Source organism: Kitasatospora sp. NPDC093550, assembly GCF_044764985.1.
Classification (GTDB): Bacteria; Actinomycetota; Actinomycetes; order Streptomycetales; family Streptomycetaceae; genus Kitasatospora.
In genome coordinates, this window is record NZ_JBIWJF010000013.1 from 57444 (window position 1) to 115114 (window position 57671).

Here is a 57671-nt window from a genome sequence, read left to right on the forward strand (position 1 = left end):
CGTACAGCCCGGCCAGCGCCAGCGGGGTCCCGTCGGCGCGGGAGACGAAGTACGGCTTCTTGCGCGCCTTGCCCCGCTCCCCCGGTACGGTCTGCCACTCGTAGTAGCCGTCCACCGGCAGGATGCACCGCCGGGCGGCGAAGGCCTGCCGGTACGAGGGCTTCTCGTGCACCGTGTCCGACCGGGCGTTGATCATCTTCGCCGCCGTCTCCGCGGTGTTCGACCACTGCGGCACCAGCCCCCAGCGCAGCACCCGCAGCTGCCGCACCGCCCGCGGCTGCTCCCGGCCCATCCGCTCCAGCACCACGAAGGCGCTGTTGGTGGGCGCGACGTTCCAGTTCGGGTCGAGGGTCTCCTCGGGATCCCACTGCTCGACATCGAACAGCTCGACGATGGACTCGGGCTTGATGCTGGCTGCGAACCGACCGCACATGCGGGCCAGCTTGTCATGCCGCCCCTTCTCACCACCTCTTCATCCGCGGACCAGAACCGCCCGCTCCCACCCGCCCGTCCCCGCATGGGAGGCTGCCCCGAACGGCCCAACGCAGCGAACGGAGGCGGGGAAGATCGCATGAGCTCCCACGACCAGACCCTCAGCGCCCTCTGGGACCAGGTCACCGGCACCCAGCCCGCCCCGCCGGGCTGGCTGGTCCTGGTCACCGGTGCCGTCGCCCTGTTCGCCGTCCTCGCCCGCCCGATCTGGCACGTCACCCGCAACGCCGTCACCATCGCCCACGAGGGCGGCCACGGCCTGGTCGCGCTCGCCACCAACCGCAAGCTGGCCGGCATCCGGCTGCACTCCGACACCTCCGGCCTCACCCTCTCCTACGGCCGCCCCACCGGCCCCGGCATGGTCCTCACCGCGGCCGCCGGCTACACCGCCCCCGCCCTGCTCGGGCTCGGCTGCGCCGCCCTGCTCGTCGCCGACCGGATCACCCTGCTGCTCTGGCTGGCGATCGTCCTGCTGCTGGCCCTGCTCCTGCGCATCCGCAACGCCTTCGGCCTCTTCATCGTGCTGGTCGCCGGCGGCGCCTTCTTCCTGGTCTCCTGGTTCGGCAGCGCCGAGGTCCAGGCCGGCTTCGCCTACCTCGGCTGCTGGTTCCTGCTGTTCGGCGCCGTCCGCCCCGTCCTGGAGCTGCAGCACCAGCGCCGGATCGGCTGGGCCCGGGACTCCGACGCCGACCAGCTCGCCCGGCTCACCCACGTCCCCGCGCTCGCCTGGGTCACCGTCTTCCTGCTCGTCGCCCTCGCCTGCCTCGCCCTCGGCGCGAGCTGGCTGCTCCAGCCGCTCCAGTAGCGGGGTCACGGCCCCCGGCCACCCGGCCCCTAGACTTGCCACATGACCGAGACCCTGTGGCCCGCCCCCGTCGCGACCAGCCCCGTCGACGCCACCATCACCATCCCCGGCTCCAAGTCGGTCACCAACCGGGCCCTGGTGCTGGCGGCGCTCGCCGCGAAGCCCGGCTGGGTGCGCCGCCCGCTGCGCAGCCGCGACTCCCAGCTGATGGCCGACGGCCTGCGCGCCCTCGGCGTCACCATCGAGGAGACGGTCAACAACGACGCCGGCGGCACCGGCGGCGGCGAGGCCTGGCGGGTCATCCCCGCCCCCGCCCTGCTCGGCCCCGCCTCGGTCGACGTGGGCAACGCCGGCACGGTCATGCGCTTCCTGCCCCCGCTCGCCGTCCTCGCCGACGGCCCGGTCCACTTCGACGGCGACCCGCGGTGCTACGAGCGCCCCCAGCACGGCGTGATCAACGCCCTGCGCGCGCTCGGCGCCCGGATCGAGGACGGCGGCCGCGGCGCCTTCCCGCTCACCGTCCACGGCACCGGCTCGCTGGACGGCGGCCCGGTCGAGCTGGACGCCTCCTCCTCGTCCCAGTTCGTCTCCGCCCTGCTGCTCTCCGGCGCCCGCTACCACCACGGCATCGAGGTCCGGCACGTCGGCGGCCCGGTGCCGTCGCTGCCGCACATCCGGATGACCGTGGAGATGCTGCGCAAGGCCGGCGCCCAGGTCGACGCGCCCGAGGACGGCGGCGAGAAGGACGTCTGGCGGGTCACCCCGGGCGCCCTGATCGGCCGCGACCTGGTGGTCGAGCCGGACCTCTCCAACGCCGCGCCGTTCTTCGCCGCGGCCCTGGTCACCGGCGGCCGGGTCACCGTGCGGGACTGGCCCAAGCACACCACCCAGCCCGGCGACCAGCTGCGCGAGATCTACACCCGGATGGGCGGCGCCTGCGAGTTCACCGACGAGGGCCTGCAGTTCACCGGCACCGGCCGGATCCACGGCATCGAGGCCGATCTGCACGACGTCGGCGAGCTCACCCCGGTGATCGCCGCCGTCGCCGCGCTCGCCGACTCCGAGTCCCACCTGTACGGCATCGCCCACCTGCGCCTGCACGAGACCGACCGGCTCGCCGCGCTCGCCAAGGAGATCAACGACCTGGGCGGCGACGTCACCGAGACCGAGGACGGCCTGCGGATCCGCCCGCGCCCGCTGCACGGCGGCGTCTTCCACACCTACGAGGACCACCGCCTGGCCACCGCCGCCGCGGTGCTCGGCCTCGCCGTGCCCGGCGTGGAGGTGGAGAACGTCGCCACCACCGCCAAGACCCTCCCCGACTTCCCCGGGATGTGGGCCGAGCTGCTCGGCGAAGCGACGGCGGACGTCTGAGCGGAGACTGAGCACATGCGCCGCTACGGCAAGGACGCCGACGAGGACGACATCCGCAACCGCCCCGCCCGCCGGGGCTCCCGGCCGCGGACCCGCATCCGGCCCAAGCACGAGGACGCCGCCGAGGCGATGGTGCTGACCGTCGACCGCGGCCGGCTCACCTGCCTGGTCGACCCGGGCACCAAGCAGGAGCGCGAGGTCGTCGCCATGAAGGCCCGCGAGCTGGGCCGCAAGGGGGTCGTCGTCGGCGACGTGGTCAACCTGGTCGGCGACCTCTCCGGGGACACCGACACCCTCGCCCGGATCGTCCGGGTCGAGGAACGCAGCTCGGTGCTGCGGCGCACCGCGGACGACGACGACCCGTACGAACGGATCGTCGTCGCCAACGCCGAGCAACTGGCCATCGTCACGGCTCTGGCCGACCCGGAGCCGCGCCCCCGGCTGATCGACCGCTGCCTGGTGGCCGCCTACGACGCGGGCATGGAGCCGCTGCTGGTGCTCACCAAGTCCGACCTGGCCCCGGCCGCGACGCTGCTGGACTCCTACGCCCCGCTCGGCATCCAGTACGTGGTCACCCGCCGCGACGAGCTGGAGACCACCGGCGCCGAGGCCGTCCGGGAGTACCTGCGCGGACGCTCCACGGTGTTCATCGGGCACTCCGGCGTCGGCAAGACCACCCTGGTCAACGCCCTCGTCCCGGACCGCCAGCGGCAGACCGGCCACGTCAACGCGGTCACCGGCCGCGGTCGGCACACCACGGTCTCCGCCCTGGCCCTGCGGCTGCCCCCGCCGCCCGGCGCCAAGCCCGGCTCCAAGAAGGCCCTGGACCCGGGGTGGGTGATCGACACCCCCGGCTTCCGCTCCTTCGGCCTCTCGCACATCGACCCGTCCCGGGTCATCCTCGCCTTCCCCGACCTGGAGCCCGGCACCGTCGACTGCCCGCGCGCCTGCAGCCACGACGAACCGGACTGCGCCCTGGACGCCTGGGTCGCCGACGGCCACGCCGAGGCCGCCCGGCTCTACTCGCTGCGCCGCCTGCTGGCCAGCAAGGAGGCCCGCGAGGGCGACTGAGCCCCCGCCCGCCCCCTGTCCGTGGCCCGTTCGAGGTGTCGGACCGCCCCCGCCTGGCGATCATAGGAAGGTCGGGCCGGGTACGGTCCGACCGTCGATCCACTGGGAGGGCACACGATGGCATGGGCCCTGGTGATCCTGGCCGGCCTGCTGGAGACCGGCTTCGCGATCAACCTCAAGCTCAGCGAGGGCTTCACCAAGCTCTGGCCCACCATCAGCTTCTGCGTGTTCGCCCTCGGCAGCTTCGGCCTGCTGACCCTCTCCCTGAAGAGCCTCCCGGTCGGCCCCGCCTACGCGGTCTGGACGGGCATCGGCGCGGCCGGCACCGCCATCTACGGGATGGCCTTCCTCGACGAGACCACCTCGGTGCTCAAGCTGGTCTCGATCTCCCTGGTGATCGCCGGCGTCATCGGCCTGCAGCTCAGCGGCACGGCGCACTGAGGTGTCGCCCACTCGCCTCGGGGGGCGCTCCTGGCCCGGTGCCGACGCGTTCGGGACACCCCGTCCCGCTCCGCGAGCCCGGCTGTGCCGATCGGGGCGGGCTCGCTAGTGTTTCGGACATGGCCGACTACCACGACGATCTCCGACTCGCCCATGTCCTCGCCGACTCGGCCGACTCGGTCACCCTGGAGCGCTTCCGCGCCCTCGACCTGCAGATCGAGACCAAGCCGGACCTCACCCCGGTCAGCGACGCCGACAAGGCCGCCGAGGAGCTCGTGCGCAGCGTGCTCCAGCGCGCCCGCCCGCGCGACGCGGTCCTGGGCGAGGAGTTCGGCCTGCAGGGCTCCGGCCCGCGCCGCTGGGTGATCGACCCGATCGACGGCACCAAGAACTACATCCGCGGCGTCCCGGTCTGGGCGACGCTGATCGCCCTGCTGGAGGACGGCCCGGACGGCGTCGAGCGCCCGGTGGTCGGCATCGTCTCCGCCCCCGCGCTGCAGCGCCGCTGGTGGGCGGCCAAGGACCTCGGCGCCTTCGCCGGCCGCAGCCTGGCCAAGGCCTCCCGGATCCACGTCTCCGGCGTCTCCCGGATCGAGGACGCGTCCTTCTCCTACTCCTCGCTCACCGGCTGGGAGGAGCGCGGCCGCCTGGACCCGTTCCTGGACCTCACCCGCGCCTGCTGGCGCACCCGGGCCTACGGCGACTTCTGGTCGTACATGATGGTCGCCGAGGGCGCCGTGGACATCGCCGCCGAGCCCGAGCTGTCGCTGTGGGACATGGCGGCCAACTGCGTCATCGTCGAGGAGGCCGGCGGCCGCTTCACCGGCCTGGACGGCGTCCCCGGCCCGGGCGGCGCCGACGCCGTCGCCTCCAACGGCCTGCTGCACGACGAGACGCTGCGCCGCCTCTCGGTCTGACACCGCCCGGAACCGGCGGCTCCCCGCCCCGAGCGGGCGCGCCCGTGGATGCAGGCCCTGTGACCAGTGGGAGCTGGTCACAGGGCCTGCCGCTTTCTCGGCCCGGCTGCGGCTACTGCTTGCGCAGCTCCCGGACCGCCGCGTCCAGCCGCTGCCCGTAGTCGGCGTCGGCCTTGCGGAAGTTGTCGATCGCCCGGTCCACGATGTCCTCGCGGTCGGCCGAGACCTTGGCGATGAACCCGGCCAGGTTGGCGATCAGCCGCTGCTTCTCGTCCTCCGAGAACAGCCGGTACAGGGTGCCGGCCTGCACGAAGTCGTCGTCCTCGGCGTGCGAGGGCGCCCCGTGGTTGCCGGTGACGCCGTCGACGGCGGTGGCGGCCCACAGCGGGCGGCCGGTCTGCACCGGGCCGCCGAAGCTGTTCGGCTCGTAGTTCTTCTGCCGGCCGTGGCGCCCGTCGTACAGGTGGCCGTCGCGGCTGTTGGTGCGGGCCTCGGTGGCGTGCGGGCGGTTCACCGGCAGGTGGTCGGCGTTGATGCCGACCCGGTAGCGGTGGGCGTCGGCGTACGCGAACAGGCGGCCCTGGAGCATCTTGTCCGGGGACGGGCCGATGCCGGGCACGAAGTGCGCCGGGGAGAAGACCGACTGCTCGACCTCGGCGAAGACGTTGTCGGGGTTGCGGTTGAGCTCCAGCTTCCCGATCTCGATCGGCGGGTAGTCGGCGTGCGGCCAGACCTTGGTCAGGTCGAAGGGGTTGAAGCGGTAGGTCGCCGCGTCGGCCGCCGGCATGATCTGGACCTGCACCGTCCAGCTGGGGAACTCGCCGCGCTCGATCGACTGGCGCAGGTCGCGCTGGTGGCTGTCCGGGTCCTCCCCGGCGAGGGCGTTGGCCTCGGCCTGGGTGAGGTTGCGGATGCCCTGGTCGGTCTTGAAGTGGTACTTGACCCAGAAGTGTTCGCCGGCCTCGTTCTGCCACTGGTAGGTGTGCGAGCCGTAGCCGTTCATGTGCCGGTACGAGGCCGGGATGCCGCGGTCGCCGAACAGCCAGGTGACCTGGTGGGTCGCCTCGGGCGACAGGCCCCAGAAGTCCCAGACGTTGTCGGCCTCCTGCGAGCCGGTGTACGGGTCGCGCTTCTGGGTGTGGATGAAGTCCGGGAACTTGATGGCGTCCTTGATGAAGAACACCGGGGTGTTGTTGCCGACGAGGTCGTAGTTGCCCTCCTCGGTGTAGAACTTCAGCGCGAAGCCGCGCGGGTCGCGCACGGCGTCGGCCGCGCCGAGGTTGCCCGCGACGGTGGAGAAGCGCAGGAAGACCTCGGTCTGCTTGCCGACCTCGGACAGGAAGGCCGCCCGGGTCCACGGCGTCACGTCGGCGGTGACGGTGAAGGTGCCGTACGCCCCGGCGCCGCGGGCGTGCACCACGCGCTCCGGGATCCGCTCGCGGTTGAAGTGCGCGAGCTTCTCGAACAGCAGCTGGTCCTGGATCAGGGCGGGGCCGCCGACGCCCGCGGTCTCGGTGTTCTGGTTGTCGGCGACGGGGGCACCCGCCTCCGTGGTGAGGGTCGGGCGCAGCTCGTCCTGCGTGGTCATAACGGGTGCCTCCACGGGTCCGGTCGTGATGACACGATCCTAACTTGGACTTTGTCCAAGTCAATACTGGAAGCAATACCGGACACTGACCTACTCTGGTTGCCATGAACGACCTGCTGGAGCGACTGCGCGAACGCGGCTGGCGGCTGACCTCGCAGCGCCGGGTCGTGGCCGAGGTCCTCGGCGGCGAGCACGTCCACCTCACCGCCGACGAGGTGCACGCCCGCGCCGCGGCCCGACTGCCCGAGATCAGCCGCGCCACCGTCTACAACACGCTCGGCGAGCTGGTCGCCCTCGGCGAGGTCCTGGAGGTCGCCACCGACGGCCGCGCCCGGCGCTACGACCCCAACGCGCACCGCGCCCACCAGCACCTGGTCTGCTCCGGCTGCGGCACGATCCGCGACGTCCACCCGCACGGCGACCCGCTCGCCGCGCTGCCCGCGGCCGAGCGCTTCGGCTTCACCGTCACCGCCGCCGAGGTCACCTACCGCGGCCTGTGCCCGGACTGCCGCCCGCAGTACGGCAGTTGACCCGCCCGCACGCCCACCCGGACCATCCCGGCCCCCGGGCCACCCCGGCCGCAACGGCCCCTCGGCGCCCCGACCTCTCGGCCTCTCGGCCCCTCCTCGGCCGCTACGCGCTCAGCTCCGCGTGCAGCGCGCCCAGCAGCCGCCCGGCCCGCTCCGCGACCTCGGCCGGCCCCTGGTCGATCGCCCGCCGGCACCAGTTCTCCGCCTGCACCGGCTCGCCCCGGCGCAGCGCCAGCAGCGCCAGCCGCAGCGCGGCCCGCCCGTGCCCGGCGTCGGCGGCCCGGGTGTACCAGAGCATCGCCTCGGCCTCGCTGTCCTGCCGGGCCAGCAGCAGCCCCAGGTTGAACGCGGCGCTGCGGCTGCCGGCCTCGGCGGCCCGCCGGTACCAGCTCTCGGCGATCTCCAGCGCCCCGCGCTCGGCGGCCCGCACGCCCATCCGCACCTGCGCCCGCCGGTGCCCGGCGTCGGCGGCCAGCGCGTACCAGTGCTCGGCCTCGGCGTCGGCGTCCCCGCGCCGGTCCAGCAGCGAGGCCAGCCGGAACGCGCCCTCGGCCGAACCGCCCGCCGCCGCCTGCCGGTAGCGCTCCAGCGCCCCCGCCAGGTTGCCGCGCTGCTCCTGGACGACCGCGAGCTGCAGGGCGGCCTCGCCGTGCCCCTCGGCGGCGGCCCGCGCGTACCACTCCTGGGCCTGCCGCTGCTCGCCGCGCCCGGCGTACAGCACCCCGAGGTTGAAGGCGCCGTCCACGCTGCCGGCCTCGGCGGCCTTGGAGAACCACGGTTCGGCGCCGGACTCGTCGCCGCGCTGCAGCAGCACCACGGCCAGCGCGTTGCAGGCCTCCCGGTGCCCGGCGTACGCGGCCCGGCGGTACCACTGCTCGGCCTGCTGCTCGCGGCCGGTGCCGGCGCAGAGCAGGCCGAGGTTGAAGGCCCCGTTCTGGTCGCCCGCGTCCAGGGCGGCGCGGTACCAGCGCTCGGCCTCCTTGGCCTCGCCACGGCTCGCGTGCAGGGCGCCGAGCGCGTTGGCGGCGTTGCCGTCCCCCGCCTCGGCGGCCTCCTGCCACCACTCGGCGGCGGTCGCGATGTCCCCGGAGTCGCGCAGCAGGAAGCCCAGCGCGCAGGCCGCGCGCGGCTCCCCGTTCTGCGCGGCCTGCCGGTACCAGCGGGCCGCCTCCTCCAGCAGCGACGGCTCGGTGCGGGCGCGCTCCTCCAGCAGGACGCCCAGGCGCAGCGCGGCGCGGGCGTGGCTGCGGGCGGCGGCGGTGCGGTACCAGGCCTCGGCGGTCTCCTTGTCCCCGGCGGCCTCGCGCATCCGGGCGAGCCGGTAGGCGGCCTCCCGGTGCCCGGCGTCGGCGGAGACCTTGAACCAGCGCTCGGCCCGGACGTCCCGCCGGTGCTCCATCAGGTCGCCCAGCGCGTAGGCGCCGAGCGGGTGGCCGTGGTCGGCGGCGAAGTGCAGCCAGTACTCCGCGGCCTCCTCCTCGCCCTGGTCGCGCAGCTGCAGCCCGAGCGCGTGCGCGGCGGGGGCGCTGCCCGCGACGGCGGCGTGGCGCCACCACTGGCCGGCCTCGGCCCGGTGGCCCTGCTGGTGCAGCAGCACGCCGAGGTTGTTGGCGGCCGCGCGCACCCCGGCCGCGGCGGCGGCGCGCAGGTACGGTTCGGCGTCCTCCAGGTCGCCGCGGCGCAGCAGCAGGGTGCCCACCCGGCTGGCGGCGTCCGGGTCCCCGCCGTCGGCGGCCTGCCGGTGGCGGGCCTCCAGGGCGGCGGACTCGCGGGCGGCCAGCGCGCTCTCGAAGCTGGTGGGGTCCAGGCCCGCCGGGTCGAGCGCGGCGCCGGCGGCCGGCTCCTCGCCGGCGGGCTCCCCGTACGCGCCGACGGCGGCGGCGAACTGACGGCTGGACACGTGGACCAGGCTGTCGGGGCCGTAGCCCGGGGTGGGGCGCTCGGACAGCCCGCTGGTGCGCTGGGCCGGGAGGGCTCCGGGCCGGTTCTCGGGGCTCTCGGCGCTCTCCGCCCAGGCGTCGGTGTCCGCCTCGGCCGCCGCCCCGGACTTGGCGCCTGACTTGCCGATCAGCCTCATGCCGACTCCCGCTCCCCCAGAGTGTCGCGGCATCGTGCCCCGGCGTGCGACCGGGGGGACTCCCAGGAGAGGCGCCGGACCCGACGGCTGATCAGCAGCCGTGCACCGTCCCCCATGTGTCCCATCGTCGCATCACCCGCTACCCGCGTACACCTGCCCCGGCCGAATTCGAGCGGAGCCGACCCGAAGCCGACGAAATTGCTTCGGCGCTTTGTCGATTTCCCGACACTTCAACCTCACAAACCCCGCTGCCGTCCTCCTTGGCGACGGTCGATAGTACCGGAGCGGTTCCCACCGCTTGTGTGCGAAACCATCCCGGGAAACACCAGAGGCCCGGAGGAAGGATCCTCCGGGCCTCTGGCCTTTGTAGCGGGGACAGGATTTGAACCTGCGACCTCTGGGTTATGAGCCCAGCGAGCTACCGAGCTGCTCCACCCCGCGTCGGTGGTTAAACCATAGCACGGTCGCGGGGTGGAACGGAAAACGGTTACCGCAGCTCAGCGGGGCCACCGCCGAGCGGCGGCCGTCGCTAGGGCTTGGGGCTCGGCGATCCGCCGCCGGTGGCGCCGGGGGCGGGGGTGCCGGTCGGGGCGGGGGCCGGGCTGCCGCCGCGGGCCGCCTCGGCCGCCTTCAGCGCCTCGCCGAGCGCCTTCTGGGCGTTGCCGTAGGCCACCCAGTCGCCGTTCTTGAACGCCGTCTGGCTGTCGTTGTACGCCTTCTCCGCGTCCGCCAGCGCCTTCTGCAACTCCGGCGAGATCGTCCCGCCCGGCGTCGGCGTGGCCGGCGCGGTGGGCGTGGGCGTCGTCGGGGTGGACGGGTTCGACGGGTTCGACGGGTTGGCCGGCACCGAGGGGTTGGACGAGGAGGCGACCGGCGTGGCCGGCGGGGCACCCTCGCCGAACAGCTTCTTCAGCGCGTCCGCCAGGGTGTTCTCGAACGCCACGTTGTCGTCCCCGTACACCGCCAGGACCTTCTGCAGCGTCGGGTACTTGGCGCCGCGTCCGCGCACGTACACCGGCTCGACGTTGAGCAGTCCGCCGCCGACCGGCAGGGTCAGCAGGTTGCCGTACTCCAGGTCCGAGTCGCCGCCGCTCTTCAGCAGCGTGATCTGCTGGGCCACTTCCTGGCGCGAGTTGAACTTCGACTGCACCAGGCCGGGGCCGGGGGCACCGATGTCACCCGTCATCTTCAGGATCCGGATCTTCCCGTAGTCCGGCCCCGGGTCCGCGTTGACGGACATGAACGCCGCCAGGTTGGGGCGCCCGTTGGGCACGAAGGTGCTGGTGAGCGAGAAGCTCGCGGCGGCGGCGTCGGGCATCCGGACCGTCACGTAGTACGGCGGCTGGACCTGCTTGGTGTCACTGGTCGGGTCCACCGGGACCTGCCAGATGTCGGAGCCGTTGAAGAAGGAGTTGGCGTCCGTCACGTGGTACTGGCCGAGCAGGTCGCGCTGCACCTTGAACATGTCCTGCGGGTAGCGCAGGTGCGGCAGCAGCGTCGACGGGATGTCCGCCTTCGGCTCGACGGTGCCCGGGAACGCCTTCATCCAGGTCTTCAGCACCGGGTCCTGCTCGTCCCACTGGTAGAGCTTCACCTCGCCGGTGTACGCGTCCACCGTGGCCTTGACCGAGTTGCGGATGTAGTTGACCTGGTTGGCGACCGTCAGCAGCTCACCGCGCTGGTTGGTCAGCGAGTCCTTGGTGGCGGTGCCCAGCGTGGTCTTCGAGGAGAACGGGAAGCCGTCCGAGGTGGTGTAGCCGTCCAGCACCCACACCACCCGGCCGTCCTGCACCACCGGGTACGGGTCGGCGTCGATCGACAGCCACGGCGCGACCTTCTCCACCCGCTCCTTCGGCGTCCGGTTGTAGATCACCTTGGCGCCGTCGCTGATCGCCCCCGCGTAGAGGATCTGCGGCTCGGCGAAGCGCACCGCGTAGGCGGCCCGGGTCAGCGGGTTGTCCAGCGAGACGCCGCCGGCGCCGGAGTACACGTACTCCTTGTTCTCGCCGGCCTTGGTGGTGTAGTCGATCTCCTTGTTCGAGCCGCCGACGATCGAGTACGTCGTCGTCTTCTCGCCGTAGTAGATCCGCTGCTCGTAGTCGCCCAGCGCACCGGTGGCCGGCAGACCCGACTCGGTGAACACCGGCTCGCCCTTGTCGTTGACCTGGTTGCCCTTGGCCACCACCGCGCCGTAGCCGTGGGTGTACTTGAAGTGGTCGTTGATCCAGTTGCGCTGCACGCCGTTGAGGTCGAGCTCGCGCAGGCCGACCACGCTGTCCTGCTTGTCCGCGCCCGAGCCGTAGCGGTCCACGGCCAGCGTGTTCGGGAAGGCGTAGTAGTTGCGCTGCTGCTCGATCGACTGGAAGGTCGGCGAGACGATGTTCGGGTCCAGCAGGCGGATGTCCGCGACGGTCTGCGCGTCCGGCTTCAGCGCGTCGGCGGTCGTCGCGCCCTGCGGGGTGTACGGCGTGGTCTGCGAGGCCGCGATCCCGTACGCCTGGCGCGTGGCGTCGATGTTCTTCTGGATGTACGGCGTCTCCTTGGCCTGCTCGTTCGGCTTGACCTGGAACTGCTGCACGATGGCCGGGTACAGGCCGCCGATCAGCACCGCCGAGAGCACCATCAGCCCCAGCCCGATCAGGGCCGGCGCCCAGGTGCGGCGGATCGGGGTCAGGAAGAACAGCACCGCGCAGATGATCGCGACGAAGAACAGGATGGTCTTGGCCGGCAGGAACGCGTTGGCGTCCACGTAGCGCAGGCCCGTCCAGCCCGAGACGCCCTTGTACGAACCCGTCTTGACCGCCAGCGCGTACCGGTCCAGCCAGTAGGCGACGGCCTTCAGCAGCACGAACACGCCCAGCAGCACCGCCAGGTGCCCCTGCGCGCCCGCACTCGCCCGCCGGCCCGGGCCCTGCAGCCGCAGCCCGCCGTACAGGTAGTGCACCAGCGCCGAGGTCAGCAGCGAGACGATCACCGCGCTGAACGCGAAGCCCAGCACGAACTCGTAGAACGGCAGGTCGAAGGCGTAGAAGGAGACGTCCATGCCGAACTGGGCGTCCTTCTCGCCGAAGGACGTCGCGTTGGTCCACATCAGCCAGGTCCGCCACTGGCCGGACGCCGCGGCGCCCGCCACCAGGCCGATCACCAGCGAGACGCCGATCAGCGCCCAGCGCTTGAACGGCGCCAGGCCCGCCCGGTAGCGGTCCAGGCTCTGCTGCTCCACCGACATCGCCGACAGCGGCGGCCGCAGCCGGTGCGCCAGCCAGATGTTGAAGCCGACGGTCGCCGCCATCAGCAGGCCGAAGACCGCGAACAGCCCGATCTTCGTCCACAGCTGGGTGGTGAACACCGAGGAGTAGTGGACCGACCTGAACCACAGCCAGTCCGTCCAGAAGCCCGCGAACATGACGAACAGCAGGAAGAGCACCGCGAGCACGCCCACCGTCAGCAGGGCCACCCGCGCCCGCCGCGAGGGCGGGCCCACCCTTCGCCGGAAACCCGGTCCTGAGCGTTCCGGCATCTGGAATACCACGGTGGCACCTCAGCTGTGTCGTCTGGATATCGGTCGGTCGTCAGAGCAACTTAACCAGGCTTCGGCCGAGTTCCCACCGTTAGCGGACGGTTACTACGCGGCCCCCGCTCCCGGCCCCCGCCGGGGCGGCGGCCCACCCCGGCGGAGCCGCCCGGCGAGCGCGCCCCGCCCGGCGTGTGAGGATTGAGGCATGTCCGACGCGTCTGATCTGAACAACTCCCCCGACGACGTCTCCAAGCTCCCGGCCGCCTCCCCGCTCACCCGGGCCGCGCTGGAGATCGACGAGTACGCCGCCACCCTCGGCTGGGACCTCCCGGCCCGACTGTTCGCCCTGGTGGACAGCGCCGCGCTGCGCAAGGCCGATCCCCGGATCGCCAAGCAGCTCGGCCTCGCCGAGGACGACGAGCCCGGCCTCACGCCGGTCGAGCAGGACGAGCTGCCGGCCGGCATGGAGCTCGACAAGTTCCTCGGCACCATCGCCTGGCCGGACGCCGTGGCCGGCTGCGCCCTGGTCGTCGAGCGCCTGATGCTGCCCCCGGGCGCCGAGCAGTCCCGTCCGCGGGGCGCCTCCGACGCCCAGCTCGCCGAGTGGGTGGCCAACCACCCCAAGCGCGAGGAGGTGCGGATCACCGCCGCCGTGCTGCGCGACGGCAAGAAGGAGATCGCCCTGCGACTGCGCTCCAAGGACGTCGCCCGCGAGGTGCTGACCGGCCCGGACCTGGTGCCCGGCCTGACCGACGCGCTGCTGGCGACCTTCGCGTAGGTCGACCGCGAGGGCGCCCGGCCGCCGCCGCCCGCAACGCCCGCAGCGGCCCTCCGCGCGGTCCTGCCGCCGGGACTACTCGGCGCAGGACGGCAGCGCGGAGGTCTGCCCGGAGCGGACCTGCTCCAGCGACTTCAACGCGCTGTCCAGGGTGTCCGTCTTGATCAGGGTCAGCCCCGACGGGATGTTCTTGGTGGCCTCGGCGCAGTTCGAGGACGGGGTGAAGAAGTACTCGGCCCCGGCGTCCCGGGCGGCGATCAGCTTCATCGATATCCCGCCGATCGGGCCGACCTTGCCGTCGTCGTCGATGGTGCCGGTGCCCGCGACGAAGCGGCCGCCGGTGAGGTCGCCGCCCGGGGTCAGCTTGTCGATGATGCCGAGCGAGAACATCAGCCCGGCGCTCGGGCCACCGACGTCCTGCAGCCCTATGTCGATCTGGAACGGGTAGGTGTGCCGGATCCCGGTGCCGATGCCGACCACCGCGAGCTCGGCCCGCTCGGCCGGGGCCTTGGGGTCGAGGTCCTTGGCCCGGACGGTCGGGACGGTGACGTCCGTCTTCGTCCCCGGGGCGGCCGCGGCGTTCCCGGCGGCGTCCTTGACCCGCGGCACGACGGTGAAGACCACCGACTCGCCCGGCTTGTGCTTGGTCACCACGGCGACCACCTGCTCGACCGAGCCGACCGGCGTGCCGTCGACGGCGACGATCTGGTCGCCCGCGTGCAGCTTGCCCTCGGCCGGGGCGCCGGCGGTGACCGACTTGACGATCAGCTCGCTGCCGACCGGGATGCCCAGCTGCTTGAGCGCCGCGGTACGGGCGCTGTCCTCGGAGGAGGCGAACTCCTCGGCGTTCTGCTTCTTCGCCTCGGCGTCCGACTGCCCCTTCGGGTAGACGTTGTCGTGCGGCACGACCAGCACGTCGTCGCGCAGCCAGCCGACCACCGCGTTGACCAGGCTGGGCTCGTACTTGGCCCCGGTGACCTGGACGGTCGTCATGTTGAGGTGCCCGGTGGTCGGGTAGGAGTCGTGCCCGGCGATGCTGATCACCGGCTTGCCGCCCTGGTTGCCGAGCGTGTTGTACGTCGGCCCCGGGCTCATCTCCGTGTACGGCACCTTCATCAGCACCGAGACGCAGAGCAGCGCTATGAGCAGCAGGGTGGCAGCGAGCATCGTCGCGGAGCGGCGTGGCATGCCTCGACAGTACGGGACGCGGATGAAGCCGCGCCCGCCGGGCTACCGGCCGGAGCGCTCGCCGGGGGCGGCGGCTCCCGCGGTGGTGCGTTCCATGGCGGCCATGAAGCGCCGGTGTTCGGCGAGGGAGGCCGGGTCCCCGGTGGCCCGCGGGGCCCGCTGGGCCCATCCCGCCCAGAGGGCCGCGACCAGGACGGCGACAACCGGAATGATCAACCAGGCGAGCGCACCCATGTCAGTACTCCCAGCTCGTCGTGTCTATGAGCAGATTAACCACTCCGGCGGACAACGCGGCCGGCGCCGTCCGGGTTACGGGACGGCCGATCGGCTCACTTCCAGGGAGTATTCGGGGCGCCGCCGCGAACCCGTTCGAGTGAGACCCCGGCGCGCCTGACCCGACAGACGCGCGGGGTGTGCGGACGGTTCCGCGGGGTGCGGGCCTCAGCAGCCGCCGGCGCCGACCCACTCCTCCTCGCCGTCGGTGAAGACCTGGTGCTTCCAGATCGGCACCTCGTGCTTGAGGTCGTCGATCAGCCGGCGGGCGGCCGCGAAGGCCTCGCCGCGGTGGGCGCAGGAGACCGCGACGATCACGGCCTTGTCGGTGATCTCCAGCCGGCCGACCCGGTGGACCGCGGCGAGCGCCTTGACCGGGAAGTCGGCGCACACCTTCTCGGCGATCCGCCGCATCTCCTGCTCGGCGGTGGGGTGGCAGCTGTACTCCAGCGCGGTCACCGACTTGCCGCCGTCGTGGTCACGGACCGTCCCGACGAAGACGGTGGTGCCGCCGGCCGCGTCGTCGCCGACCGCCTCGTACACCTCGTCCAGCGAGAGCGGGGTGTCGCGGATGGCGAGCAGGCGGATGGGGTCGTGGTTCTCGGACATGACCCCATGATTCCCCATCGGGGCCCGTCGGAGGCAAGTGTCTTCCGCATCACGATGTGGCAATTTCGCATCGTGAGAAAACGCGGGAGCCGCGAGAAACGGCGCCGGTCCACCGCCCGGCACCGCACCACGCGGGCCCCGCGTCAGAACCGGCGCCGCTTGCGGGCCCGGCGCACCAGCGCCGCCGTACCGACCAGCGCCACCGTCGCCCCGGCCGCCCCCAGGCTGGTCGCGGCCTCCTTCCCGCCCAGCCGGCGCCCGGCCACCGCGTGCTTGCCGGACACCTGGGCCAGCAGCTCGGCCAGCACCTGCTCGTTGGTGTGCGCCGGACGCCAGCCCGCTTCGTGCAGCCGGCTGCCGGACACCACCCAGGGGTACATCGTGTACGCCAGGTCCCCGGCCGGCGCCGGGGTCAGGCCCAGCCGGTGCAGCCGGGCCGCCGTGCCGAGCGCCAGCGCGGCCGGCAGCTCCATCCGCCGGATCCCCGACAGCCGCTCCACGTCCTCCTGCTCCAGCCAGCCGTCGCAGCCGACCGTCACCTCGCCCTCGACCAGGCCCAGCGCCGCGTACTCCAGCGCCGCCGACAGGTCGTCCACGTGGCAGAACTGCCAGCACGGGCGGGAGCCGGCCACCACCAGCAGCCGGGGCGCCTCGAAGTGCCGGGTCAGCACGGTGTCCACCCCGGGGCCGACCACCACGGCCGGGCGCAGCACCGTGACCTGCAGCCCGGGGTGGGCGCGCGGCGCCCGGCGGGCCAGCCGCTCGATCTCCAGCAGGTCCCCGACCAGCGAGGCCTCCTCGGTCGCCCGCAGCTCGGAGTCCTCGGCCAACGGCACCTCGTTGTCGGCCAGCGCGCCGTAGACCATCGCCGAGGTGCACAGCACCACCCGGTGCACCCCGGCCGCGGCGGCCGCGGTCAGCACCGTCTGGGCGCCGCGCACGTTGTAGGCGCTGCGGGCCCGCGGATCCGACTCCATGCCGAAGTCCATCGCCAGGTGCACCACCACGTCGACCCCGGCCAGCCGTTCGGCCACCGCCGGGTCCCGCACGTCGAGCACCCGCCAGTGCACACCCGGGACCTCGCCGCGCCGGTCGTCCACCGCCAGGACCTTCTTCACGTGCGGGGAGGCGACCAGTCGCGCCGCGACCCGCTCGCCCAGCACGCCCGCGGCGCCGGTCACCGCCACGGTCAGCGGCCGTCCGCCGTAGGCTGGAGGCGGTGACGCCGTGGTGTCCGACGCGTCCTCTCCTCCGGTCAGCCCAGAGCGAACGTCCGAAGGCGGGGAACTCACCGGCCATCCTCCACGGTTAGCTTATGTGCGTACGGACGTGTGTCACGTACGTCCATCCTGCCCGAGGCGAAGGCCCGGCGGTGCACCCGGCGCGGGCCAGCCGCGCGGGAGCCGCCCCCGAGTCCCCCACTCCGCCGCCGCCCCGGGCGCAGACTTTTCCGCCACACCCGCATGACGGCCGACCGGATCGAGGACCCCGTGAGCGACCTTCCCTTCGGATTCGGCGTTCCGCCCGAGGAGCCCGAGGACGGCAAGGCCAAGCCCGACGACGCGCAGAAGAAGAAGGACCAGGACCAGTCCGGCTCCGGCCCGCAGCCGTTCGGCTTCGGGGGCGCCAACCCCTTCGGCGCGATGTTCGGCCTCCCCGGCGCCCCGGGCGGCCCCGGCGGCGCCGGTGCCGACAACCCCTTCGCCGCGATGTTCGGCGGGATGAACCCCGGCGACCTCGGCGCCGCGTTCCAGCAGCTCGGGCAGATGCTCTCGTTCGAGGGCGGCCCGGTGAACTGGGACCTCGCCACGAACATCGCCCGGCAGACCGTGGTCGCCGAGCCCGCCGAGGGCAAGAGCAAGGACCGCTCGGTCAGCGACGCCGAGTGCTCCGCCGTCGCCGAGGCCGTCCGGCTGGCCGACCTCTGGCTCGACGGCTCCACCGAGTTCCCCTCCGGCGCCGGCACCGCCGTCGCCTGGAGCCGCGCCGAGTGGATCGAGGCCACCCTCCCGGTCTGGAAGGACCTGGTCGACCCGGTCGCCGAGCGGGTCGGCAACGCCATGGGCGGCATCCTGCCCGAGGAGATGCAGGCCATGGCCGGCCCGCTGATGGGCATGATGCGCTCCATGGGCGGCGCCATGTTCGGCACCCAGATCGGCCAGGCGCTCGGCGCGCTGGCCGGCGAGGTGGTCGGCTCCGCCGACGTCGGCCTGCCGCTCGCCCCGGCCGGCAAGGCCGCGCTGCTGCCGCAGAACGTCGCCGAGTTCGGCGAGGGCCTGAGCGTGCCCGCCGACGAGGTCCGCCTCTACCTCGCCCTGCGCGAGGCCGCCCACCAGCGGCTCTTCGCCCACGTGCCGTGGCTGCGCGCCCACCTGCTGGGCGCCGTCGAGGCCTACGCCCGCGGCATCAAGGTCGACACCTCCCGCATGGAGGAGCTGGTCGGCCAGCTCGACCCGACCAACCCCGAGGCACTCCAGGACGCGCTGGCCGGCGGCCTGCTCCAGCCCGAGGACACCCCCGAGCAGAAGGCCGCGCTCGCCCGCCTGGAGACCGCGCTCGCGCTGGTCGAGGGCTGGGTCGACGCCGTCGTCCACGCCGCCGCCGAACCGCACCTGCCGCAGGCCGGCGCGCTGCGCGAGACCGTCCGCCGCCGCCGCGCGGCCGGCGGGCCCGCCGAGCAGACCTTCGCCACCCTGGTCGGCCTGGAGCTGCGCCCGCGCCGGCTCCGCGACGCCTCCCGGCTGTGGGCACTGCTCGCCGACGCCCGCGGCGTCGAGGGCCGGGACGCGCTCTGGGAGCACCCGGACATGCTGCCCACCGCCGCCGACCTCGACGACCCGGACGCCTTCGTGCACCGGGACACCGCGGACGGCCTGGAGGGCGGGATCGACTTCGACGCGCTCGACAAGCTGCTCGGCGAGGCCGCGGCCGGCAAGCCCGACCTCACCAAGGGCGACGGCGAGCCGAAGAACGACGGCACCGACTCCGACGGGAAGGGCGAGCCCACCGCATGACGGACACCGAGACGTCCGCGTCCACCCTGCACGCGGACGCCGTCCGCACGCTGTCCGCCTGGCGCCCCGCCGAGGAGGACCAGGAGCGGCTGCGACTGGACTACCTGGAGCACCTGGCCGCGCAGCCCGAGGGCCTGTACCGGTCCTGCCTGCCCGCGCACATCACCGCGAGCGCGGCGGTCGTCGACCCGGCGGCCGGGCGGGTGCTGCTCACCCTGCACCCCAAGGTCGGCCTGTGGCTGCAGATGGGCGGCCACTGCGAGCCCGGCGACGGCGACCTCGCCTCGGCCGCGCTGCGCGAGGCCGTCGAGGAGTCCGGCATCCCCGACCTGGTCCTGCTGGAGTCGGACGGCGCCCCCGTCCCGGCCAAGCTGGACCGCCACCAGGTCCGCTGCACCGGCAAGGACCGGCCGGAGAACACCCACCTGGACGTCCAGTACATCGCGCTGGCCCCGGCCGGCGCGCAGGCGCTGATCAGCGAGGAATCGCTGGACCTGCGCTGGTTCGACTTCGACCGGCTGCCGGAGCTCACCGACCACTCGGTGCGCGACCTGGTGGCCCGCGCGCGGCGGCTCACCGGCTGAGGCACGACACGAGAAGGGGGCGCGGGCCACTGTGGCCCGCGCCCCCTTCTCGTCTCTGCTCCGCTCCTCGTGACGAGCTCCGCCCACCCGCCGCCGCTCCCGGCCGGTGTCAGCCGCAGGAGCCGGCCGGACCCGACCCCGGGTCGGCGTGCCGGGCACCGGGGATGTGCGGCAGCCGCGCGGCCGACACCACGCCCTCCAGGTACCCCCGGGCCCGCTCGGTCCGGGGGTAGGCCTCCAGCAGCGCCCAGAACGCCGGGCCGTGGTCCGGCACCAGCAGGTGCGCCAGCTCGTGCAGCAGCACGTAGTCCAGCACGTACTCCGGCATGCCCTGCAGGCGGTGGGAGAGGCGGATCGTCCCCTCGCTCGGGGTGCAGGAACCCCAGCGCGAATTCTGGTTGGTGACCCAGCGGACCTGGGTGGGGTGGGCGCGATCGTCCAGGTAGGCGGCCGACAGCTCACGGGCCCGGGCCATCAGGGCCTCGTCCCCGGGGATCCGCCGGGACTCCTGGGCGGCGAGCTTCTCCAGCATCTGCGCGACCCAGCGCTGCTCCTCGGCGTGCGACATCCGGGCCGGGATCAGCACCACGGTGCGGTCGCCCTCGCGGTAGGCGGAGACCGTACGGCTGCGGCGGGCGCTGCGCCGCACCTCGACCCGCCGGCCGTCGTGCACCTCGGGGGAGAGCGCCCCGACGGGCGGATGCGGCGACGGCGCCGACCTCGACTGCTGCTCCGAGTGCTTCTGGTCCGGGCGCCCGCGCGTGTTCGGCGTCGCGACCTGCGCCCCGGACGCGGCACGGGCACGCCGACGCGACGCCGGTGGATGGGAGTCCCGCTCGGCTGCCATGGCACACGACGTTACCCGGTGGCACGGACAGAAGTCCGCTGCCGTGGCCGGAATCTTTCATGGAGTGATCGGGAACGAAAAGTCGACGGCGGGTGTCCGGAAACCGACGCCGGGGAGGATGGCCGGTTATCCACAGGGCGTGCGAACCAATGTTCTGATCATGTGCACGGTCCTGTGGATAACCTTCGGCACCCCGTCGCCGTGATGGGGCATGCTGCGGTCAGCCGTCCGGAAACGATCGGAAGGGAGATCGCCGTGCGCCTCGCTCTGAAGCCCGCCCTGTCCCGCAGCTGGCGGGACTCCGAGACCCTGCAGTTCGGCACCGTCACCCGCCACGCGGGGGTGCTCGGCAACGCCGACCCGACGCTGTGCGAGTTCCTCGGGCTGCTCGACGGCACCCGCGACCGGCCCGAGCTCATCGAGGCCGGCGAGCGGATCGGACTCGGCCGCGAGCCCGCCGACACCCTGCTCACCGAACTCGCGGAGACCGGGCTGCTGGACGACGCGGAGGCCGCCGAACGCGCGCTGGCCCGCTTCCCCCAGCCGCACCGGGAGCTGCTCGGGCCCGACCTCGCCTCGCTCTCCCTGGTGCACTCCGGCCCGGGTGCCGCGCCGGCCGTCCTGGCCCGCCGGGCCGACGCGCGGATCGAGGTGCGCGGCGCGGGCCGGGTCGGCGCCGCCGTGGCGGCGGTACTGGCCGCCGGCGGAGCGGGCAGCGTCACCGTCGCGGACGAGGGCCGGGTGAAGCCGGGCGACTGCTCCCCCGCCGGGCTCCCGCCCGGGGACGTCGGGCGGCTGCGCACCACGGCGGCCCGGGAGGCGGTGCGCCGCGCCGCGGGCCGTCCGATGGCGCCGCCACCGCGCCGCAGGCCCGGCGACCCGCCGCCGGACTTCGTGGTCCTCGCGCCCCGGGACGGCAGCGCCGCCTTCGCGGGCGGGACGTACGAGGCCAGGCTGCTGCTCCGGGCCGGGGTGCCGCACCTGTACGTGGGCGTGGTCGAGGAGTTCGGCGTCGTCGGGCCGCTGGTGGTCCCGGGGAAGTCGGCCTGCGGGCACTGCCTGGTGCTGCGGCGGGAGGACGAGGACGCCGCCTGGCCCCGGGTGCTGGCCCAGCTGGCCCACCAGGGGCCGGGCCGCGCCCCGACACCGGCCTGCGACACGGCCCTGGCGACGGCGGTCGCCGGGCTGGCCGCGCTGCAGGTGCAGGTGTACCTGGACGGCGGCCGGCCGCCGAGCGTGGACGGGTGGTGCGAGGTGTCGGCGGCGGACGGGATGGCCCGGCGGCTGCGGCTGCGCGGACATCCGGACTGCGGCTGCCTCTGGCAGCCGCTGCCACCGGCCTGAGCCGGAAGGGTCCGACTGAGCCGACCTGGGCATGGCTCGGCCTGGCCCGGCCTGGTCCGGCTCAGTCTGGTCTGGTCTGGTCCGGCTCGATCTGGTCTGCCCAAGACAGACCAGACGGCCACACGAAACGAAACGGGGCGGGGTGGGGTGGGGGGAGGGGGGGAGGGGCCCCAAGAAGGCGACAGAACACCGAAGGCCGGCGCCCCAAGGCGCCGGCCTTCTCCGCGTCCCCCACCCCGCCCCGACCACTCAGGCGGCGACCACCCCCTGCTCCTCGCCCTGCTCCGCCTGCGCCGCCTTCCGGTCCCGCATCACCAGCGTCGCCACCATCGCCGCCGCCAGCACACCGATCGCGCTGACCGTGAAGGTCGTGGTCATCGCCGCGGTGAACGCCTCCCGGGCGGTGCGGACCAGTCCGGAGTCCCCGTTCGCGAGCGCCAGCGCCCCGGCGATGGAGTGCCTCGCCTGCTCCGGCGTCCCGGCCGGCATCCCGCTCGCGAAGCCGCTGGAGAGCAGCGAGCCCAGGATCGCGATGCCGAGGGCGGTGCCCGCCTGCTGGATGGTGTCGTTCAGCGCCGAGCCGACGCCCGCCTGCTCCGGCGGGATCGTCCCCATCAGCGCGCCCACCGCGGCCGGCATCGCCAGGCCCGCCCCGAGGCCGAGCAGCCCGAGCGCGACCGCCGGGACGGTGAAGCCGGTGTCGGCCGAGACGGTGGTCAGCAGCGCGAACGAAGAGGCCATGACGAGCATCCCGGCGAGGATCAGCAGCCGGTTCCCGAACTTCGCCGCGAACTTGGCGCCGAGCCCGTTGCCGAGCAGCGCCGCGACGGCCAGCGGCAGGAACGCGAGGCCCGCCTTGACCGGCGAGTACCCGAGGACGAACTGGAGGTACTGGGTGAGCACCAGCAGCAGTCCGCCGTTGCCGATCTGCACCAGGGTCAGCGACAGCGAACCCCCGCTGAAGTTGCGGGCCTTGAAGAGCGCCAGCGGCACCATCGGCGCGGCGGTGACGTTCTCCCACACCACGAAGCCGACCAGGGCGACCACCGCGACGGCCAGGGTGAGCAGCGCACGGCCGGCGAACGCGCCGTGCTGCGGGATCTCGATGATCCACCAGATCAGGGCGGTCATGCCGACGGCGGACAGCACGGCGCCGAGCGGGTCGGGCTTCTGCCACGGTCCCTTGGACTCCGGCATCAGCAGCAGGCCGGCCAGGATCGCCAGCGCCACCACCGGGACGTTGATGAAGAAGATCGAGTGCCAGGAGAAGTGGTCGATCAGAACCCCGCCGAGCACCGGGCTGCCGACCAGCCCGAGCATCGAGACCGATCCCCAGGCGGCCATCGCCTTGTTGCGCTCCTCCTCGTCGAAGACGGTGATGAGGATCGACAGGGTCGAGGGCATGATCAGCGCGCCGCCGACGCCCATCGCGATCCGGGCGGCGATGACCTCGCCGGGGTTGGTGCAGAAGCTCGCCGCGAGCGATGCCGCCCCGAAGAGCAGCAATCCGATGATCATGACCTTCCGGCGGCCGAAGCGGTCGCCGAGGCTGCCGGAGGTCAGCAGCAGGCCGGCGAAGACCAGGACGTAGGAGTCGAGGATCCACTGGGTGTCCTGGGCGCTCGCGCCGAGGTCCGCGGTCATCGAGGGCACCGCGACGGTCAGGGCCATGCTGTCGACCACCAGCACCAGCGAGCTCAGGCAGAGCACGATCAGGATCCACCAGCGGTGCGGGTTCCGACTCCCGGCCCCGGTCGCGTCGTCGACTGACATGGCTACCCCTCCCTGTTGCGCACACCGTTCCAGTGATGCGCACGTCGTTCCTTCGATGCGAACACTGTACGCACAGCGGAACGGTGTGCGCAACCATCGACTCCTGTACGCTCGATGCGAACGGTGTGCGCACCGGGTGGTGCGTGCAGCAGCGAGGAGGAGGAGCCGCCCATGGCCGCCCGAACGACCCCGATCCCGTCCGTGTGGGCCCGCCCGCAGCGCGAGCCCGACCAGCCCGCCCTCAGCCGGGCCGCGATCGTCCGCGAGGCGATCGCCGCGCTGGACGCCGAGGGCATCGACGCCCTGAGCATGCGCAAGCTCGCCGCCCGGCTGAACGCCGGCGCCACCTCCCTCTACCGGCACGTGGCCACCAAGGACGAGCTGATGGAGCTCGCCGTGGACGAGGTCTTCGGCGAGATGGCCGTGCCGCCCGCCGACAGCCCCGACTGGCGCGCCGCCGCCGTCGAGGCCGCCGAGGCGTTCCGGGCGACGGCCCTGCGTCACCCCTGGCTCTCCTCCGTCCTGGGCCAGGCCGGCCTCGCCTACCTCGGCCCCAACCTGCTCTCCTACTCGGAGCGGCTGGGCGCCCTCCTCTCCACCGCGGGCTTCCCGGAGCCGGCCCGGGCGATCGAGGTGCTGCTCTCCTACGTCATCGGGATGAGCACCACCGAGGCCGCCTGGCTCACCACGATCGCCCGCTCCGGCGAGACCGAGGCCGAGTTCATCGCCCGGCTGATGCCGGCCGCCCTGGAGGCCACCGCCGACTACGCCCACCTCTCCGGCGCCTACACGGCCGCTGCCGCGGACCCGGCCCCGGACCCGGTGGAGACCCGCAACGCCAAGTTCGCCTACGGTCTGGAGGTCGTCCTGGACGGCCTCGCCCTGCGACTGCCCCGCTGACCTCGGGCCGGGCCAAGGGCCGGACCAAGCCGCCCAACTCCCCGCAAAGGGACGGCACTCCCCGCCCCACCCCGCAGAATTCCGACGGGCCCGGGGCGGGGAGCGGGCACAATGGCGTAGTGATGGTCGGCCGTCCGGTGATCGGGGGGCCAGGGATTGGAGGCCCGGGTGAGCGATCTTCCGCGCAAGGCAATGACCCGTACGGCACGGCTCGCCGCCCTGCCGCTGGGGATAGCCGGTCGCGCCACGCTCGGCCTGGGCAAGCGCATCGGCGGCCGCTCGGCCGAGGTGGTCACCGCCGAGCTCCAACAGGCCACCGCGGACCAGCTCTTCAAGGTCCTCGGCGAGCTCAAGGGCGGGGCGATGAAGTTCGGACAGGTGCTGTCCGTCTTCGAGGCCGCGCTGCCCGAGGAGGTCGCCGGCCCGTACCGGGCGGCGCTCACCAAGCTGCAGGACGCCGCTCCCCCGATGCCCGCCGCCACGGTGCACACCGCGCTCGCCCAGCGGCTCGGGCCCGACTGGCGCGGGCTGTTCCTGGAGTTCGACGACCGGCCCGCGGCGGCGGCCTCGATCGGCCAGGTGCACCGCGCGGTCTGGCACGACGGGCGCCGGGTCGCGGTGAAGGTGCAGTACCCGGGCGCGGGCGACGCCCTGCTCGCGGACCTGTCGCAGCTGAGCCGGGTGGCCTGGCTGCTGGGCCCGCTGATCCCCGGGCTGGACATCAAGCCGCTGATCACCGAGCTGCGCGAGCGCGTCTCGGAGGAGCTGGACTACGAGTTGGAGGCGCAGGCCCAGCGCCGGCACGCCGAGGAGTTCGCGGGCGACCCGGACATCGTGGTGCCCGGGGTGGTGGCCCAGGCCGACCAGGTGCTGGTCACCGAGTGGATGGACGGCACCCCGCTGGCCGAGGTGATCGCGCGCGGCACCCAGGAGGAGCGCGACCGCGCCGGCCAGCTGCTGGCCCGCTTCCTGTTCGCCGGCCCGTCCCGGACCGGTCTGCTGCACGCCGACCCGCACCCGGGCAACTTCCGGCTGCTGAAGGACGACGGTCCGGCCGAGGGCTGGCGGCTGGGCGTGCTGGACTTCGGCACCGTGGACCGGCTGCCGGGCGGGCTGCCCGCCCCGATCGGGGCCTCGCTGCGGATGGCCCTGGACGGGGACGCGGCGGGCGTGCTGAAGATGCTGCGCGAGGAGGGCTTCGTGAAGCCCTCGATCCAGCTGGACCCGGACGCGGTGCTGGACTACCTGCTGCCGATCATCGAGCCGGCCGCGGTGGAGAACTTCCACTTCACCCGGGCCTGGATGCGGGCCCAGGCGGCCCGGATCGCCGATCCGCGCTCGCCCGCCTACGACCTGGGCAAGCAGCTGAACCTGCCCCCCGCGTACCTGCTGATCCACCGGGTGACGCTGAGCACCATCGGCGTGCTCTGCCAGCTGGGCGCCGAGGCGCCGTTCCGCGCGGAGATGCTGGAGTGGCTCCCGGAGTTCGCCGACCGGCCCAAGCGGCCCAAGCAGCCCCACAAGGTGCACAAGGCCCGGCAGCAGCCGCCGCAGCAGCCGAAGGCGCGCAGGAGCACCGGCTCCGCCGAGGGCTGAGCCGACCGGCGTCCCGCGCCAACGGCCGCAGGCCGCTCCCCCTCAGGGGGAGCGGCCTGCGGCACGACGGGGGTCGAGCGGAGGGCCCGGGGGCCCGCGGGCGCTACATCAGCGCCACGGCCAGGGCCTTGCGGGCCCGCAGCGAGGCCCGCTCGGCCCGCTGCTTGAGCTTGCGGGCCCGGACGACCCGGCTGACGAGCCGTTGGTTCTCGGCCTCGTGGAGCCTGTCTTGCATATGGGCCCGGGCCAGGGATTCGTGGAGGAGTTGCATTTCGAGGATCCTGTTCTGGGTCTGACGTTCGGTGGCCTGCTCGGCGCGGGCGGTGGGATCGACGGCGGCGGGGGTCATGTCGTGGTCCTGCTCGTGGTGCGTGCTCGGAAATGGGCTACGGGCTGCGGCGTCGGCCTTGGCGGCGGCGATCCGCACGGAACGGCGGAGGGCGCTGTCCAGCGGGGGCTGCTCTCCCCGGCGGACGACCCTGGCCTGGTCGGCGGGGTTCACGCCATGACCTCGGTCTTGCGCGGGCGGCCACGCGGCCGCTTGCGGGCCACGACGACGCCCTGGACGAAGAGCTCGCCACCCCAGACGCCCCACGGCTCACGCCGCTCCAGGGCGCCGGCGAGGCAGGCGTCCTTCACCGGGCAGGTGCCACAGAGGGACTTCGCGTACTCGACGTCGGCGGGCGTCTCGGCGAAGAAGACCTCGGGGTCGAAGGCGCGGCAGGGGATGGGGAGACCGAGAGCCTCGGCCTGCTCGATCGAGCTGATCTGCATGGAAGGAACCTCCGGGGGGTCGGCCTGGTCGGCCTTGGTGATCTGGCTTGTCGGCGGTACGGACGGGGTGGGCGGTGTGATGACCGTGGACACTGTGGGCGTCTTCCTCGTCTTCTCAGTGGTTCCGGCCCAGTGGACTGGTGGTGCTGGGCCGGAGGCCCCGGAGGGCCTGGGTGGTCTTGCGTACCGGACAAAACAGAAGGGCCGCGGATCCCGGTGGTGACGGGTTCCGCGGCCCTGGAGTGGCCGACCTGAGGCTGGCTCAGGTTCGTTCTCTCCAGGGTTCAGGCCCGCGGAAGGCCCGCATCCGGAAGGCCTCGGCGCCGTTGAAGGCGGCCATGGCCTGGTTGATCAGCTGCTCGTTCTGCTTCTGGGCGTTTCCGGCACCGATGACCCGCGCATAGCCGCCATGAATGGCAGCGGCTACGGCCGCCTTCGGTGCCTGGGTCGGTCGCTCATCGCGCGGGGAGCGCGACGTGCCGACCGGCGCCCAGTCACGGGACAGACCGGTCTCGACAACGGTGCCTTCGATGCTCCTGCCGGCCGTGAGGCACAGCTCAGTGTGTCCAAGACCACTGACAACGGGGGCGACGGAGACACCGGTGGTGTCGAGACCCAGACCGGTTCCACCGAGCTCGGCGAGCGCCCGCAGGCGGGCGGCACGCAGGGAGGCAGCGACAACGGTCTGGCCAGTCATTTTGGTGATCATGATGTTTCCCACTGTCTTCGCCTCCTCTCGGCGTCTCGCGGAGCCAGGTTCCCCCGGCCCCGAATGTTCGGATGTCTGTCTCGGTAAAGCTGTGGGCGAGGGGAATCGGCACAGGTGTCACCCCGTGCGACCGCGTCCCCTTGACCGCTCCGGCAGGCTATTGCGCTCCCGGTATGCCGCGCAAACTATTTTTCGCGGCGAGTTCCACGGCGTGTTCCACGGCCGGTGTCGAAGTCCCCGAGCAGTCCCCTGGACCGCGCCCGCGCCGGCTCACGCCGGATCGACCGGACCGTCGTCCTCGACGCCGTCCGGATCCTCCTCGGGCTCCTCCCCCGCACACAACGAGAGCACGGCGGCCCCGTACTTGTCCAGCTTCATCGCACCGACCCCGGAGATCGAGGCCAGTTCGCCGCGGCCGGCGGGCACGTCCTCGGCGATCGCCATGAGCGTCGCGTCGGTGAACACCACGTAGGCCGGGGCGCCCTGCTTCTTCGCCTGCCGGGCGCGCCACTCGCGCAGCCGCTCGTAGAGCGCCTCGTCCATCGTGGACGGGCAGCTCTCGCAGCGGCGCAGCTTGCGCTCGACGGCGTCGGTGAGCACCCGGTCGCAGACCCGGCACTTGACCGGTCCGCGGACCCGCCGGGCGGCGGAGCGCTCGCCGGGTTCGACGCCCCCGCGGCCGCCGCGCGCGCCGGTCCGCGCGCCGGGAGCGGCGGAGCCGGGGCGCAGCCCGTCGAGGAAGCGGCTGGGCTTGCGGCTCGCGCGGCCGCCCGGGGAGCGGGACAGCGCCCAGGAGAGGGTGAGGTGCTTGCGGGCGCGGGTGACGCCGACGTACAGCAGTCGGCGCTCCTCCTCGACCTGCTCGTCGGTCTTGGCGTAGATGATCGGCAGGGTGCCCTCGGTGAGGCCGACGAGGAAGACGGCGTCCCATTCGAGGCCCTTGGCGGCGTGCAGGGAGGCGAGGGTGACGCCCTCGACCGCGGGGGCGTGCTGGGCGGCGGCGCGGGCGTCGAGTTCGGCGACGTAGGCGGCGAGGTCGGTGGTCCGGCCCTCGGCGGCGCGGGTGCGCTCGAACTCCTCGGCGAGCCGGACGAGGGCGGCCAGGGACTCCCAGCGGTCCCGGACGGCGCCGGAGCCGGCCGGGGGCTCGGGGGTGAAGCCGCGGGTGGCGAGGACGGCGCGGACCTGGCCGGCCAGGTCGGGGGCGCCGTCGGTGAGCGGGTCGGAGGCGGCGCGGGCGGCGCCGCGCAGCAGGACGCCGGCGTCGCGGACCTCGGGGCGCTCGAAGAACCGCTCGGCGCCCTTGAGCTGGTAGGGGACGCCGAGGTCGGCGAGGGCCTGCTCGTAGACCTCGGACTGGCCGTTGGTGCGGAACAGGACGGCGATCTCGCTGGCGCGCACGCCGGCGGCGAGGAGTTCCTTGATCCGCCGGGCGGTGGTCTCGGCCTCGGTGGGCTCGTCCTCGTACTCGGTGTAGACGGGCTCGGGGCCGGCCTCGCGCTGGGAGACGAGTTCCAGGCGGTGGCGGGCGGCCTCGCCGCGGGCCTGGGCGAGCAGCCCGTTGGCGAGGTGGACGACCTGGGGGGTGGAGCGGTAGTCGCGGACGAGTTTGACGACCGTGGCCTCGGGGTGGCGGCTGCGGAAGTTCAGCAGGTAGTCGGGGGTGGCGCCGGTGAAGGAGTAGATGGTCTGGCTGGCGTCGCCGACGACGCACAGGCTGGCGCCGCCGCCGGGGCCGGTCCACTGGTCGAGCAGGCGCTGCTGGAGCGGGGAGACGTCCTGGTACTCGTCGACGGTGAAGTGCCGGTACTGGGAGCGGACCTGGTCGGCGATGTCCGGGCGGTCCTCCAGGATGGCGGCGGTGAGCAGCAGGACGTCCTCGAAGTCCATGTTTCCGCGGCGGCTCTTGGCCTCCTCGTAGACGCGGTAGACCTGGGCGGTCTCGGCCGGGTCGCGGGGGGCTTCGCGGCCGGACTTGGCGACGGCGGCCGGGTAGTCCTCGGGGGCGGTCTGGGTGACCTTGGCCCACTCGATCTCGGCGGTGAGGTCGCGCAGTTCGGTGCGCTGGACGCGCAGGCCGCAGCGGCCGGCGGACTCGGCGACCAGCTGGACCTTGCGTTCGAGCAGCTGCGGGACGGGGCCGCCGACGGCGCGCGGCCAGAAGTACTGGAGCTGGCGCAGGGCGGCGGCGTGGAAGGTGCGGGCCTGGACGCCGTCGGCGCCGAGCTGGCGCAGCCGGCCGCGCATCTCGCCGGCGGCGCGGGCGGTGAAGGTGACGGCGAGGACCTGCTGCGGGTGGTAGACGCCGCTGCGCACGCCGTAGGCGATCCGGTGGGTGATGGCGCGGGTCTTGCCGGTGCCGGCGCCGGCGAGGACGCAGACGGGGCCGTGCAGGGCGGTGGCGACGGCGCGCTGTTCGGGGTCGAGCCCGGCGAGCACGGCGTCGGGGCCCGTGGCGGTGCCGGGGTCGGCCCAGGGGGAGCCGTGGGGGCCGTCGTACGGGCTGCCGCTCAAGAGGTCTTCCTGCATGCGTTCCATCCTCTCAGCCCGGTGGGACAACGGGGGCGGGGTTGTCCACAGGCCCGGTGTGATCGCAGGATGATCGCTCCGCAGTGCGGTGGATGGCGGGTCGGAATGCCCGCCGCCCGGTGGACGTTCAGTCCGGAGACCGCACGCACCTCTCTTTCGAAGGAGCCCCCTCGATGTCCGGCACCGTGACGATGTACAGCACGACCTGGTGTGGGTACTGCAACCGACTCAAGAGCCAGCTGGACCGTGAAGGCATCGGCTACACCGAGATCAACATCGAGGAGGACCCGGCGTCGGCGTCCTTCGTCGAGTCGGTGAACGACGGCAACCAGACGGTGCCGACGGTGCTGGTGACGCCGGTGGGCGGCGGCGAGCAGGTCGTCATGACCAACCCGAGCCTGCTGCAGGTCAAGAAGGCCCTGGCGGCCTGAGCCGGCCGGTCCGTCCGTCCGGCCGGCGCGCGTCACGGCGCGTCGGCCCGGGCGGGGTCGACCGGCGCGGCGGGCGCGGGCAGGGTGGTGCGCGCGCCGAGGTCGCCGACGCCGTAGACGAGCCGGCTGCGGTCGGCCGAGTAGCGGGTCTCGATGACCCGGACGGGCCCGCGCCGGTCGTAGGTGACGCGGGTCTGCACCATGAGCGGCACGCCGGGTCCGCCCTGGAACCACTGGGCCTCCTCGGGGCCGGGCATCCGGGCCACCAGGTGGTCGACGGCGCCGACCTCGACCCGCCCGAGCGCGGCGAGCACCGCCTCGTCGCCGCCCTCGACGGGGTCGGGTTCCATCAGCGGGGTGCCGGCGGCGAGGCCGGCCCGGTAGTGGCTCTCCTCGATGGAGTACGGCTCGCGGTCGAGCAGCCGCAGCTGGCGGCGGACCACGATGGCCTCGCCGGGGCGCAGTCCGAGCCGTTCGGCGATGTCCACCCGGGCCCGGACGATCATCATCTCGAAGTCGGTGCCGAGTTCGCGGCCGGCCTCGGCGGCCTCGCCGAGGTAGACGGCGGAGGGCGCGGCCAGGCAGTCGCGCGGCGCGGGGGCCAGCGTGGGCCCGTAGGCGCGGTGGTCCAGGACGGGGTGTTCGCGCAGGTAGGTGCCCTTGCCCTGGAGGCGGACCAGCCGGCCCTCGTTGACCAGGACGTCGACCGCGAGGCGGACGGTGTTGCGGGCGACGCCGTACTGGCGCTCCAGTTCGCTCTCGACCGGCAGGGCGGCGTCGGCGGTGAACTCGCCCTCGGCGATCCGACGGCGCAGGTCGGCGGCGAGGCGCTGGTATTTGGGGGATTGGGCGGTGCCCCGGGGGATTGTCACCCGAGTGAATGTAGCGAGCGCGGTGACGCGGTTTCAGCCGTTTCCGGCAATGTCGTCCGTGCGGGTTGACGGCGCCGCGCCGGACGTGCGTTCCGGTAGCAGAACTGGCCCGTCCGGATACGAACAGCGGGTCGTGGGGAATTCGGAAAGGGATCGGAAAGAAAAGAGGGGGCGCGCGGCTTGGGCCGCGCGCCCCCTTTCGTCTGGCATTACCAGCGCGCCGCCGAGGGCAGCGGCTCGCCGTACCAGAGCTCGACCAGGTGCCGGGCGATCGAGATGCCGGACGGCGGCAGGATCTCGCCCGCCTCCATCCCGGCCCGCAGCTCCTCGCGGGAGAACCAGCGCGCCTCGGCCAGTTCCTCGCCGTCCACGGTGATCTCGGTCCCGCCGGGCAGCGCCTTGCCGGTGAAGCCGAGCATCAGGCTGGACGGGAACGGCCAGGGCTGGCTGGCCACGTACTGGACCTCGCCGACCCGCACGCCCGCCTCCTCGTGCACCTCGCGGGCCACCGCCTGCTCGATCGACTCCCCCGGCTCGACGAAGCCCGCCAGGGTCGACCAGCGGCCCTCGGGCCACAGCGCCTGGCGGCCGAGCAGGCAGCGGTCCTGCTCGTCGGTGATCACCATGATCACCGCCGGGTCGGTGCGCGGGTAGTGCTCGGCCGCGCAGGAGGTGCAGCGCCGCACGTGCCCGGCGCCGGCCTTCTCGGTCGGGTGCCCGCAGCGCGAGCAGAAGCTGTGCAGCCGGTGCCAGTGCTCCAGCGCGACGGCGTGCACCAGCAGCCCGGCGTCGCGGTCGGACAGCAGCGCGCCGACCTCGCGCAGCCCGGCCGGACGGGCGTCGCCGTCCAGCCGCCCGGGCAGGCTCTCGCCGGCCAGCGCGAAGTACGACACGCCGTCCTCGTCGGTGCCCAGGAAGTACCGGTCGCCGGTCTGCGGGGCCTCGAAGGAGGGCAGCAGCACCAGCTCGGTGCCCCGCGCGGTGTCGACCACGAAGGCCTCGCCGCCGGCGATCGGCAGCACCCGGGTGGCCGGGTGGCTCCAGGCCGCCGCCAGCCAGGGCTCGTCGAACCGGTGCTCGGCGGCCCGGTCGACCCCGGCCCTGGCCAGTGCCAGCTGCGACGGGCGCTCGGTCTCAGGCACGGTGCTCACAGGTTCCATCCCCACGTGGTGAATCATCCGGATGAGTGATCTGACAGGCGGTCTCGCGGACGGCGGCCGCGGTGCGCACGGCCGCCTCGGTGCGAACGGCCGCCGCGGTGCGCGCGGAGGCCGTGGTGGGCGGAGCTCCGGTCACGCGCCGGGCCGGAAGTTCTCGGCCAGGTCGCCCCACAGGTAGGCGGCGGTCTCCACGCCCTTGGCCAGCAGGTCCAGCTCCACCTTCTCGTTGACCGAGTGCCAGCCGTCCGAGGGCACCGAGATGCCCAGGAACAGCACCGGCGCGCCCAGGACGTCCTGCAGGTCCGCGGCGGGGCCGGAGCCGCCCTCGCGGGTGAAGAGGACCTTCTGCCCGAAGGCCCGTTCCATCGCGCGGACGGTGGACCGCAGAGCCGGGTGGTCCAGCGGGGTCAGGCAGGGCCGGGTCGCGCCCGGGAAGACCAGCTCGTACCGGACGCCCTCGGGCACCCGCTCGGCCACCCACGCGCGCACCGCCTCGCGGACCTTCTCCACCTCCTGCCCGGCGACCAGCCGGAAGGACAGCTTCAGGTGCGCCGACGCGGGGACGATGGTCTTGCCGCCGGGGCCGGTGTAGCCGCCCCAGATGCCGTTGACCTCGGCGGTCGGGCGGGCCCAGATCCGCTCCAGGGTCGAGTAGCCGGCCTCGCCGCGGGTGCCGTACGACTTGGCGACCCGCAGCCACTGCTCCTCGTCGAACGGCAGCTCGGCGAACAGCTCGCGCTCGCGCTCGGTCAGCTCGACCACGCCGTCGTAGAAGCCCGGGATCGCCACCCTGCGGTCGGCGTCGTGCAGCGCGGCGGCCAGCTCGGCCGCGACCTGGGCCGGGTTGGGGACGGCGCCGCCGAAGGAGCCGGAGTGGATGTCGGTGTCCGGGCCGAACAGGTCGACCTGGGCGTCGGCGAGGCCGCGCATGCCGGTGCAGACGGTCGGCGTGGTGGCGGACCACATGCCGGTGTCCGAGATGACGACCACGTCGGCGGCCAGCCGGCCGGCCTCGCGGCGGACCAGGTCGGCGAAGTTCGGGGAGCCGGACTCCTCCTCGCCCTCGATCAGCAGCTTGAGGTTGACGGCCGGCGCGGTGCGGCCGGTCGCGGCCAGGTGGGCGCGCACGCCCAGGGTGTGGAAGAACACCTGGCCCTTGTCGTCGGCGGCGCCGCGCGCGTACAGCCGGTCGCCGACCACGGTCGGGGTGAACGGCTCGGTGTCCCAGCCGTCCTCCTTCGCGGCGGGCTGCACGTCGTGGTGCCCGTAGACCAGGACGGTCGGGGCGGACGGGTCCCCGGAGGGCCACTCGGCGAACACCGCCGGCAGGCCGTCGGTCTCCCACACCTCGGCCACCGGGAAGCCGGTCCCGCGCAGCTTGGCGGCCAGCCAGTCCGCGGAGCGCCGCACGTCGTCGGCGCGCTCCGGGTCGGCGGAGACCGAGGGGATGGCCAGCCAGTCGGAGAGGTCGGCCAGGAAGTCGGCCTGGTGCGACTCGATGTAGGAGCGGACGGCGCTGTCCGGGGTTCTCGTCATACCGACGACTGTAGTTCGCCCGCGCGGGTGCCCGCCCCGGCCGTCCGGCTGCCGGGCGCTCCCCGGGCTGTAACCTCCGTCACCCCCGCCGCGACGGGAGCGCGGACGGGGGTGGCGGTGGCCCGGGCGGGGCCGGGTACGGGCTCAGCCCGAGCGGCGCAGCATGGTGATCCGCGAGCGGGTGAGCACGGCCGCGAGGGCGGCCGCGAGCAGCGGCAGCACCACGACGGTGGCGGCGATGGTCGGCCACGGGAAGACCACGAGCGCCTTGTCCGCGATCTGCTCCGGGCTCATCCCGGGGTAGGTGTTCGCCGCGCCCTCGACCTTGCGCAGCGCCACACCCGGCACGATCCCGCTGACCACGCCGAGCAGGGCGCCCATCGCCGCGATCACGCCGCACTGGAACCCGGACAGCGAGCGCCGGATGCGGGGCTCGGCGCCGACCGCCGCGAGGGTGGTCAGGTCGCGCTGGGAGTCGGCGGCGGCCAGGCCGGTGGCGATGCCGGCCGCGCCGAGGGCGACCAGGCCGGCGAAGGCGGTCAGGCCGAGGGTGACCAGGCCGGCCTCGCTCTGGTAGCCGCGCTCGACGGTCAGGAGTTCACGGTCGGTCATCTTGGCCAACGCGCCGTCGGCCTTCTGCTGCGCGCCGTCCGAGGGCGCGGTGCCGGGCAGCCAGACCGAGCCGACCGCCGCGGTGGTGAAGCCGAGCCGGGCGGCGGTGGCCGGGCTGACCACGGCCTGCCCCGGGGCGGGCAGGGCGGCGTCCGCCAGGACGGCGTCGACGGCGATCTCGTGGTCGACCGGCTTGTGGCCGACCGTGCCGCTGTCGTCGTCCGGTTCGCTGAACCGCACCGCGACCTTGCCGTCCTTGAGGTACCGGGCGTCGAAGACCACGGCCTTGCCCGCGGCGAGGGCCTGGCCGGCGGCCGGATCGGTGACGCCGTACAGGTTGCGCAGCAGGGTGGCGTCGCCGGCCGCCAACGGGCCGTACGGGTTGCCGCGGCGGGTGTCGCCCTGGCAGCGCTTGTCGGTCGACAGGATCCGTTCGGCCTCGCCGGGGCCGAACTCGTGGTCGGCGTCGCGGATCGGGCAGCGGGTGTCCTTGGGCAGCTCGACGCTGACGTAGCCGCACGGCGCGCCGTCGGAGCAGTCGCCCTTGTAGTGCACGTTCTGGACGTCGGCACGGGGGCCGAGGTCCGGGATGGCCCGTTCGACGGCCTCGCGCATCTGCGGCAGCAGTTTGCCGTCGGCACTGGTGAGCCAGCCGGTGCCGAGCAGGACGGCTCCGGACGGGCCGTGGGCGACGTACTCGCGCCGGTACTGCTCCTCGAAGCTCGCGGTGTACACGCTGACGGCGACGGAGCCGGCCACGGCGGCCATCACGGCGGCGACGGCGGGCGCGGTGCGGCCGCGGTGGCGCACCGAGTCGCGCAGGGCGAGCCGGGGGCCGAGCGAGAGCCAGCGGCCGAGCCGGCCGAAGAGGCCGACCAGGTAGGGGGTGAGGGCGACCATGCCGAGCTCGGCGACGGCCGAGCCGCCGAGGACGGCGAGGCTGCGGTTGCCGCTGGTGGCGCCGAACAGCGCGAGGGCGGCGCCACCGCCGAGCATCACCAGTCCGAGCACGGCGAGCTTGCGGCTCGGCGGCTTGAGCGAGTCGCGCCCGGTCAGCGCGGAGACGACGTCCTGGCGGGAGGCCTGGACGGCGGGAACGACGGCGGCGAGCAGCCCGGTGACCAGGCCGACCAGCAGGATGCCGAGCAGGTCGCCCGGCTGGAGGGCGAAGTGGCCGAAGCGCCCCCCGGCCCGTTCCTCGGCCCGGGTCTGCAGCACGGCGACCAGTCCGACGCCGACGCCGAGACCGATCACGGCGCCGGTGATGCCGAGCACGATGCCCCCGCCGAGGACGACCGCACGGACGTTGGCGCGGTCACCGCCGGCGGCGGCGAGCAGGCCCAGCTGCCGCCGGGAACGCCGGGCCCCGACGGCGAAGGCGGGGCCCGCGAGGAGGACGATCTCCAGCAGGGCCATCCCCATGACCGTGGCGAGGATGACGACGGAGGTCCGGTTGAAGTACGAGGTCTCACCGTCACGGCCGTGGTCCCGTTCGGTGAAGTACGGGACGTCGGCACGGGCCGGGGGGTCGACCAGGACGGCGCGCGAGGTGGCGGTGAAGCCGTACTCGTTGAGCTCGGTGACCTTGTGCCAGTCGAGGGCGGCACCGTCCGGGAGCTTGACCAGCCAGCGGGTGGGCTCGCCGGTACCGGCGGCCGGGCCGCGGGTGGCACCGGAGGTGCGGGCGAGCCGGTCGATCACCGCGCCGGGCGGCGCGACCAGCTCGGTGGCGCCGAGCTCGCCGGGGTACTCGTACACACCGGTGATGGTGAACGGGGCGGACTCCAGGCCGCGGACGGCGGTCCGGTCACCGAGCTCGAGCCCGGAGCGCCGGAGGAAGTCCGGCGTGACGGCGGCCTCCCGCTCGTTCGCGGGGGCGCGGCCCCGGACCCTGTTCAACCGCCCCTGCCAGACCGGGTCGTTCAGGTCGGCCTCGCTGACGTGGGTGGCGAGCAGGCCCTGGGCGCTGCTCGCCGCGGTGTACGGGCCCTGGCGTTCCGGCACGAGGGTGGCGCCGGCCGGGAGCAGCCGGCGGGCCAGCTCGCCGGGCGCGGTGTCCAGGGCGCTCTGCTGCGCGGGGGTGTACTGCGGGGCGGTGCCGTCCTTGGCCGTGTCCTTGGGGCTCACCACGGTGAAGCCCTGCTCCGGATCGGGTGCCTGCTTGACGGAGGCGCCGCGCTCGATCATCTCCAGCTCGGCGGCGGCCTGGCCCATGACCCGTACGGCGTGTTCGGCGGGCGAGAGGTCGGCGCTGCGGAAGACCACGTCGGCGCCGGTGACGCCGAGGACGGGCAGCGCGACCATGGCGACGACCAGGGCGCTGCGGCCCTTGGCGCGCAGGGCGTCACGGCGGGCGATGCGCAGGGCGACCCGCCAGGCGCTGAGCTTCACTCGTCCACCTTCATGCTGTTGGTGGCGGCGCTGACGAGCAGGCTGGCGGCGTCCTGGCTGAGGGACTCGTCGACCATGCGGCCGTCGCGCAGGAAGACCACGCGGTCGGCCCAGGCGGCGTGCCGGGCCTCGTGGGTGACCATCATCGCGGCGGCGCCGGCGTCGCAGCGGGCGCGCAGGACGGCGAGGACGGCCTCCCCGGTGGTGGAGTCGAGGGCGCCGGTGGGTTCGTCGGCGAGGACCAGGCGGCGGTCGCCGATCAGGGCGCGGGCGATGGCGACGCGCTGCTGCTGACCGCCGGACATGTCGTCGGGGAAGCGGTCGGCGAGTTCGGGGATGCCGAGCTCCTCCAGGGCGGCGAGGGCCTCGCGGCGGGCGGCGCGGGCGGACAGGCCGTCGAGTTCGCGCGGCAGGGAGATGTTCTCGGCCGCGGTGAGGGCCGGGATCAGGTTGTAGTCCTGGAAGACGTAGCCGACGGAGCGCCGGCGGACCTGCGCGAGCTTCTTGCGGTTGAGGTCGCCGAGGACGGCGCCCTCGACCAGGACCCGGCCGCTGCTCGGGGTGTCGAGGCCGCCCGCCAGGGTGAGCAGGGTCGACTTGCCGGAGCCGGAGGGGCCCATGACGGCGACGAACTCGCCGGGGTGGACCTTGAGGTCGACGCCGCGCAGGGCCTGGACCTCGGCAGCGCCGTGGCCGTGGACGCGGGTGACGTTCTCCAGGTGCAGCACCGGCGCCTGCCGGGACTCTTGGGTGTGGGACACGATTCCCCCCTTGTGCTGGGTGTGGGCCCGGAGCCGGGCCCGGGCCGGTGGTTCGGGTGCCGGCGGCCTCAGGCGCGCAGGCGGCGGCCGCGTTTCGCGGGCGCGGTGCCGCCGTCGCGGGCGGCCTCGGCGATGCGGGCCTGCAGGTGTTCGGCCTGCTGGGCGAGCCGGGTCTCGCAGTGGTCGAGCCAGCGGATCTCGGCTTCGGTCTGGAAGATCAGCTGGTCGAGGACGAGCAGCCAGGCCAGGTCGTTGCTCGCGGAAGGAACGACGCCGGGCCGCGATTCGCCGGCCAGGGCGCGGCCCTTGAGCCGGGTGTAGTCCTGCAGCGCCTTGATGCTGTGCCGGCGCTGGCCCTGGACGACGGCGGAGACGTCCACCCCCGGGACGGTGACGGCCATGGCGAGCTTGATCGCCAGTTCGTCGCGCGGGGGGTTGGTGCGGGGCACCGGGGTGTCGAACCAGGCCCTCAGCTCGGCGCGGCCGGCGTCGGTGGCGGCGTAGAACTGGTGGCCCTCGTCGTCCTCCCCGGCGGCCTCGACCAGGCCGTCGCGCTCCAGCCGGGACAGCGTGGTGTAGACCTGCCCGACATTGAGCGGCCAGGTGGCGCCGGTGCGCGCCTCGAACTCGGTGCGCAGCTGGTAGCCGTAGCGCGGGCCCTGGTCGAGCAGGGCGAGCAGACCGTGACGGATGGACATACTCAGTATGTATACCCGGTATGCCCTCCCGTCTCAAGCCGCGCCCCCTCCCCCCGGCGACCGGGTACCGTCGTGCGGTGTGAGCCAGTTGCGCATCGCCACCTTCAACCTGTTGCACGGTCAGCCGCTCGCCGCGGACGGCGCGCCGCGGCCCTACCCCTCCGACGCCGGGGAGCCGCTCGCCGAGGCGGTGGCCGCGCTGGACGCCGACGTGCTGGCGCTGCAGGAGGTGGACCGGTACCAGGTGCGCTCCGGCGGCACCGACCAGGCGGCGGTGGCGGCCGCGGCGATGGGTGCCAAGGACTGGCGCTTCGCCGCCGCGCTGCACGGCCGCCCCGGCCCGGTCGCGGGCTGGCTGCCCGACCCGTCCGGGCCGAACGGCCTGCGGGTGTACGGGCCCGCCGAGATCGGCGACGGCGCCCCGCCCTCGTACGGGACGGCGCTGCTGACCCGGCTGCCGGTGCGGCACTGGCGGGCCCGGCGCTTCGCCCCGGCGCCGTTCGGGCTGCCGCTGCGGGTGGCCGGGCGGCGCGGGCTGACGCCGGTGCCGGACGAGCCGCGGGCCGCGCTGGCGGCCGTCCTGGAGGGCGAGCGCGGGCCGTTCACCGTGGTGGCGACGCACCTGTCCTTCGTACCGGGCTGGAACATGGCGCAGCTGGCGGGCATCCGGCGGTGGATCGCCGACCTGCCGCAGCCGTACCTGGTGCTGGGCGACTTCAACCTGGTCGGCGCGGTGCCCCGCACGGTGCTCGGCGGGGCGACCGCGCTGGACCGCACCGCGCCGCGGGTGCGGGTGCGGGACCTGCGGGCGGCCCGCCGGGCCCGGCCGCGGCTGACCGAGCCGCGCCGTCGACGGGTGCGCGAGCCCCGCACCCGGCTGCAGGGCTGGTACGACCTGGCGCGCACGCCGACCTACCCCTCGCACCGGCCGGCGGTGCAGTTCGACCACGTGCTGGCGGTCGGCGTGCCGCGCACGGCGGTGGGCCCGGCGGCCGCGCCGCGCACCGGGGTGTCGGACCACCGGCCGCTGCTGGTCGAGGTCTCCCTGTAGCGGGCGCCGGGGGGCGGCGCCGCTACTGTCTCGTCAGGACCCCGGCCTGCTGCGGGACGTGCAGGACGGCCGTCGGCGACGGGTCGTACTGCAGGAGCAGCATCGCCGCGTCGTCGCCGAGCTGGCGCCCGACGTGCCGCACCACGTCCTCGTGCAGGCGCCGCAGGACGTCGGCCGGGCGGCCGTCGGCGCAGCGGGGGAAGCGTTCGGCGAGCGGGTAGAAGGCGCCCTCGCGGTCGCGGGCCTCGATCACCCCATCGGTGAACAGCAGCACCCGGTCCTCGCCGCGCAGTCGCAGCCGGTGCACCGGCGGGCGGACGTCGACCGGGTCGAGGACGCCCAACGGCGGTACGGTCTCGTCGAGTTCGAGCGGTCTGACCTGGTCGCCGCGGAGCAGCAGCGGTGCCGGGTGGCCGCAGTTGACGATCTCCGCCGAGCCGTCCGGCGCGACGCCGATCAGCACCAGGGTGACGAACTCCTCCTCCACGCCCGGGTGGTCGTTCTCGTGCAGGGCGCGGTCGAGGCTGACGGCCAGCCAGCCGGCCACCCGGTCCAGCGCGGGCTCCTGGTGGGCGGCCTCGCGGAAGGCGCCGAGCACGGCGGCGGCCGTCTCGACCGCGCCGAGGCCCTTGCCCCGTACGTCGCCGACCACGGCCCGGACGCCGTGCCGGGTGTTGACCACCTCGTAGAGGTCGCCGCCGATCCGGGCGTGCGCGGCGGCGGCCTCGTAGTGCACGGCGGCCCGGACGGTGCCGACCCGCTCGGGGACGGGCCGCAGCAGGACCCGGCGGGCGATCGAGGCGACCAGCTGGGCGTCGGCCAGCGCCCGCTCCTGGCGCAGCCGCAGGGTGGCGCTGACCCAGCCGATGGTGGCGACGAGCAGGATGGCGATGACGCTGGCGGCGTGCACGGACTCGCCGAGCGTGTCGCTGCGGAAGGCCATCAGGAAGGCGGCGGCCTCGGTGCACAGGCCGATGACGAAGGGGTACCAGGTGCGCCGGCTGACCATGGCGGCCAGCGCGGGTACGGCGGTGAGGGCGGGTTCGACCGTCACCTCGGTGCCGCTGAGGTAGTCGAGGACGACGATCAGCGCCATGCCGATGAACGGCAGCGCGAGCGCCGTCCTCGGCCAGGTGCCGGTCGCGCCCGGGGCGGGTCCCGGGGTCGGCCCGGTGAACCGCTCTCTGATCCATCCGGTCGCGCTCAACGTCGGTTTCTCCAGCAGAAGACGCCGATGCCCGGGGGCACCTGCGGCGATGACTGAGGGTTAGGGAATGCGGGCCTCGCTGGCGGCCGGAGCACGGGGGTTGACCGGTTACCGACCCCACAATAGGCGCGAAACGTGCACGACGCACAGGTTTCGGGCACGGGCGTGATGACTTGGGTGCTCTGCGTGACTCATTAGTCACTGTTCCCGATCAGGAGCCGTTCCAACTCTTTTCGGTCGGGAAGTCCTGTCGGACGGACGATTCGCCCGCTGCGGACGTACAGGAACGAAGCCGTGACCAGCTCGGGATCGACGCCCGCCTGCTCGGCCCAGGCCAGTCGGTAGACCGCGAGCTGCAGCGGGTCGGCGGTCTCCTCGCGGTGGGTCTTCCAGTCCACCACTTCGTAGCGTGACGCACCACCGGATCCTGACAACACGTCACCGTCCCGGTAGACCGCGTCGATCCGGCCGCGCACCACCCGCCCCGCCAGCACCAGTTGGAACGGCGCCTCGACCCGGTGCGGCTTGCGCTGCGCGTACGGGGTGCGCAGGAACGCCTCCTTGAGCCGCTCCAGGTCCTGCTCGTCCTCGATGCCGTCGTCGTCGGCGCCGGGCAGCGCGTCCGGCTCGATCAGCAGCAGCGGCTCGATCCGGGACTGCACCCAGGCGTGGAAACGGGTGCCGCGCCGCGCGGCGGGCTGCGGGGGGCGCGGCATCGGACGGGCCAGGTCGCGCGCGAAGCCGTCCGGGTCCGCGGCCAGGCGCAGCAGCTGGGTGGCGGACAGCGCGGCCGGCAGCGGCACCTCGCGCGCGGTGCGCCGGGAGCGCTCCAACTCGCCCAGCAGCGCGGTCAGATCGCGGTCCCAGGAGGCCACCTGGCGCTGGTCCTCGGGGGCCATCGGCTCGGGATCACCGGGGGGCGCCCCGGCGAGCCGGGCCTGCACCACCTCGGCGACCCGACGGCGGGCGTGCTGGGCGGCCGGGTCCAGCGGCAGCGGCCAGGGGCGGTCGACGGGGGCGGCCAGCGCCGGGTTCTCGGCGCCCTTCTCCGGCTGCTCCGCCCAGTGCTCGACCTCTCCCGCGCCGGGCTGCTCGCAGTGCTCGCGCAGCCGCTCCAGGAAGGCGGACGGGCCGCGGACGGTCTTCTGGCTCGGGCCCCACCAGTGCCCGGAGGCCAGCAGCAGCGAGCGCGGGCGGGTGAACGCGACGTAGCCCAGGCGCAGTTCCTCGGTGCCGGAGTGCTCGGCCAGCTCCCTCTTGAAGGCGGTCATCGACTTGCTCGTCCACCCGCCGCGCACGTCGGGCAGGGTGGCGGCGTCGCCGCGCAGGGCGTGCGGGAGCACCCGCTTGGCGCTGGTCCAGCGTTCGCGCGGGGTCGAGGAGGGGAATGCGCCCCGCACCAGCCCGGGGACGGCCACCACGTCCCACTCCAGGCCCTTGGACTTGTGCGCGGTGAGCACCTTCACGGTGTCCTCGCCGCCGGGCAGGCTGCTGTCCAGACCGCGCTCGTACTCCTGGGCGGCGCGCAGGAAGCCGAGGAAGGCGGCGAGGCCCGGGTCGCCGTCCAGGTCGGCGAAGGAGGCGGCGACGTCCAGGAAGGCGTGCAGGGTCTCCCGCCGGCGGGCGGCCAGCGCCTGCGGGGAGGCGGCCAGTTCGACCTCCAGGCCGGTGACCGTCAGCACCCGGTGCAGCACGTCCATCAACGGGTCGGCCAGCGAGCGGCGCAGCTCCCGCAGCTCCTGGGCGAGGCGGGCGAAGCGCACCCGGGCCTCGGCGGAGAACGGCAGCTCGTCCGGCTGGTCAGCCTCCAGGAAGGTCTCCACCGCGTCGGCCAGCGACACCACCTCGGTCGGGTCGGCCTCGGCGACGGCGGCGGCCAGCGCCTCCACCCCCTCGGGCCGGGCGGTGCGGACCAGGTCGGCGGCCCGGCGGCCGAGCAGCGCGAGGTCGCGCGGGCCGATCCGCCAGCGCGGGCCGATCAGCAGCCGGACCAGCGCGGCGTTGGCGGTCGGGTCCTGCAGCACCTCGCAGACCGCCACCAGGTCGGCCACCTCGGGCAGCTGCAGCAGCCCGCCGAGGCCCACCACCTCGACCGGCACCTCGCGGGCGACCAGGGCCGCGTGGATGTCCGGGAAGGCCGCGCCGCCGCGGCACAGCACGGCGATCCGGCCGGGCGCGGTGCCGGTGCGGACCAGGTGGGCGATCGAGTCGGCGAGCCAGTCCACCTCCTCGGCGTGGGTGGGCAGCAGCGCGGTGCGCACGAAGCCGTCCTGCTCGGCCCCGGGGGCCGGGCGCAGCGCCTCGACGCCCTCGTGCATCGCCCGCAGCGGTTCGGCGAGGTCGTTGGCGAAGGCGAGCAGGCGTCCGCCGCTGCGGCGGTTCTCACTGAGCGCGTAGCGGTCGGCGGGGCGGCCGTCGGCCTGCGGGAAGTGCCGGGGGAACTCGTCGAGGTTGGCGACGGAGGCGCCGCGCCAGCCGTAGATCGCCTGGCAGGGGTCGCCGACGGCGGTCACCGGGTGGCCGCTGCCCGTGCCGTCGGGGCCGGCGCCGAACAGGCCGGCGAGCATCAGGCGCTGGGCGACGGAGGTGTCCTGGTACTCGTCGAGCAGCACGACCCGGAACTGGCCGCGCAGGAGTTCGCCGACCTCCGGGCGCCGCTGGGCGAGACGGGCGGCGGCGGCTATCTGGTCGCCGAAGTCCATCAGCCCGGCGGAGCGCTTGCGGCGCCGGTACTCCTCGACCAGGCGCAGCAGCTCCAGCCGGGCCCGGGCGGTGGCCGGGACGGCCCGCAGGTCGTCGTTGGTCAGCTTGACGGTGGCGAGGGTGTCCAGCAGCTCCTCGTCGAAGTCGCGCAGGGCCTGCGGCTCCACCAGGTGCTCGGCGAGTTCGCCGTCCAGCGCGGTGAGGTCGGCCACCAGGTTGGCGAAGGTGCCGGTGAGGGCGGGGAACGGGCCGCGGGCGGTGCGCAGCACCTTGGCGGCGAGCTGGAAGCGGGTGGCGTCGGCGAGCAGCCGCACGTCCGGCTCTATCCCGATCCGCAGGCCGTGTTCCTTGAGGAGGCGGCCGGCGAAGGCGTGGTAGGTGGAGATCTCCGGGTCGCCGAGCGGTTCGGCGGCGTCCCGGTCGGCCACCCCGGCGCGCAGCAGGGCGGCCCGTACCCGCTCGGAGAGCTCGCCGGCGGCCTTGTTGGTGAAGGTGAGGCCGAGCACCTCCTCGGGCCGTACGGCTCCGGAACCGACCAGCCAGACGACCCGGGCGGCCATCACCGTGGTCTTGCCGGAGCCGGCCCCGGCCACGATCACGGCGGGGGCCAGTGGGGCGCCGATGGCCGCCATCTGTTCCCGGTTGAACGGGATCCCGAGCAGCTCCTTGAGCTGGTCGGGATGGCTGAGCACGGCGGTCACCCCGCAACGTTAACGGGCGGAACCGACACTCCGGACCGCCGGCCGGAGTGACCCCGGCTACTCGACCAGCTGCGCGCCGTCGCGTTGGGCCGAGCAGCTGCGGCGGAAGGTGCAGCGGTCGCAGCCGCTGCCGGTCTGCGGGACGAAGCGTTCGGCGAGGACCTTCCCGGCGGCCTCGGCGAGCAGGTTCTCGATCCACGGCTCGCTCTCGGGCGGATCCTGGCGCTGCACCTTGGGGGCCTCCTGGTCGGCCCTGGCGGCGGGCTCGCGCAGGTGGACCAGTTCGGCGCCGCCGGTGGCCGGCGGGTGCTCGGCGAAGCCGGGCAGCTCGTTGAGGGCGCCGGCCCGGACGGCGAGCTGGTAGACGGCGAGCTGCTTGTGCTCGGGCAGGGACTTGTCGGTCGGGATCTGCTTGCCGGTCTTGAAGTCGACCACGTAGGCGCGCCCGGCCGCGTCCTTCTCGACCCGGTCCATCGAGCCGCGGATGCGCACCGAGACGCCGCCGACGTCGAGGGTGACGTCGAAGCCGTGCTCGGTGGCGACGACGTCCCGGCCGCGTTCCAGGACGTGCCAGTTGAGGAAGCGCTCCAGCGCGGCGCGGGCCTCGGTCTTCTCCTGATGGGACTTCCAGGGCGCGTCGAAGGCGAGCGCGTCCCAGACGGTGTCCAGGCGTTCCATCAGGACGGCGAGGTCGGCGGGGGTGCGGCCGGAGCCGACCTCGTCGGCCAGCGCGTGCACCACGTTGCCGAAGCCCTGGGCGGCCGAGCCGGCGCCGCGCGCCTTGACCTCCTTGTCGAGGAACCACTGCAGCGAGCAGCTCTCCAGCTGTTCCAGGCCGCTGCCGGACAGCCGCACCGGCAGGTCGGCGCTGCGCAGCGGCTCGGGGGCGGCGGTCGGGTCGTCCAGGCCCCACCAGCGTTCGGGGCGGGCGGCGGGCACCAGCGGCAGCCCCTCCTCGTCGGTGGCGGCGGCGAGCGTGGCGAGCCGTTCGGCGGCCGCGCGGCGCAGCGCGGGCGAGCGGGCCGGGTCGACGGTGACCGCGCGCAGCTCGGCGACCAGCGCGGCGACGGACAGCGGGCGGCGCGGGCGGTGGGTGACGTCCTCGACGGTGACGGGCGGGGTGCGGCGCACCACCTTGCCGGTGCGCGGGTCGACGTCCTCGCGGTAGAGCTCGCGCAGGAAGCGGGAGGGCTCGTCGCCGTCGTCGGCCGGGGCCTTGACGGCGGTGACGATCAGCCGCTCCTTGGCGCGGGTCGCGGCGACGTAGAAGAGGCGGCGCTCCTCGCCGAGCAGGGCGGCCGGGGAGAGCGGTTCGGCGAGGCCGTCGCGGCCGATCCGGTCGGCCTCCAGCAGGGAGCCGCGGCGGCGCAGGTCGGGCCAGAGGCCGTCCTGGACGCCGGCCACGACGACCAGGCGCCACTCCAGGCCCTTGGAGCGGTGGGCGGTCATCAGCCGGACGGCTTCGGGGCGGACGGCCCGGACGGTGAGGGTGTCGGCGGCGATGTCCTGGGCTTCGAGCTCGGCGAGCAGGTCGAGGGCGCTGCGGTGGCCGGTGACCTGTTCCTCGGCGCGGGCGGCGGTCTCGAACAGGGCGCACAGCGCGTCCAGGTCGCGGTCGGCGTTGCGTCCGGCGGCGCCGCCGCGCAGGGCGGCCCGCTCCAGCCGTTCGCGCCAGCGGCGGCTGCCGTCCCACAGCTCCCAGAGCGCCTCCTCGGCGGTGCAGCCGCCGGCCAGCATCTCCCGGACCTTGCGCAGCAGGGTGCCGAGGTCGCGGGCGCGGCGGGCGTGCGCGGGGTCGAGGGCGACCAGCCGTTCGGGCTCGGCGAGGGCCTCGCGGATCAGTTCGCCGGCCGGGCGCGGGGCGACGGCGGGACGGCCTTCGGCGCGCAGCGCGGCGCGTTCCTCCTCGCGCAGGGCGCGGCCCAGGCGCCGCAGGTCGGAGCCGTCGAGGCCGCCGAGCGGGCCGGTGAGCAGGGCGTGCGCGCGTTCGGTGGTGAGCGGGTCGGTGGCGAGCGGGTCGGGGGCGCCGGCCCCCTCCCCGGCCTCGCCGTCCGCGGCGTCCCCGTCCCCGGCATCGGGGTCGGAGCCGGGGCCGGGCCACCGGTCGCGGGCGGACTGCCGGGCCGCCTGCTCCGCGCAGACCCGCAGGGCGAGCAGCAGCTGGGCGACGGCGGGCTCCTCGCGCAGCGGCAGGTCGTCGCCGTCGATCTCCAGCGGGACGCCGGCCGCGCCGAGCGCCCGTCGCACGCCGGGGATGGAGCGGGCGCCGGCCCGCACCAGCACGGCCATCTCGCCCCAGGGCACGCCGTCCTCCAGGTGGGCGCGGCGCAGCAGGTCGGCGATCGAGTCGAGCTCGGCGCCGGGGGTCGGGTAGGTGTAGACCTCGACCCGGCCGCCTTCCCGGGAGGGGAGCAGGGCGCGGTGCTGGGCGAGTTTGTCGGCGGGCAGCCGGCCCATCGGCATCCGCCGGGCGAGCTCCCGGGAGGCGGCGAGCAGCAGGGCGCCGGAGCGCCGGGAGACCCGCAGCACCTTGACCTCGGCGGGTTCGCCGTCGGCCCGGCGGAAGGTCTGCGGGAAGTCGAGGATGCCGTTGATGTCGGCGCCGCGGAAGGCGTAGATCGACTGGTCGGGGTCGCCGACCGCGACCAGGTCCCGCCCGCCGCCCGCGAGCCGGCGCAGCAGCCGGACCTGGGACGGGTCGGTGTCCTGGTACTCGTCGACGAAGACGACGTCGTAGCGCCGCCGCAGTTCCTCGCCGACCTCGGGGCGTTCGGCGAGCAGCACGGCGCGGTGGACGAGTTCGGCGTAGTCGAGGACGCCGCGCAGGTCGAGCACGTCGAGGTAGTCGGCCAGGAAGTGCGCGGCGGCGGCCCAGTCGGGGCGCTGGACGCCCTCGGCGAAGCGCTCCAGCTCGGCCTCGCCGAGGCCGAGCTCGCGGCTGCGGGCGAGGACGGCGCGGACCTCGTCGGCGAAGCCTCGGGTGGTCAGGCAGGCCCGCAGGTCCAGCGGCCAGGCGATCCGGGAGCTGCCGAGCCGGGCGTCCTCGGCGCCGCCGGCCAGCAGCTCGCGGACCATGACGTCCTGCTCGGGGCCGGAGAGCAGCCGCAGCGGCTCGGCGTAGTCGGCCGGGTCCTGGTGGGCGCGCAGCAGGGCGTAGCAGAAGGAGTGGAAGGTGGTGGCCTGAGGGGCGGCGGCCGAGCCGCCGAGCCGGCCGGACATCCGGTCGCGCAGCTCCATGGCGGCCTTGCGGCTGAAGGTGAGGACGAGGATCCGCTCGGGGTCGGTGCCGCGCCCGATCCGCCGGGCGACCGCCTCGACGAGGGTGGTGGTCTTGCCCGTGCCGGGCCCGGCCAGCACCAGCAGCGGCCCGTCGGTGTGCTCGACCACGGCACGCTGGTAGGCGTCCAGCACGGGCGGGTCGGGCTGGACGAGCGGGCTGCGCACGAGCCGGTAGGGGGAGGTCACGGTGTTCCAGGGGTCGGGCAGGGCATGGCGGGGCGGGCCCGCCGGGGCCCGCCCGCATCGAGCCTACGATCCTCCCCCGTCAATCCCGTCCGCGTGGGGAGTTCGGGGAAGTCTCCCGCCCGTCCCAGCGGGCCCGCCCGAGGTCGACCCGGGGCGGGTCGGCGCGTTCGCGCAGCGGGGTGCCCTCCTCGCCGTAGTGGGCGAGGGCGCGCTGCTCGTGCCCGGGCAGCGGGCGGCCGTCCGCGCGGATGACCCGCCACCAGGGCACCGAGCCGCCGTACAGGGCCATCACCCGGCCGACCTGCCGGGGCCCGCCCTGGCCGAGGTACTCGGCGACGTCGCCGTAGGTCATCACCCTGCCGGGTGGAATCCGCTCGGTCAGGTCGAGCACCAGTTCGGCGAAGGGCGGCAGGTCGTCCGGGAAGCCGTCGTGTGTTGCGTCCGTCACCTGCGGCATTCTTCCTGACGGGGACGCACCCGCGGTGCGGTACGAACGGAACGCCGCGCCCGATCCGCCCCCTGTCCAGCACGGGGGGCCGGGGCATGCCACCATCTTCGGGGCGGTGAGTGGTGATACGAGGACAAGACCAGATGACCGGGACGGCTGACGTGGGCGTGGACAAGGACTCCGACGAGTCCGCCGCCGCCGTGCCCCCGGCGCCCGACGGCGGGACCGAAGGCCGGCCCGAGCAGGGGCCGACGCCGCAAGTCTCCCTGATCAAGGACCGGACGATCAAGACCCCCACGCCCGCCGAGGCCCCCGAACAAGCCGGACGAGCCGGACAGCCCGGCCTCCCGCAGGCGCCCGCCGCCCCGCAGCCGACCGTCCCGGCGCCGACCGCCCCGGAGCCCCGGCCCGACCGCCGTGACCCGCAGCCCGACCACCAGGACCCGCTGGACGACGCCCCGCACCTGGACGTCGACGAGCCGCTGCTCGCCGCCCGCGCGCACCGCCCGTCCGACCTGATCCGCTTCCTGGTCGGCGTCTTCGGGATAGTCGCCGTCTTCGTGCTGGCCGGCATCGCCACCTCGACCACCACCGGCATCGAGCAGGACATCGCCACCAACGCGCCGCACTTCTCCGCGGTGCTCTCCACCATCACCGGCCTGGTCTCCAGCGTCGCGGTGCTCGCCGTGCCGCTGGCCTTCGCCGTCGAGCGGCTGATCAAACGCGACGGCCTGCGGGTCGCCGACGGCGTGCTCGCCTCGGTGCTCGCGTACGGCGTCTCGCTCGGCATCGACTGGTGGGTGGCCGAGGGCGCCTCCGACCACATCCGCGACGCGCTGACCCGGCTGCCGCTGGACAGCAACGGCACCCTCACCGACCCGGTGCACGGCTACCTCGCGCCGGTGATCGCCTACATGACCGCCGTCGGCATGTCGAGCAGACCGCGCTGGCGGGTGGCCCTGTGGGTGGTGGTCGTCTTCAGCGGCGTCACCGAACTCCTCGGCGGCTACACCACCCCGCTGTCGCTGATGCTCACCGTGCTGATCGGCTGGTCCGTCGCCTACGGCACGCTGTACGCGATCGGCTCCCCCAACATCCGGCCCACCGGCCAGCACCTGATGATCGGCCTGCGCAAGGTCGGCTTCACCCCGGACGGCGCCAGCCGCGCCCCCGACGCCCCCGGCGGCACCCGCCGCTACTACGTGACCCAGCAGGGCGGCCCGCCCCTGGACGTCCACATCATCGACCGCGAGCAGCAGGCCTCCGGCTTCTTCTACCGGGCCTGGCGGCGGCTGCGGCTGCGCTCGGTCGCGGTGCGCCGCAGCCCGCAGTCGCTGCGCCAGGCCCTGGAGCAGGAGGCCCTGATCGCGTACGCGGCGGCCGCCTCGGGCGCCCGGGCGCCGCAGCTGGTCGCCACCTCCGAGCTCGGCCCGGACGCCGCGATCCTGGTGTACGAGAACGTCGAGGGCCGCACCCTGGACGAACTCGCCGACGACGAGATCACCGACCTCGTGATGGCCTCGATCTGGCAGTCGGTGTCCGCCCTGCACGAGCGCCGGATCGCCCACCGCCGGCTGACCGGCGAGTCGCTGCTGGTGGTGGACGAGCGGACCGGCTGCCTGGTCAACCTCTCCGGCGGCGACATCGCCGCCACCGACCTGACCCTGCGCATCGACGTCGCCCAGCTGCTCACCACCTTCGCGCTGCGGATCGGCCCCGAGCGGGCCGTCGCCACCGCCAACGCGGTGCTCGGCGCCGAGCGGGTCGCCCAGGCGCTGCCCCTGCTCCAGCCGGTCGGGATGAGCCGCTCCACCAGGGTCGACCTCGCCAAGCTCAGCAAGGAGCGCAAGGCCACCGCCCGGGCCAAGGCCCTGGAGCAGGTCGCCGCCGGCGAGCGCACCCAGCAGCAGGCCGAGGAGGACATCGCGGCGGCCGGCGAGGACCTGCTCAGCCGCATCCGCGGCCAGATCCTGCAGATCGCCCCCGAGGCGCCGATGGAGCCGGCCAAGCTGGAACGGCTGAAGCCGAAGAGCCTGATCATGGTGATCGCGCTCACCTTCGCCGCCTACCTGGCCCTGACCACCATCAAGCCGGCCCAGCTCAAGCTCTCCCAGATGAACTGGGCCTGGGCCGCGGCCGCGCTGCTCGCGGCCGCCTTCAGCTACGTCGCCGCCGCGATGAGCCTGACCGGCTTCGTCCCCGAGCGGCTGCCGTTCCGGCGCACCGTCGCCGCCCAGCTGGCCGGCTCCTTCGTCAAGCTGGTCGCGCCCGCGGCGATCGGCGGCATCGCGCTCAACACCCGCTACCTGCAGCGGGCCGGCATCCGCTCCGGCCAGGCGGTCGCCTCGGTCGGCGCCTCCCAGCTGGCGGGCCTGGCCGGGCACCTGCTGCTGCTGTTCAGCTTCGGTCTGATCACCGGCAGCCAGACCAACGGCGACCTCTCCGCCTCCCGCGCGGTGATCATCGGCGTGCTGACCGCCGCCGTGCTCGCCCTGGTGGTGGCCGCCGTCGCGCCGCTGCGCCGGTTCGTGCTGGGCCGGCTGCGCTCGCTGTTCTTCGGCGTGGTGCCGCGGATGCTCGACCTGATGCAGACGCCCAGCAAGCTGGTCACCGGCTTCGGCGGCATCCTGCTGCTGACCCTCTCCTTCACCGCCTGCCTGGACTTCTCGGTGCAGGCCTTCGGCGGGGACGTCAGCTTCTCGGCGGTCGCGGTGGTCTTCCTGACCGCCAACGCGGCCGGCTCGGCGATCCCCACCCCGGGCGGCATCGGCCCGGTCGAGGTCGCCCTGATCGGCGCCCTGACCGTCGCGGACGTGTCCCCCGCGGTCGCCACGCCGGCGGTCTTCCTCTACCGGGCGCTCACCTTCTGGCTGCCCGTCCTACCCGGTTGGATCGCCTACAACGTGCTGCAGCGCAAGAACGCGCTCTGAGCCGCCCGGTACGCGCGAGAAGGGCCCCGCCGGTCCGGCGGGGCCCTTCTCGTCAGCGATCTCCTAGTAGACCGGCTTGTGCGGCTCGATCTGGTTCACCCAGCCGAGCACGCCGCCGCCCAGGTGCACCGCGTTGGCGAAGCCCGCGGCCTTCACCACGGCCAGCACCTCGGCCGAGCGCACGCCCGACTTGCAGTGCAGCACGATCTTCCGGTCCTGCGGCAGCTTCTCCAGCGCGTCGCCCATCAGGAACTCGTTCTTGGGGATCAGCACCGCGCCGGGGATGTTGACGATCTCGTACTCGCCGGGCTCGCGGACGTCGATGAGGTAGATGTCCTCCTTCTCGTCCTGCCACTGCTTGAGCTGCGCCGAGGTGATGGTCGAGCCGGCGGCGGCGGCCTGGGCCTCCTCCGACACGACGCCGCAGAAGGCCTCGTAGTCGATCAGCTCGGTGACCGTCGGGTTCTCACCGCAGACCGCGCAGTTCGGGTCCTTGCGGACCTTCACCTGGCGGTAGTTCATCTCCAGGGCGTCGTAGATCATCAGCCGGCCGACCAGCGGGTCGCCGATGCCGGCCAGCAGCTTGATCGCCTCGTTCACCTGGATCGAGCCGATGGACGCGCACAGCACGCCCAGCACGCCGCCCTCGGCGCAGGAGGGGACCATGCCCGGCGGCGGGGCCTCCGGGTACAGGCAGCGGTAGCAGGGGCCGTGCTCGGCCCAGAACACGCTGGCCTGGCCGTCGAAACGGTAGATCGAGCCCCACACGTACGGCTTGCCGAGCAGCACCGCGGCGTCGTTCACCAGGTAGCGGGTGGCGAAGTTGTCGGTGCCGTCCACGATCAGGTCGTAGCCGGAGAAGATCTCCATGACGTTGGAGTTGTCGAGGCGCTCCTCGTGCAGCACCACGTCGACGTAGGGGTTGATCTCCTTGACCGAGTCCCGGGCCGACTCCGCCTTGGAGCGGCCGACGTCCGACTGGCCGTGGATGATCTGCCGCTGCAGGTTGGACTCGTCCACCACGTCGAACTCGACGATGCCCAGCGTGCCGACACCGGCCGCGGCCAGGTACAGCAGGGCGGGCGAGCCGAGACCGCCGGCGCCCACACAGAGCACCTTGGCGTTCTTCAGCCGCTTCTGCCCGGCCATGCCCACGTCGGGGATGATCAGGTGGCGGGAGTACCGGCGGACCTCATCGACGGTGAGCTCGTCGGCCGGCTCGACCAGGGGTGGCAACGACACGGGGACTCCGATGGGTGTCTTGTTCGGGTGGCCAGGGCCAGCCTCGGTGCGGGGTTGTCGCTCCGCCACGCGGGTGGCTGTCTAGGCCAACAGTGTCACGCCCGCCCGCTATTCCGAGACAGCCCGTCCGATGGGCGAGACGGGCGGCGCCGGATCGTGGGACCGCCCACCGGGGCCCCACAGGTGCCCCGGTGCCCGTGTTTGCCGGGCTCGGGGCGCCTGCGGAGCGTGCTCAGACCCGGCAGGCCGTCTCCAGCCAGACGTCCCCCAGCGACTCCTCCAGCGGCACCTGTGTCCGCCATCCGAGACGGTCCCGGGCGGTGCGCACGTCCGCCTGCCGCCACGGCACCGGCTCCCCCGGCACCGCCCGGCCCTCCGGCCGCTGGCCCTCCGCCCGGTGGCCCGGCAGGTGTCCCGGCACGTACGGGCCGGACTGGTGCGGGTGCCCGGACAGGTGGTCGCCGCCCGCCCCGCCGACCTGCGCCGGCAGCAGGACCTGCCGGTTCTCCTCGACGATCGACCCCTCGAAGCCCGAGGCCCGCACCAGCAGCTGGGCCGCGTCCCGGGCCCGGACGGCGTGCCCGCTGCCGATGTTGATCACCCCGGTGGCCGCCGACACCGCGGCCGCCTGGATGGCCCGCGCGACGTCCCGGACGTCCACGAAATCCCGGTATCCGGACAGGTCCGGCATCCGCACCTGGTGCTCGTCGCGTTCCAGCGCCCGCCGCAGGCCCTCGGCCAGCCGGCCGAACAGCGAGGCGGTCGGCGCCCCCGGGCCCACCACGTCGAAGACCCGCAGCACCGCGGCGTCCAGCCCGGAGGCCAGCACCAGCTCCGTCCCGGCCAGCTTGGACACCCCGTACGGGCCGACCGGCCGCGGCTCGGCCTGCTCGGACACCGGCACTCCGCCGGGCACCGGCCCGTACTCGGCGGCCGAGCCGACGTGCACCAGCCGGGCCGGCTCCCGGCTGCGCCGGATCGCCTCGCAGACCGTCGCGACGGCCAGCGTGTTCGACCGGATCAGGGTGCGCGAGCTGCCGTAGGTGGCGCCCGCGCAGTTGATCACCACCTGCGGCGCGACCGCGTCCAGGAAGCGGGCCAGCGCGCCCGGGCTCCCGGTGGTCAGGTCGAAGCGGATGTCGGCCGAGTCGCGCCGGCCGAGCACCGTCACCTGCAACTCCTGGTCCATCAGCAGACGGTCGGTGACCCGGCGGCCGATGAAGCCGTCGGCGCCCAGCAGCAGCACCCTCATCGGGGGTGTCCTTCCACGAAGCGAGGTCGGGGGACGACCTGGCGAACTGACATCAACGAACGGACGAAACACGGATCGGGGCCGGGCGGCACGGGGCGGATCAGCGGTGCGCGCCGGCCCGGCCGAGCACCGCCGCGGCGTACCCCAGCAGCGCCGCGGCGACGGCGCCGCCGCCGAGCAGGAGGGCCCAGGGCAGCGGCCGGCCGAGGGCGAGCAGCCCGAGCGTGGCGGCGGGCCCCGCCGACGCGCCCAGCGCGGCGGCCGTCGTCCGGCCGCAGCGGGCCAGCAGCGCCGGCAGCACCAGCAGCAGTCCCAGCACCCCCTGCGCCGCCCACCACACGGGGCCGGCCCGGTCGGCCGCCAGGTGCAGCAGCCCGCCGCCGTGGCCCGGGCCGGGGCGCGGTGCGACGACGGCCAGCACGGCCAGCGCGGCGGAGGTCAGCACCGCGAGCACCGCCAGGTGCAGGGCGATCGCGACCGGCAGCACCGGCCGCATCCGGGCCCGGAACTCGGCCAGGGTGGCCGCCGCGCCCAGGTGGCCGCGGCCGACCTGCCGGTACCAGCGGGCCGCCCGCTCGGCCGACCCGGCCGACACCGCCGCCGCCAGCACCAGTGCGACGGCCGTCGGCCGGTCCCCGCCCGGGACGGCCGGCGGGAGCAGCAGCAGCGCGGCCAGCCCCAGCCCGTACCCGAACGCGGCCGGGCGCCGACCGGGGCCGGCCGGCCGGCGCGGCACCCTCACCGGCACCGGCCCGAGGGCGTCCGCCGGGCAGGCCGGCGCCGCGAACGGCGGGCCCGGCTCGGCGGGCGGCGGCGCGGTCAGCGCGGGCAGCAGCACCAGCGGGACGGCGGCGCACAGCAGCACCGGCCAGCGGGCGCCGAGCACGGCCACCCCCGCGCAGGGCGGCACGGCCAGCGCGGCGGCGGTCAGCGCGGCCCGGGCGTCGGCCCCGCGCCGCCGCGGCCCGGCCGGCCCGGGCGGTGGCGGGCGGCGGGGCACCCGGGCGTACAGCTCCTCGGCGAGCGAGAAGAGGTCGGCGTGCCGGCAGCGGGCGGCGGCGTCCGGGCCGAGCCCGGCCTCCTCCAGCCCGGCGGCGATCTCCAGCGGATCGACGGCGCGCTCGCACAGCTCCCGGTACTCCGCCATCACCTCGCGCACCGGGTCCGCGCTGCCGCCGAGCGCCGTGCTGCCGCCGGGCACCGCGGGGCCGTGGCCTGGGCCGGACATCAGACAGCCTCCACGAGGGACTGCCGGACGGGCACCGGCGCGGCGGACCCCGCCGCGGCTGGCACCGACGCGGTCGGCTGCGAGAGGGCGGGCTCGGGCGCGGCCGGCTGCGAGACGGCGGGCTCGGGCGCGGCCGGCTGCGCGGCGGCGGCCCCCCGGCCGTCCGCGAGCCAGTACTCCGCGGGCCGGGCGAACGGACGCGGCACCGGGCCGCCCTCGGCGCCCCGCCCGCCCACCGGGAAGGCCGGGTACTGCGAGACCAGCTCCAGGTAGATCTCCCGGAAGGCGCCGATCACCGGTTCGACGGCGAAGCGTTCCTGCGCCCGCAGCCGTCCGGCCAGCCCGAGCCTGGCCCGCCGCTCCTCGTCGCGCAGCAGCGCCAGGCAGGCGCCGGCCAGGGCGCGCGGGTCGCGGGCGGGCACCAGCAGCCCGGTCGGCCCGACCACCTCGCGGGCCACCCCGACGTCGGTGGACACCACCGCCCGGCCGCTGAGCATCGCGTCCGCCAGCAGCCCCGGGCGGCGCTGGGAGAGCGCCGAGAAGACGGCCACCGTGCCCGCCTCCCAGGCCTCGGCGAGCGTCCGCGGCCGCCCGGCGAAGTCCACCGCCCCGGCCACCCCGAGCCGTTCGGCCACCGCCGCGCAGTGCGCCCGGTAGCCGGGCGCGGCCTCCTCGCCGTACAGCGCCAGCCGGGCGCCGGGCAGGTCGGCCCGGACCAGGGCGAGGGCGTGCAGCACCAGCTCCGGGTCCCGGCCGGGCTCCAGCGCGCCCGCCCAGACCAGGGTGGGCGCGGCCGGTTCCGGTCCGGCGGCCGGGCGGTCCACCGCCGGCGTCCCCTCGTACACCACCCGGGTGCGCTCCGGGTCGGCCCCGCAGCGGTGCTGCCACTGCCGGTCGTGCTCGCTGCCGGGGGTGAGGACGGCCGCCTGCCGGTAGGTCTCCGCGGTGAGCGCCCGGAAGAAGGACAGCAGCAGCGCCCGCACCGGCCACCGGTACGGCGGCTCGTGCCCCGCCCACTCGCCCCGGGGCGGCCGGCCGAGGTACTGCTCGCGCAGGTGCGGACCGTGCTCGGTGACCACGAACGGCACCCCGTGCAGCTGCCGGGCCACCAGGGCGGGCAGCGCGGCGAGCCCGCCGCCGGCCACGTGGCACAGGTCGGCCGCGCCGAGTCCGCCCGGTCCGGTGCCGTACCAGGGCGCGGACAGCGGCCGCAGGCACTGCTCCAGCAGGTCGGCCGCCACCAGCACGTCCCGGACCAGCGGCTGCCCGGCCGAGGTGTCCGCACCGGGCAGCCGCCAGGTCCGCTCCAGGATCCGGCGGGCGTGCGCGGAGGCCAGGAAAGCGGGCAGCGAGCCGTCCTCCCCGGCCACCGCCGCCAGCCGGTACAGCCCGGGCCCGAAACCGGCCCGCTCCGCCGGCAGCACCAGCGCCCGCACCAGCTGCTCGTACGCCCCGGCGTACCGGCGTCTGCGCAGCGCGCCGGGCGGCCGGCCGCCCGGCCGACGGCCCCGGAGCGCGAGGTCCCGCGCGCCGCGCCAGACCGGCGACAAGCGCTCGACGCCGCCGAGGCCCTGCGGCCCGGTCAGCAGGTACAGCTCGAACTCGTGCTCCGGCAGGCCCTCGGCCAGCCGCTCGCACCAGCCTCCGGCACCACGCTGGGGATACGGAGGGGCACCCTCGGTGAGCAGGGCAACGCGCACGGGAGACCTCCAGGACAGAGTGGGATTCGCGGGCGGATCACGGACGGATCGACGGACGGCCGAGCGGCCCGGGCGGAGTCGGGGACGCCGCGGCGCGGCGGCGGCGGACGCGGCCGCGGCCGTGCCGCGTTCCGCACCCCGGGCGTGCCCGGGGCGCGCCCGCCCGCTGCGGCGGTCGGGCCCGAGCCGCCGGGCCCCTGGCCGCGACCGCCCTCCGGTTCCTCCGGCGGCCGCGGGCTCCCCCACACCTGTTCGGTCCGACAGCAGAAAGGTAGGACCGGCTCCGGGCAATCCATCGGTCACATGCCTGGCTGCCACCTGAACGAGTGAAACGCCGTGACCTCGGCCCGAACCGGGCCGTTACCGCGCGGTGTCCGCGGCCACCCCCGCGCCCGCGCGCTCAGCCCGCGGTGTGCGCGATCAGCTCCCGCACCGCGCGGGCGACCGCGTCCGGGTGCTCCAGCATCGCCACGTGCCCCGAGTCCGGCAGCACCAGCAGCCGGGCGTCCGCGAAGGCCTCGCAGGCGCGGCGGGCCGAGCGGTAGCCGACCAGCTTGTCGCGCAGCCCGTACACCAGCAGCACCGGCACCTCCACCCGCTCGGCCTGCCGCCACAGCGCCTGGTCGCCGCGCTCGGTGTACGCCGAGACGATGCCGCGGGCGGAGCCGATCAGCGCCTGCATCGCGTGCGGCACCTCCAGCCGGCGCCGGTACTCGGCGACCGCCTCGGCCCGGGCGGCCGGGCTCAGGCTCGCCGGGTCCCCGTAGACCAGCCGCAGCAGGTCCTCGGTGGCCGCCTCGACATCACGCCCGTTCGCGGCCAGCCGGCGCAGCACCGCGGGCACCCCGGGCACCGCGAGCAGACCGGTCGACCAGGCGGAGCGCTGCGGGGGCAGCTCGGGCAGGGCGGGCGAGACCAGGGTGAGGCTGCGCACCAGGTCCGGCCGGAGCGCGGCGAGCCGGACGGCGACCGCGCCGCCCAGGGAGTTGCCGAACAGGTGGACCGGGCCACGGCCGGCGGCCTCCAGGTAGCCGATCACCGCGCGGACGTGGCCGGAGACGGTGAGGTTGCCGTCGGTCGGCGGGTGGGAGCGCCCGAAGCCCGGCAGGTCCACGGCCTCGCCGTCGACCAGGCCGGCGAGCCGGTCCATCAGGGCCGTCCAGTTGGCGGCCGAGCCGCCGAGCCCGTGGACGAAGAGGCCGGGTTCGCGCCCGTCGGCGGCGCCGTCCTCGGCGGGCCGGTGCACGGCGAGCACCGCGCCGGGGACCTCGACCGTACGTACCTGCTGCTCAGCGCTGCTCATGGTGGACGATGGTAGTGAGGCCGGGCCGGAAGCACCGGGGCCGGTGGGCCGTCCCGGTTCCCTCGTCACACCACTGCCGAGGCCGAGGTCAGCGCCGTATTGTGGGCTCCTGACAACCAGGACGACCTCTTTTCTCGCCTTCGCCAGACGCGGGCGCGGTTACCGAAAAGTAGAATCGGCCATCTTGCCAGCCCCGAACAGACCCGAAGTGAGGAGCGCCGTGACGGCCATCCAGGAGGCGCAGGAGCGC

At 74.4% G+C, this 57671-nt stretch carries 45 protein-coding genes and 1 tRNA gene (2 of these 46 cut by a window edge); 16 read left to right on the plus strand and 30 right to left on the minus strand.

Features of this window, described 5'->3' with window-relative positions:
* Window positions 1–433, minus strand: partial view of an SOS response-associated peptidase gene (locus tag ACIRD3_RS21665; RefSeq protein WP_402218989.1) — the 5' portion only. It extends 320 nt beyond the left edge of the window; the window shows 433 of its 753 coding nt (coding positions 1–433); the start codon lies at window positions 431–433; the stop codon falls past the left edge of the window.
* Between the two features lie 138 nt (window positions 434–571).
* Here ACIRD3_RS21665 and ACIRD3_RS21670 point away from each other — a divergent pair, with 138 nt between their 5' ends.
* The 5 genes from ACIRD3_RS21670 to hisN all read left to right on the plus strand — a co-directional run bounded on the left by ACIRD3_RS21670 (window position 572) and on the right by hisN (window position 5100).
* Entirely contained in the window at window positions 572–1297 is a 726-nt protein-coding gene (locus tag ACIRD3_RS21670) for a M50 family metallopeptidase (protein ID WP_402218991.1), read from the plus strand.
* 42 nt (window positions 1298–1339) lie between these two features.
* Window positions 1340–2671 (plus strand): 3-phosphoshikimate 1-carboxyvinyltransferase, encoded by a 1332-nt coding sequence (gene aroA, locus ACIRD3_RS21675; protein ID WP_402218994.1) that lies wholly within the window; start codon window positions 1340–1342, stop codon window positions 2669–2671.
* A gap of 15 nt (window positions 2672–2686) precedes the next feature.
* Window positions 2687–3742, plus strand: coding sequence for a ribosome small subunit-dependent GTPase A (rsgA, locus tag ACIRD3_RS21680; protein ID WP_402218996.1), 1056 nt, complete (start codon window positions 2687–2689; stop codon window positions 3740–3742).
* 117 nt (window positions 3743–3859) lie between these two features.
* A complete protein-coding gene (locus ACIRD3_RS21685) occupies window positions 3860–4183 on the plus strand; it encodes a DMT family transporter (protein ID WP_402218998.1) in 324 nt (107 codons plus the stop codon).
* Between the two features lie 119 nt (window positions 4184–4302).
* On the plus strand, window positions 4303–5100 hold the full coding sequence (gene hisN / locus ACIRD3_RS21690; protein WP_402219001.1) for a histidinol-phosphatase: 798 nt from the start codon (window positions 4303–4305) through the stop codon (window positions 5098–5100).
* Window positions 5101–5212: 112 nt separating this feature from the next.
* Here hisN and ACIRD3_RS21695 read toward each other — a convergent pair whose 3' ends face one another.
* Window positions 5213–6688, minus strand: coding sequence for a catalase (locus tag ACIRD3_RS21695; protein WP_402219004.1), 1476 nt, complete (start codon window positions 6686–6688; stop codon window positions 5213–5215).
* A gap of 104 nt (window positions 6689–6792) precedes the next feature.
* Between ACIRD3_RS21695 and ACIRD3_RS21700 the strand changes: the two genes are divergently transcribed.
* A complete protein-coding gene (locus ACIRD3_RS21700) occupies window positions 6793–7218 on the plus strand; it encodes a Fur family transcriptional regulator (protein ID WP_402219007.1) in 426 nt (141 codons plus the stop codon).
* Between the two features lie 103 nt (window positions 7219–7321).
* Here ACIRD3_RS21700 and ACIRD3_RS21705 read toward each other — a convergent pair whose 3' ends face one another.
* The 3 genes from ACIRD3_RS21705 to ACIRD3_RS21715 all read right to left on the minus strand — a co-directional run bounded on the left by ACIRD3_RS21705 (window position 7322) and on the right by ACIRD3_RS21715 (window position 12815).
* Window positions 7322–9295, minus strand: coding sequence for a tetratricopeptide repeat protein (locus ACIRD3_RS21705; protein WP_402219009.1), 1974 nt, complete (start codon window positions 9293–9295; stop codon window positions 7322–7324).
* A 367-nt stretch (window positions 9296–9662) separates the two neighbouring features.
* Window positions 9663–9736 (minus strand) — tRNA-Met (locus ACIRD3_RS21710).
* Between the two features lie 88 nt (window positions 9737–9824).
* Window positions 9825–12815, minus strand: coding sequence for a UPF0182 family protein (locus tag ACIRD3_RS21715; RefSeq protein ID WP_402219414.1), 2991 nt, complete (start codon window positions 12813–12815; stop codon window positions 9825–9827).
* 202 nt (window positions 12816–13017) lie between these two features.
* Between ACIRD3_RS21715 and ACIRD3_RS21720 the strand changes: the two genes are divergently transcribed.
* A complete protein-coding gene (locus tag ACIRD3_RS21720; RefSeq protein WP_402219012.1) occupies window positions 13018–13590 on the plus strand; it encodes a PPA1309 family protein in 573 nt (190 codons plus the stop codon).
* A 75-nt stretch (window positions 13591–13665) separates the two neighbouring features.
* Here the strand turns inward: ACIRD3_RS21720 and ACIRD3_RS21725 are convergent, their stop codons facing one another.
* The 4 genes from ACIRD3_RS21725 to ACIRD3_RS21740 all read right to left on the minus strand — a co-directional run bounded on the left by ACIRD3_RS21725 (window position 13666) and on the right by ACIRD3_RS21740 (window position 16952).
* Window positions 13666–14778: a PDZ domain-containing protein gene (locus ACIRD3_RS21725; RefSeq protein WP_402219015.1), complete on the minus strand. Its 1113-nt coding sequence runs from the start codon at window positions 14776–14778 to the stop codon at window positions 13666–13668.
* 42 nt (window positions 14779–14820) lie between these two features.
* Complete coding sequence (locus ACIRD3_RS21730) at window positions 14821–15012, minus strand: hypothetical protein (RefSeq protein WP_402219017.1); 192 nt, start codon at window positions 15010–15012, stop codon at window positions 14821–14823.
* A gap of 207 nt (window positions 15013–15219) precedes the next feature.
* Window positions 15220–15660, minus strand: coding sequence for a molybdenum cofactor biosynthesis protein MoaE (locus ACIRD3_RS21735; protein ID WP_402219020.1), 441 nt, complete (start codon window positions 15658–15660; stop codon window positions 15220–15222).
* 143 nt (window positions 15661–15803) lie between these two features.
* Window positions 15804–16952 carry an NAD-dependent epimerase/dehydratase family protein gene (locus tag ACIRD3_RS21740; RefSeq protein WP_402219021.1) on the minus strand — a complete coding sequence of 383 codons (1149 nt, stop codon included), beginning with the start codon at window positions 16950–16952 and terminating at the stop codon, window positions 15804–15806.
* A gap of 198 nt (window positions 16953–17150) precedes the next feature.
* Here ACIRD3_RS21740 and ACIRD3_RS21745 point away from each other — a divergent pair, with 198 nt between their 5' ends.
* Complete coding sequence (locus tag ACIRD3_RS21745; RefSeq protein ID WP_402219023.1) at window positions 17151–18674, plus strand: zinc-dependent metalloprotease; 1524 nt, start codon at window positions 17151–17153, stop codon at window positions 18672–18674.
* Window positions 18671–19258, plus strand: a complete 588-nt coding sequence (locus ACIRD3_RS21750) for an NUDIX hydrolase (RefSeq protein ID WP_402219026.1) — start codon at window positions 18671–18673, stop codon at window positions 19256–19258. The genes ACIRD3_RS21745 and ACIRD3_RS21750 overlap by 4 nt, the downstream gene beginning before the upstream one ends.
* Window positions 19259–19367: 109 nt before the next feature.
* Here ACIRD3_RS21750 and ACIRD3_RS21755 read toward each other — a convergent pair whose 3' ends face one another.
* Window positions 19368–20105: a M48 family metallopeptidase gene (locus ACIRD3_RS21755; protein WP_402219028.1), complete on the minus strand. Its 738-nt coding sequence runs from the start codon at window positions 20103–20105 to the stop codon at window positions 19368–19370.
* Between the two features lie 255 nt (window positions 20106–20360).
* Here ACIRD3_RS21755 and ACIRD3_RS21760 point away from each other — a divergent pair, with 255 nt between their 5' ends.
* Window positions 20361–21449, plus strand: coding sequence for a TOMM precursor leader peptide-binding protein (locus ACIRD3_RS21760; RefSeq protein ID WP_402219031.1), 1089 nt, complete (start codon window positions 20361–20363; stop codon window positions 21447–21449).
* A 249-nt stretch (window positions 21450–21698) separates the two neighbouring features.
* Here the strand turns inward: ACIRD3_RS21760 and ACIRD3_RS21765 are convergent, their stop codons facing one another.
* A complete protein-coding gene (locus ACIRD3_RS21765) occupies window positions 21699–23222 on the minus strand; it encodes an MFS transporter (protein WP_402219033.1) in 1524 nt (507 codons plus the stop codon).
* A 171-nt stretch (window positions 23223–23393) separates the two neighbouring features.
* Between ACIRD3_RS21765 and ACIRD3_RS21770 the strand changes: the two genes are divergently transcribed.
* Together ACIRD3_RS21770 and ACIRD3_RS21775 are read left to right on the plus strand one after the other, a co-directional pair.
* Window positions 23394–24122 (plus strand): TetR/AcrR family transcriptional regulator, encoded by a 729-nt coding sequence (locus ACIRD3_RS21770; RefSeq protein ID WP_402219035.1) that lies wholly within the window; start codon window positions 23394–23396, stop codon window positions 24120–24122.
* A gap of 168 nt (window positions 24123–24290) precedes the next feature.
* Window positions 24291–25718 (plus strand): ABC1 kinase family protein, encoded by a 1428-nt coding sequence (locus ACIRD3_RS21775; RefSeq protein WP_402219037.1) that lies wholly within the window; start codon window positions 24291–24293, stop codon window positions 25716–25718.
* A gap of 103 nt (window positions 25719–25821) precedes the next feature.
* Here the strand turns inward: ACIRD3_RS21775 and ACIRD3_RS21780 are convergent, their stop codons facing one another.
* From ACIRD3_RS21780 to ACIRD3_RS21795, 4 genes are all read right to left on the minus strand, one after another.
* A complete protein-coding gene (locus tag ACIRD3_RS21780; RefSeq protein WP_402219040.1) occupies window positions 25822–26220 on the minus strand; it encodes a hypothetical protein in 399 nt (132 codons plus the stop codon).
* Window positions 26217–26585, minus strand: coding sequence for a WhiB family transcriptional regulator (locus tag ACIRD3_RS21785; protein ID WP_402219043.1), 369 nt, complete (start codon window positions 26583–26585; stop codon window positions 26217–26219). The genes ACIRD3_RS21780 and ACIRD3_RS21785 overlap by 4 nt, the downstream gene beginning before the upstream one ends.
* A 169-nt stretch (window positions 26586–26754) precedes the next feature.
* Entirely contained in the window at window positions 26755–27213 is a 459-nt protein-coding gene (locus tag ACIRD3_RS21790) for a hypothetical protein (protein WP_402219046.1), read from the minus strand.
* A 258-nt stretch (window positions 27214–27471) separates the two neighbouring features.
* Window positions 27472–29739, minus strand: coding sequence for an ATP-dependent DNA helicase UvrD2 (locus tag ACIRD3_RS21795; RefSeq protein WP_402219048.1), 2268 nt, complete (start codon window positions 29737–29739; stop codon window positions 27472–27474).
* A 164-nt stretch (window positions 29740–29903) separates the two neighbouring features.
* Between ACIRD3_RS21795 and ACIRD3_RS21800 the strand changes: the two genes are divergently transcribed.
* Window positions 29904–30161, plus strand: coding sequence for a mycoredoxin (locus ACIRD3_RS21800; protein ID WP_402219051.1), 258 nt, complete (start codon window positions 29904–29906; stop codon window positions 30159–30161).
* Window positions 30162–30193: 32 nt separating this feature from the next.
* On the opposite strand, the gene ACIRD3_RS21805 is transcribed toward ACIRD3_RS21800, so the two are convergent.
* The 6 genes from ACIRD3_RS21805 to ACIRD3_RS21830 form a co-directional block, all read right to left on the minus strand.
* Window positions 30194–31033, minus strand: a complete 840-nt coding sequence (locus tag ACIRD3_RS21805; protein WP_402219054.1) for a GntR family transcriptional regulator — start codon at window positions 31031–31033, stop codon at window positions 30194–30196.
* Between the two features lie 209 nt (window positions 31034–31242).
* Window positions 31243–32193: an NAD(+) diphosphatase gene (nudC, locus tag ACIRD3_RS21810; protein ID WP_402219417.1), complete on the minus strand. Its 951-nt coding sequence runs from the start codon at window positions 32191–32193 to the stop codon at window positions 31243–31245.
* 132 nt (window positions 32194–32325) lie between these two features.
* Window positions 32326–33729 (minus strand): dipeptidase, encoded by a 1404-nt coding sequence (locus tag ACIRD3_RS21815; protein ID WP_402219057.1) that lies wholly within the window; start codon window positions 33727–33729, stop codon window positions 32326–32328.
* 144 nt (window positions 33730–33873) lie between these two features.
* Window positions 33874–36732 carry an FtsX-like permease family protein gene (locus ACIRD3_RS21820; protein WP_402219060.1) on the minus strand — a complete coding sequence of 953 codons (2859 nt, stop codon included), beginning with the start codon at window positions 36730–36732 and terminating at the stop codon, window positions 33874–33876.
* Entirely contained in the window at window positions 36729–37493 is a 765-nt protein-coding gene (locus ACIRD3_RS21825) for an ABC transporter ATP-binding protein (protein ID WP_402219063.1), read from the minus strand. The genes ACIRD3_RS21820 and ACIRD3_RS21825 overlap by 4 nt, the downstream gene beginning before the upstream one ends.
* A gap of 68 nt (window positions 37494–37561) precedes the next feature.
* The gene (locus ACIRD3_RS21830) at window positions 37562–38191 is read right to left on the minus strand and encodes a PadR family transcriptional regulator (protein ID WP_402219065.1); all 630 of its coding nucleotides are present in this window, start codon (window positions 38189–38191) and stop codon (window positions 37562–37564) included.
* 79 nt (window positions 38192–38270) lie between these two features.
* Here ACIRD3_RS21830 and ACIRD3_RS21835 point away from each other — a divergent pair, with 79 nt between their 5' ends.
* Window positions 38271–39242: an endonuclease/exonuclease/phosphatase family protein gene (locus ACIRD3_RS21835; RefSeq protein WP_402219068.1), complete on the plus strand. Its 972-nt coding sequence runs from the start codon at window positions 38271–38273 to the stop codon at window positions 39240–39242.
* A gap of 22 nt (window positions 39243–39264) precedes the next feature.
* On the opposite strand, the gene ACIRD3_RS21840 is transcribed toward ACIRD3_RS21835, so the two are convergent.
* The 4 genes from ACIRD3_RS21840 to ACIRD3_RS21855 all read right to left on the minus strand — a co-directional run bounded on the left by ACIRD3_RS21840 (window position 39265) and on the right by ACIRD3_RS21855 (window position 47775).
* Complete coding sequence (locus ACIRD3_RS21840) at window positions 39265–40449, minus strand: PP2C family protein-serine/threonine phosphatase (protein WP_402219071.1); 1185 nt, start codon at window positions 40447–40449, stop codon at window positions 39265–39267.
* A gap of 194 nt (window positions 40450–40643) precedes the next feature.
* Window positions 40644–43853 (minus strand): UvrD-helicase domain-containing protein, encoded by a 3210-nt coding sequence (locus tag ACIRD3_RS21845; protein WP_402219074.1) that lies wholly within the window; start codon window positions 43851–43853, stop codon window positions 40644–40646.
* Between the two features lie 57 nt (window positions 43854–43910).
* A complete protein-coding gene (locus tag ACIRD3_RS21850; RefSeq protein ID WP_402219077.1) occupies window positions 43911–47318 on the minus strand; it encodes an ATP-dependent helicase in 3408 nt (1135 codons plus the stop codon).
* A gap of 79 nt (window positions 47319–47397) precedes the next feature.
* Entirely contained in the window at window positions 47398–47775 is a 378-nt protein-coding gene (locus ACIRD3_RS21855; protein ID WP_402219079.1) for an MGMT family protein, read from the minus strand.
* Window positions 47776–47909: 134 nt separating this feature from the next.
* On the opposite strand from ACIRD3_RS21855, the gene ACIRD3_RS21860 reads away from it, so the two are divergent.
* Window positions 47910–50696: a flippase-like domain-containing protein gene (locus tag ACIRD3_RS21860; RefSeq protein WP_402219082.1), complete on the plus strand. Its 2787-nt coding sequence runs from the start codon at window positions 47910–47912 to the stop codon at window positions 50694–50696.
* Between the two features lie 63 nt (window positions 50697–50759).
* Here ACIRD3_RS21860 and moeZ read toward each other — a convergent pair whose 3' ends face one another.
* The 5 genes from moeZ to ACIRD3_RS21885 form a co-directional block, all read right to left on the minus strand.
* A complete protein-coding gene (moeZ, locus tag ACIRD3_RS21865) occupies window positions 50760–51938 on the minus strand; it encodes an adenylyltransferase/sulfurtransferase MoeZ (protein ID WP_402219085.1) in 1179 nt (392 codons plus the stop codon).
* Window positions 51939–52170: 232 nt separating this feature from the next.
* On the minus strand, window positions 52171–53190 hold the full coding sequence (locus ACIRD3_RS21870; RefSeq protein ID WP_402219087.1) for an NAD-dependent epimerase/dehydratase family protein: 1020 nt from the start codon (window positions 53188–53190) through the stop codon (window positions 52171–52173).
* 100 nt (window positions 53191–53290) lie between these two features.
* Window positions 53291–54418 (minus strand): hypothetical protein, encoded by a 1128-nt coding sequence (locus ACIRD3_RS21875; protein ID WP_402219090.1) that lies wholly within the window; start codon window positions 54416–54418, stop codon window positions 53291–53293.
* On the minus strand, window positions 54418–56118 hold the full coding sequence (locus ACIRD3_RS21880; RefSeq protein WP_402219093.1) for a DUF3492 domain-containing protein: 1701 nt from the start codon (window positions 56116–56118) through the stop codon (window positions 54418–54420). Before ACIRD3_RS21880 ends, ACIRD3_RS21875 begins: the two co-directional genes overlap by 1 nt.
* Before the next feature lie 400 nt (window positions 56119–56518).
* On the minus strand, window positions 56519–57421 hold the full coding sequence (locus tag ACIRD3_RS21885) for an alpha/beta fold hydrolase (protein WP_402219096.1): 903 nt from the start codon (window positions 57419–57421) through the stop codon (window positions 56519–56521).
* 220 nt (window positions 57422–57641) lie between these two features.
* Between ACIRD3_RS21885 and ACIRD3_RS21890 the strand changes: the two genes are divergently transcribed.
* On the plus strand, window positions 57642–57671 hold the start of the coding sequence (locus ACIRD3_RS21890; protein ID WP_402219098.1) for a TetR/AcrR family transcriptional regulator. It continues 633 nt past the right edge of the window; the window shows 30 of its 663 coding nt (coding positions 1–30); it begins with the start codon at window positions 57642–57644; its stop codon lies off the right edge, out of view.

Excerpts from the sequence above, each read along its gene's own strand:
- hisN (WP_402219001.1), top strand. The coding sequence starts at position 4,303 with ATGGCCGACTACCACGACGATCTCCGACTCGCCCATGTCCTCGCCGAC.
- ACIRD3_RS21705 (WP_402219009.1), bottom strand. The coding sequence starts at position 9,295 with ATGAGGCTGATCGGCAAGTCAGGCGCCAAGTCCGGGGCGGCGGCCGAG.
- ACIRD3_RS21695 (WP_402219004.1), bottom strand. The coding sequence starts at position 6,688 with ATGACCACGCAGGACGAGCTGCGCCCGACCCTCACCACGGAGGCGGGT.
- ACIRD3_RS21720 (WP_402219012.1), top strand. The coding sequence starts at position 13,018 with ATGTCCGACGCGTCTGATCTGAACAACTCCCCCGACGACGTCTCCAAG.
- ACIRD3_RS21765 (WP_402219033.1), bottom strand. The coding sequence starts at position 23,222 with ATGTCAGTCGACGACGCGACCGGGGCCGGGAGTCGGAACCCGCACCGC.
- ACIRD3_RS21725 (WP_402219015.1), bottom strand. The coding sequence starts at position 14,778 with ATGCCACGCCGCTCCGCGACGATGCTCGCTGCCACCCTGCTGCTCATA.
- ACIRD3_RS21870 (WP_402219087.1), bottom strand. The coding sequence starts at position 53,190 with ATGAGGGTGCTGCTGCTGGGCGCCGACGGCTTCATCGGCCGCCGGGTC.
- ACIRD3_RS21700 (WP_402219007.1), top strand. The coding sequence starts at position 6,793 with ATGAACGACCTGCTGGAGCGACTGCGCGAACGCGGCTGGCGGCTGACC.
- ACIRD3_RS21855 (WP_402219079.1), bottom strand. The coding sequence starts at position 47,775 with ATGCCGCAGGTGACGGACGCAACACACGACGGCTTCCCGGACGACCTG.
- ACIRD3_RS21860 (WP_402219082.1), top strand. The coding sequence starts at position 47,910 with ATGACCGGGACGGCTGACGTGGGCGTGGACAAGGACTCCGACGAGTCC.
- ACIRD3_RS21755 (WP_402219028.1), bottom strand. The coding sequence starts at position 20,105 with ATGGCAGCCGAGCGGGACTCCCATCCACCGGCGTCGCGTCGGCGTGCC.
- ACIRD3_RS21670 (WP_402218991.1), top strand. The coding sequence starts at position 572 with ATGAGCTCCCACGACCAGACCCTCAGCGCCCTCTGGGACCAGGTCACC.
- ACIRD3_RS21795 (WP_402219048.1), bottom strand. The coding sequence starts at position 29,739 with ATGGAACGCATGCAGGAAGACCTCTTGAGCGGCAGCCCGTACGACGGC.
- ACIRD3_RS21750 (WP_402219026.1), top strand. The coding sequence starts at position 18,671 with ATGACGGACACCGAGACGTCCGCGTCCACCCTGCACGCGGACGCCGTC.
- ACIRD3_RS21830 (WP_402219065.1), bottom strand. The coding sequence starts at position 38,191 with ATGTCCATCCGTCACGGTCTGCTCGCCCTGCTCGACCAGGGCCCGCGC.
- ACIRD3_RS21715 (WP_402219414.1), bottom strand. The coding sequence starts at position 12,815 with ATGCCGGAACGCTCAGGACCGGGTTTCCGGCGAAGGGTGGGCCCGCCC.
- ACIRD3_RS21770 (WP_402219035.1), top strand. The coding sequence starts at position 23,394 with ATGGCCGCCCGAACGACCCCGATCCCGTCCGTGTGGGCCCGCCCGCAG.
- ACIRD3_RS21735 (WP_402219020.1), bottom strand. The coding sequence starts at position 15,660 with ATGTCCGAGAACCACGACCCCATCCGCCTGCTCGCCATCCGCGACACC.
- aroA (WP_402218994.1), top strand. The coding sequence starts at position 1,340 with ATGACCGAGACCCTGTGGCCCGCCCCCGTCGCGACCAGCCCCGTCGAC.
- nudC (WP_402219417.1), bottom strand. The coding sequence starts at position 32,193 with ATGGAACCTGTGAGCACCGTGCCTGAGACCGAGCGCCCGTCGCAGCTG.
- ACIRD3_RS21800 (WP_402219051.1), top strand. The coding sequence starts at position 29,904 with ATGTCCGGCACCGTGACGATGTACAGCACGACCTGGTGTGGGTACTGC.
- ACIRD3_RS21685 (WP_402218998.1), top strand. The coding sequence starts at position 3,860 with ATGGCATGGGCCCTGGTGATCCTGGCCGGCCTGCTGGAGACCGGCTTC.
- ACIRD3_RS21730 (WP_402219017.1), bottom strand. The coding sequence starts at position 15,012 with ATGGGTGCGCTCGCCTGGTTGATCATTCCGGTTGTCGCCGTCCTGGTC.
- ACIRD3_RS21815 (WP_402219057.1), bottom strand. The coding sequence starts at position 33,729 with ATGACGAGAACCCCGGACAGCGCCGTCCGCTCCTACATCGAGTCGCAC.
- ACIRD3_RS21875 (WP_402219090.1), bottom strand. The coding sequence starts at position 54,418 with ATGTCCGGCCCAGGCCACGGCCCCGCGGTGCCCGGCGGCAGCACGGCG.
- rsgA (WP_402218996.1), top strand. The coding sequence starts at position 2,687 with ATGCGCCGCTACGGCAAGGACGCCGACGAGGACGACATCCGCAACCGC.
- ACIRD3_RS21885 (WP_402219096.1), bottom strand. The coding sequence starts at position 57,421 with ATGAGCAGCGCTGAGCAGCAGGTACGTACGGTCGAGGTCCCCGGCGCG.